At 64.7% G+C, this 57,671-nt stretch carries 40 protein-coding genes, 4 tRNA genes, 3 rRNA genes and 1 pseudogene (2 of these 48 only partly in view); 29 read left to right on the forward strand and 19 right to left on the reverse strand.

Annotated features, from left to right (window positions below):
- The 10 genes from ACVPT3_RS01635 to ACVPT3_RS01680 all read left to right on the forward strand — a co-directional run.
- Positions 1–1,228, forward strand: partial view of a chemotaxis protein CheA gene (locus ACVPT3_RS01635; RefSeq protein WP_492042488.1) — the 3' portion only. It extends 1,025 nt beyond the left edge of the window; 1,228 of the gene's 2,253 nt are visible here — the last part of the coding sequence; its start codon lies beyond the left edge, outside the window; its stop codon occupies positions 1,226–1,228.
- Positions 1,229–1,231: 3 nt separating this feature from the next.
- Positions 1,232–1,687, forward strand: a complete 456-nt coding sequence (locus tag ACVPT3_RS01640) for a chemotaxis protein CheW (protein WP_492042489.1) — start codon at positions 1,232–1,234, stop codon at positions 1,685–1,687.
- Positions 1,684–2,544: a CheR family methyltransferase gene (locus ACVPT3_RS01645; protein ID WP_492042490.1), complete on the forward strand. Its 861-nt coding sequence runs from the start codon at positions 1,684–1,686 to the stop codon at positions 2,542–2,544. Before ACVPT3_RS01640 ends, ACVPT3_RS01645 begins: the two co-directional genes overlap by 4 nt.
- Positions 2,545–2,547: 3 nt before the next feature.
- Positions 2,548–3,585: a protein-glutamate methylesterase/protein-glutamine glutaminase gene (locus ACVPT3_RS01650; protein ID WP_492042491.1), complete on the forward strand. Its 1,038-nt coding sequence runs from the start codon at positions 2,548–2,550 to the stop codon at positions 3,583–3,585.
- Between the two features lie 16 nt (positions 3,586–3,601).
- Complete coding sequence (locus ACVPT3_RS01655) at positions 3,602–3,991, forward strand: response regulator (protein ID WP_008262387.1); 390 nt, start codon at positions 3,602–3,604, stop codon at positions 3,989–3,991.
- Complete coding sequence (locus tag ACVPT3_RS01660; RefSeq protein WP_492042492.1) at positions 3,988–4,533, forward strand: chemotaxis protein CheD; 546 nt, start codon at positions 3,988–3,990, stop codon at positions 4,531–4,533. The genes ACVPT3_RS01655 and ACVPT3_RS01660 overlap by 4 nt, the downstream gene beginning before the upstream one ends.
- Positions 4,533–4,874, forward strand: a complete 342-nt coding sequence (locus tag ACVPT3_RS01665) for a DUF8776 family protein (RefSeq protein ID WP_492042493.1) — start codon at positions 4,533–4,535, stop codon at positions 4,872–4,874. Before ACVPT3_RS01660 ends, ACVPT3_RS01665 begins: the two co-directional genes overlap by 1 nt.
- A 4-nt stretch (positions 4,875–4,878) precedes the next feature.
- A complete protein-coding gene (locus ACVPT3_RS01670; protein WP_492042494.1) occupies positions 4,879–5,472 on the forward strand; it encodes a response regulator in 594 nt (197 codons plus the stop codon).
- Between the two features lie 10 nt (positions 5,473–5,482).
- Positions 5,483–5,965: a chemotaxis protein CheE gene (locus ACVPT3_RS01675; RefSeq protein ID WP_492042495.1), complete on the forward strand. Its 483-nt coding sequence runs from the start codon at positions 5,483–5,485 to the stop codon at positions 5,963–5,965.
- A 183-nt stretch (positions 5,966–6,148) separates the two neighbouring features.
- Positions 6,149–6,225 (forward strand) — tRNA-Arg (locus ACVPT3_RS01680).
- 221 nt (positions 6,226–6,446) lie between these two features.
- On the opposite strand, the gene ACVPT3_RS01685 is transcribed toward ACVPT3_RS01680, so the two are convergent.
- Positions 6,447–6,599 carry a hypothetical protein gene (locus ACVPT3_RS01685; RefSeq protein WP_492042496.1) on the reverse strand — a complete coding sequence of 51 codons (153 nt, stop codon included), beginning with the start codon at positions 6,597–6,599 and terminating at the stop codon, positions 6,447–6,449.
- Between the two features lie 136 nt (positions 6,600–6,735).
- Here ACVPT3_RS01685 and ACVPT3_RS01690 point away from each other — a divergent pair, with 136 nt between their 5' ends.
- Both ACVPT3_RS01690 and ACVPT3_RS01695 read left to right on the forward strand, forming a co-directional pair.
- Entirely contained in the window at positions 6,736–7,548 is an 813-nt protein-coding gene (locus tag ACVPT3_RS01690) for a hypothetical protein (RefSeq protein ID WP_492042497.1), read from the forward strand.
- Positions 7,549–7,608: 60 nt separating this feature from the next.
- Complete coding sequence (locus tag ACVPT3_RS01695) at positions 7,609–10,884, forward strand: CHAT domain-containing protein (RefSeq protein WP_492042498.1); 3,276 nt, start codon at positions 7,609–7,611, stop codon at positions 10,882–10,884.
- A gap of 576 nt (positions 10,885–11,460) precedes the next feature.
- On the opposite strand, the gene ACVPT3_RS01700 is transcribed toward ACVPT3_RS01695, so the two are convergent.
- From ACVPT3_RS01700 to ACVPT3_RS01710, 3 genes are read right to left on the reverse strand one after another with little or no spacing between them, the layout of a single operon-like run.
- A complete protein-coding gene (locus tag ACVPT3_RS01700; RefSeq protein WP_492042499.1) occupies positions 11,461–14,682 on the reverse strand; it encodes an efflux RND transporter permease subunit in 3,222 nt (1,073 codons plus the stop codon).
- Positions 14,679–15,752, reverse strand: a complete 1,074-nt coding sequence (locus ACVPT3_RS01705) for an efflux RND transporter periplasmic adaptor subunit (RefSeq protein WP_492042500.1) — start codon at positions 15,750–15,752, stop codon at positions 14,679–14,681. Before ACVPT3_RS01705 ends, ACVPT3_RS01700 begins: the two co-directional genes overlap by 4 nt.
- A gap of 19 nt (positions 15,753–15,771) precedes the next feature.
- Positions 15,772–16,128 (reverse strand): rhodanese-like domain-containing protein, encoded by a 357-nt coding sequence (locus ACVPT3_RS01710; protein ID WP_492042501.1) that lies wholly within the window; start codon positions 16,126–16,128, stop codon positions 15,772–15,774.
- Positions 16,129–16,258: 130 nt separating this feature from the next.
- Here ACVPT3_RS01710 and ACVPT3_RS01715 point away from each other — a divergent pair, with 130 nt between their 5' ends.
- From ACVPT3_RS01715 to ACVPT3_RS01725, 3 genes are all read left to right on the forward strand, one after another.
- On the forward strand, positions 16,259–17,545 hold the full coding sequence (locus tag ACVPT3_RS01715) for an NAD(P)/FAD-dependent oxidoreductase (RefSeq protein ID WP_492042502.1): 1,287 nt from the start codon (positions 16,259–16,261) through the stop codon (positions 17,543–17,545).
- Positions 17,546–17,610: 65 nt separating this feature from the next.
- On the forward strand, positions 17,611–17,814 hold the full coding sequence (locus tag ACVPT3_RS01720; RefSeq protein WP_492042503.1) for a YgaP family membrane protein: 204 nt from the start codon (positions 17,611–17,613) through the stop codon (positions 17,812–17,814).
- Positions 17,811–19,124: a TolC family protein gene (locus tag ACVPT3_RS01725; RefSeq protein WP_492042504.1), complete on the forward strand. Its 1,314-nt coding sequence runs from the start codon at positions 17,811–17,813 to the stop codon at positions 19,122–19,124. The genes ACVPT3_RS01720 and ACVPT3_RS01725 overlap by 4 nt, the downstream gene beginning before the upstream one ends.
- Before the next feature lie 110 nt (positions 19,125–19,234).
- Here ACVPT3_RS01725 and ACVPT3_RS01730 read toward each other — a convergent pair whose 3' ends face one another.
- The 5 genes from ACVPT3_RS01730 to ACVPT3_RS01750 form a co-directional block, all read right to left on the reverse strand.
- A complete protein-coding gene (locus tag ACVPT3_RS01730) occupies positions 19,235–22,234 on the reverse strand; it encodes a TonB-dependent receptor (RefSeq protein WP_492042505.1) in 3,000 nt (999 codons plus the stop codon).
- A gap of 104 nt (positions 22,235–22,338) precedes the next feature.
- The gene (locus ACVPT3_RS01735; protein WP_492042506.1) at positions 22,339–23,271 is read right to left on the reverse strand and encodes a FecR family protein; all 933 of its coding nucleotides are present in this window, start codon (positions 23,269–23,271) and stop codon (positions 22,339–22,341) included.
- Positions 23,268–23,795: an RNA polymerase sigma factor gene (locus ACVPT3_RS01740; protein ID WP_492042507.1), complete on the reverse strand. Its 528-nt coding sequence runs from the start codon at positions 23,793–23,795 to the stop codon at positions 23,268–23,270. The genes ACVPT3_RS01735 and ACVPT3_RS01740 overlap by 4 nt, the downstream gene beginning before the upstream one ends.
- A 78-nt stretch (positions 23,796–23,873) precedes the next feature.
- On the reverse strand, positions 23,874–24,875 hold the full coding sequence (locus ACVPT3_RS01745; RefSeq protein ID WP_492042508.1) for a LacI family DNA-binding transcriptional regulator: 1,002 nt from the start codon (positions 24,873–24,875) through the stop codon (positions 23,874–23,876).
- Between the two features lie 89 nt (positions 24,876–24,964).
- Positions 24,965–27,367 carry a TonB-dependent receptor gene (locus tag ACVPT3_RS01750; RefSeq protein ID WP_492042509.1) on the reverse strand — a complete coding sequence of 801 codons (2,403 nt, stop codon included), beginning with the start codon at positions 27,365–27,367 and terminating at the stop codon, positions 24,965–24,967.
- 1,074 nt (positions 27,368–28,441) lie between these two features.
- Between ACVPT3_RS01750 and ACVPT3_RS01755 the strand changes: the two genes are divergently transcribed.
- The 6 genes from ACVPT3_RS01755 to ACVPT3_RS01780 all read left to right on the forward strand — a co-directional run bounded on the left by ACVPT3_RS01755 (position 28,442) and on the right by ACVPT3_RS01780 (position 33,672).
- Positions 28,442–29,902: ribosomal RNA gene (locus ACVPT3_RS01755) — 16S ribosomal RNA — on the forward strand.
- Between the two features lie 179 nt (positions 29,903–30,081).
- Positions 30,082–30,158 (forward strand) — tRNA-Ile (locus tag ACVPT3_RS01760).
- Positions 30,159–30,246: 88 nt separating this feature from the next.
- Positions 30,247–30,322 (forward strand) — tRNA-Ala (locus tag ACVPT3_RS01765).
- Between the two features lie 200 nt (positions 30,323–30,522).
- Positions 30,523–33,303, forward strand: a 23S ribosomal RNA gene (locus tag ACVPT3_RS01770).
- An 87-nt stretch (positions 33,304–33,390) separates the two neighbouring features.
- Positions 33,391–33,505, forward strand: a 5S ribosomal RNA gene (gene rrf, locus ACVPT3_RS01775).
- The 16S, 23S and 5S rRNA genes sit together here with 3 tRNA genes alongside, the layout of an rRNA operon.
- 90 nt (positions 33,506–33,595) lie before the next feature.
- A tRNA-Met gene (locus tag ACVPT3_RS01780) sits at positions 33,596–33,672 on the forward strand.
- Here ACVPT3_RS01780 and ACVPT3_RS01785 read toward each other — a convergent pair.
- The 3 genes from ACVPT3_RS01785 to ACVPT3_RS01795 form a co-directional block, all read right to left on the reverse strand.
- Positions 33,629–35,257, reverse strand: coding sequence for a recombinase family protein (locus tag ACVPT3_RS01785; RefSeq protein ID WP_492043773.1), 1,629 nt, complete (start codon positions 35,255–35,257; stop codon positions 33,629–33,631). The two genes, ACVPT3_RS01780 and ACVPT3_RS01785, sit on opposite strands and share 44 nt — an antisense overlap.
- A gap of 363 nt (positions 35,258–35,620) precedes the next feature.
- Positions 35,621–35,902 carry a hypothetical protein gene (locus ACVPT3_RS01790; RefSeq protein WP_492042510.1) on the reverse strand — a complete coding sequence of 94 codons (282 nt, stop codon included), beginning with the start codon at positions 35,900–35,902 and terminating at the stop codon, positions 35,621–35,623.
- A 139-nt stretch (positions 35,903–36,041) separates the two neighbouring features.
- The gene (locus tag ACVPT3_RS01795; protein ID WP_492042511.1) at positions 36,042–36,260 is read right to left on the reverse strand and encodes a helix-turn-helix domain-containing protein; all 219 of its coding nucleotides are present in this window, start codon (positions 36,258–36,260) and stop codon (positions 36,042–36,044) included.
- A gap of 82 nt (positions 36,261–36,342) precedes the next feature.
- Here ACVPT3_RS01795 and ACVPT3_RS01800 point away from each other — a divergent pair, with 82 nt between their 5' ends.
- The 3 genes and pseudogenes from ACVPT3_RS01800 to ACVPT3_RS01810 all read left to right on the forward strand — a co-directional run.
- The gene (locus ACVPT3_RS01800) at positions 36,343–37,158 is read left to right on the forward strand and encodes a hypothetical protein (RefSeq protein ID WP_492042512.1); all 816 of its coding nucleotides are present in this window, start codon (positions 36,343–36,345) and stop codon (positions 37,156–37,158) included.
- 78 nt (positions 37,159–37,236) lie between these two features.
- On the forward strand, positions 37,237–37,395 hold the full coding sequence (locus ACVPT3_RS01805; protein ID WP_492042513.1) for a hypothetical protein: 159 nt from the start codon (positions 37,237–37,239) through the stop codon (positions 37,393–37,395).
- A 364-nt stretch (positions 37,396–37,759) separates the two neighbouring features.
- Positions 37,760–37,897 (forward strand): annotated as a pseudogene (locus ACVPT3_RS01810) (transposase); the annotation flags it as partial.
- A 1,126-nt stretch (positions 37,898–39,023) separates the two neighbouring features.
- Here the strand turns inward: ACVPT3_RS01810 and ACVPT3_RS01815 are convergent.
- Positions 39,024–39,386, reverse strand: a complete 363-nt coding sequence (locus tag ACVPT3_RS01815; protein ID WP_492042514.1) for a winged helix-turn-helix transcriptional regulator — start codon at positions 39,384–39,386, stop codon at positions 39,024–39,026.
- Positions 39,387–39,488: 102 nt separating this feature from the next.
- Between ACVPT3_RS01815 and ACVPT3_RS01820 the strand changes: the two genes are divergently transcribed.
- The 5 genes from ACVPT3_RS01820 to ACVPT3_RS01840 all read left to right on the forward strand — a co-directional run bounded on the left by ACVPT3_RS01820 (position 39,489) and on the right by ACVPT3_RS01840 (position 48,517).
- On the forward strand, positions 39,489–40,310 hold the full coding sequence (locus ACVPT3_RS01820; protein ID WP_492042515.1) for an SDR family oxidoreductase: 822 nt from the start codon (positions 39,489–39,491) through the stop codon (positions 40,308–40,310).
- Between the two features lie 82 nt (positions 40,311–40,392).
- Positions 40,393–40,803 (forward strand): ester cyclase, encoded by a 411-nt coding sequence (locus tag ACVPT3_RS01825; protein ID WP_492042516.1) that lies wholly within the window; start codon positions 40,393–40,395, stop codon positions 40,801–40,803.
- 854 nt (positions 40,804–41,657) lie between these two features.
- On the forward strand, positions 41,658–42,542 hold the full coding sequence (locus ACVPT3_RS01830; RefSeq protein WP_492042517.1) for a DUF2971 domain-containing protein: 885 nt from the start codon (positions 41,658–41,660) through the stop codon (positions 42,540–42,542).
- Between the two features lie 234 nt (positions 42,543–42,776).
- Positions 42,777–43,973 (forward strand): SIR2 family protein, encoded by a 1,197-nt coding sequence (locus ACVPT3_RS01835; RefSeq protein WP_492042518.1) that lies wholly within the window; start codon positions 42,777–42,779, stop codon positions 43,971–43,973.
- 8 nt (positions 43,974–43,981) lie between these two features.
- Positions 43,982–48,517: a hypothetical protein gene (locus tag ACVPT3_RS01840; RefSeq protein WP_492042519.1), complete on the forward strand. Its 4,536-nt coding sequence runs from the start codon at positions 43,982–43,984 to the stop codon at positions 48,515–48,517.
- Between the two features lie 378 nt (positions 48,518–48,895).
- Here ACVPT3_RS01840 and ACVPT3_RS01845 read toward each other — a convergent pair whose 3' ends face one another.
- The 6 genes from ACVPT3_RS01845 to ACVPT3_RS01870 form a co-directional block, all read right to left on the reverse strand.
- Positions 48,896–49,672, reverse strand: coding sequence for a hypothetical protein (locus ACVPT3_RS01845; protein ID WP_492042520.1), 777 nt, complete (start codon positions 49,670–49,672; stop codon positions 48,896–48,898).
- A 62-nt stretch (positions 49,673–49,734) separates the two neighbouring features.
- Positions 49,735–51,510, reverse strand: a complete 1,776-nt coding sequence (locus ACVPT3_RS01850; RefSeq protein WP_492042521.1) for a phospholipase D-like domain-containing protein — start codon at positions 51,508–51,510, stop codon at positions 49,735–49,737.
- Positions 51,507–55,043: a DEAD/DEAH box helicase gene (locus ACVPT3_RS01855; protein WP_492042522.1), complete on the reverse strand. Its 3,537-nt coding sequence runs from the start codon at positions 55,041–55,043 to the stop codon at positions 51,507–51,509. The genes ACVPT3_RS01850 and ACVPT3_RS01855 overlap by 4 nt, the downstream gene beginning before the upstream one ends.
- Positions 55,044–55,214: 171 nt before the next feature.
- Positions 55,215–55,589: a hypothetical protein gene (locus ACVPT3_RS01860; protein WP_492042523.1), complete on the reverse strand. Its 375-nt coding sequence runs from the start codon at positions 55,587–55,589 to the stop codon at positions 55,215–55,217.
- A gap of 231 nt (positions 55,590–55,820) precedes the next feature.
- Positions 55,821–56,807, reverse strand: coding sequence for an ABC transporter substrate-binding protein (locus tag ACVPT3_RS01865; RefSeq protein ID WP_492042524.1), 987 nt, complete (start codon positions 56,805–56,807; stop codon positions 55,821–55,823).
- Positions 56,804–57,671 carry the 3' portion of an MFS transporter gene (locus ACVPT3_RS01870; RefSeq protein ID WP_492042525.1) on the reverse strand. Its footprint extends 410 nt past the window's final position, so only the last 868 of its 1,278 coding nucleotides appear in the window; its start codon lies beyond the right edge, outside the window; its stop codon occupies positions 56,804–56,806. Before ACVPT3_RS01870 ends, ACVPT3_RS01865 begins: the two co-directional genes overlap by 4 nt.

The raw sequence follows: 57,671 nt of genomic DNA on the forward strand, positions 1-57,671 counted from the left end.
TCAGGTCGCCGCGCCGGTCGCTCCCGCGCCGGTCACCATCCGCGTCGATCTGGACCGGGTCGATCGCCTGATCAACGTGGTCGGCGAACTGGTCATCCAGCAGGCCATGCTGTCGCAGCGCGTGTTGGAAAGCGGCCTGGCCCGCTCCTCCGGCATCGCCCTTGGGCTGGAAGATCTCGAGCTGCTGACGCGCGAGATCCAGGACAGCGTCATGGCCATTCGCGCCCAGCCGGTGAAGTCGGTGTTCCAGCGCATGCCGCGTCTGGTCCGCGAAGTCGCTGACATGGTGTCGAAACAGGTTCGTCTGGTCACGGCCGGTGAGGACACCGAGGTCGACAAGACCGTGGTCGAACGCCTGGCCGAGCCCATCACCCACATGTTGCGCAACGCCATCGATCACGGGCTGGAGACGCCTGACGAACGGATCGCGGCCGGCAAGCCGGCTGAGGGCACGGTGCGGCTCGCCGCCCTCCACCGTTCGGGCCGGATCGTCATCGAGATTTCCGACGACGGCCGGGGCATCAACCGCGAACGTGTGCGCAAGATCGCCACGGACAAGGGGCTGATCGCCGCCGACGCCGCCCTGACCGACGAGCAGATCGACAATCTGATCTTCCTGCCCGGCTTCTCCACCGCCGCGGTCGTGTCCGACATCTCAGGCCGGGGCGTGGGCATGGACGTCGTCAAACGCTCGATCCAGGCGCTGGGCGGCCGCATCTCGATCAGCTCGATTCCGGGCAAGGGATCGACCTTCACCCTCAGTCTGCCGCTGACCCTCGCGGTGCTGGACGGGATGGTGGTGTCGGCCGCCGACCAGATCCTGATCGCGCCGCTGCCGGCCATTGTCGAGAGCCTGACGCCCCAGGAAGCCGACCTGCATTATGTCGGCGGAGTCGATCCGGTGATCCGCTTCCGCGACCGCTTCCTGCCCCTGATCGACGTGGCCATGACCATGGGCTTCCGCGACACCCCTGTGGTCCCCTCGGAAGGCGTGGCCGTGGTGGTCGAGACCGAGGGCGGCCAGCAGGCGGCCCTGCTGTTCGACGCCATCCAGGGCCAGCGCCAGGTGGTCATAAAGAGCCTCGAGACGAACTACCAGCAGGTCGAGGGCGTCGCCGCCGCCACCATACTGGGCGACGGCCGGGTGGCTCTGATCCTCGATGTGGACGTCCTGGTCACCGACATGCGCCGCAAATCCTCCCGTCCCGATTTCAAGCTCGCGAGCTGATCCATGACCGAAGCCAACGACTCCCAGCGCGAACTCATCGCCTTCCGCATCGGCCGTCAGGAATTCTGCGTCGACATCATGTCCGTGCGTGAAATCCGCGGCTGGACCCCGGCGACCCCCCTGCCGCGCTCGCCGGCCTATATGAAGGGCGTCATCAATCTGCGCGGCACTGTGCTGCCGATCATCGACCTGGGCGCCCGCTTCGGACTGGAGACGTCCGAACCGACGGCCCGGCACGTCATCATGGTCGCCCATATCGGCGGCCGGATGGTCGGACTTCTGGTCGACGCCGTTTCGGACATCCTGGAAATGAGCGACGCCTCGGTTCAGCCGACACCCGACGTGGCCAGCGACCAGGTCAAGACCTTCGTCAAAGGCATATTCTCGATCGACGGCCGCATGATCAGCCTGATCGCTCTGGACCACATCCTGCCTCAGGTGGAGGCGGAAGCCGCATGAATCCCGCCACCGGACGGGGGTCCATCGTCGAAGGCGAATTTGTCTTCACCGCCGAAGACTTCCGCCAGATCGCAGAAATGCTTCACGCCCACGCCGGCATCGCCCTGAACGAGGGCAAGGCCGCGCTGGTCTATTCGCGCCTGGCCAAACGGCTGCGGACCCTGGGCCTGTCGAGCTTCCGCGACTACTGCGCCCTGGTCGAGGGCGTGGACGGGGTCGATGAGCGGCAGAAGATGACGGCCGCCCTGACGACCAATGTCACCCGCTTCTACCGCGAACCCCACCATTTCGACGACCTGCGCGACCGGGTCCTGCCCAAGCTGGTCGAACGCGCTCGCGCCGGCGGCCGGGTGCGGCTTTGGTCGGCGGCCTGCTCCAACGGGCAGGAACCCTATTCGATGGCCCTGACGCTATTGTCGGTCCTGCCTGAGGCGGCGGACCTGGATGTGCGCATCCTGGCGACGGACATCGATCCGAACATGGTCGCCCAGGGCCACGACGGCACCTATTCCGAAGAGGCGCTGGAGCCGGCGCCAGCGACCTTGTGGCGCAAATATTTCAACCGCGCCGACCGTGGAAACTGGACCGCCGGTCCGCAATTGAAACGGTTGGTGTCGTTCAAGGAACTGAACCTGATCGGCGACTGGCCGATGAAGGGCAAGTTCGACGTCATCTTCTGCCGCAACGTCGTGATCTATTTCGACGATCCGACGCAGGAGCGCGTCTGGAGCCGATTCATCCCGCTGATGAACCCCGGCGCCACCCTCTACATCGGTCATTCCGAGCGGGTGGCCGGCCCGGCCTCAAGCCAGTTGCAGACGGCCGGACTAACGACTTACCGCCTCGGAGGGGTTTGAGCCATGAACAAGATCAAAGTCCTGGTGGTTGACGACAGCCTGACCATGCGCGGCCTTATCTCGGCCGCCCTGAAATCGGATCCTGAAATCGAGGTCGTCGGCACCGCCGCCGACCCGATCGAGGCGCGCGCCGCCATCAAGGAGCTGAACCCCGACGTCCTGACCCTCGACGTCGAGATGCCCAATATGAACGGGCTGGAGTTTCTCGAGAAGATCATGCGGCTGCGGCCCATGCCGGTGGTCATGGTCTCGACCCTGACGGCGGCGGGCACGGACGTAACCCTTGCCGCGCTCGAGATCGGCGCAGTGGACGCGGTGGCCAAGCCAGCCGTCGCCAGGGCGGAAGCCTTCCATGAGTTGATCGGCAAGGTGAAGACGGCGGCCCGGTCGCGCGTCCGCGCCCGCGCCGACGTGCCGGCCTCGGCCGCGGCCCCCAGCGCCTATCGGCCGGCCGCCAGCCATATCCTGGCCATCGGCTCGTCGACCGGCGGGGTCGAGGCGCTGTTGACCGTTCTGAGCGGCTTCCCCGCCAACTGCCCCGCGACGATCATCACCCAGCATATGCCGGCGACCTTCACCTCGAGCTTCGCCGCGCGTCTGGATCGGGTCTGCGCCCCCACTGTCACCGAAGCCGTCGACGGCGCGCCTCTGCAGCAGGGCCAGATCTATCTGGCGCCGGGCGGGGCATCGCACCTTGAGGTCACATCCGGCATGACGCCGCGCTGCCGGCTTGTGGCGAGCGAGCCGGTGAATGGCCACCGGCCCTCGGTCGACGTCATGTTCGAATCCGTAGCCCGACTGGGCCGGCCGATGACGGGCGTGATCCTGACCGGCATGGGCCGCGACGGCGCCAAGGGCCTGATGGCCATGCGCGACGCCGGCGCCCGCACCCTGGGACAGGACGAAGCGACCTCGGTCGTCTATGGAATGCCTCGCGCCGCCTTCGAACTGGGCGCCGTGGAACGACAACTGCCGCTCCATCGCTTGTCACCCGCCATTCTTGAGCTGTGCGCCTACCCCGGCGCACGGTCCATCGCCTGAACCCGGGAGCGCCCCCATGCCCGCCGCCGCCTCTCTCCACTGCCTGGTCGTCGACGATCAGATGACAATGCGCTCGCTGGTCCGCACCAGTCTGCAACAACTTGGCGTGCGCGAAATCCGCGAGGCCGCCGACGGCGAGATCGCCTTGCGAGACATCATTTCCAAGCCGGCGCACCTGATCATTTCGGACTACAATATGCCGAATCTCGACGGCCTGGGGCTGTTGCGCGCCGTGCGCGCCCACCCGCCGACGTCCAAGACCGCCTTCATCATGCTGACCGGGCGCGCCGACCGCGAACTGGTGCAGCGGGCCGTCCAGTTCGGGGTCAACAACTATCTGGTCAAGCCCTTCACCGTCGCCCAGCTGAAAGGCAAGCTGGAAGCCGTCTTCGGTCCGCTGACATGAGCTTCTCCGCCCTGAAGGACAGCAAGGAAAAGCGGCTGCACGTGGGGCAGGGCGAACACCACATCACGTCGGATCCCGACGTGGTGCTCAGCACCATCCTGGGCTCGTGCGTGGCCATGTGTCTGCGCGATCCCGTCGCCGGCGTCGGCGGCATGAACCATTTCCTGCTGCCCGAAGGCTCGGGCGCGGGCACCGACGCGGGGCGCCGCTACGGCGCCTATGCGATGGAATTGCTGATCAACGACCTGCTGAAGGCGGGGGGGCGGCGCGACCGTCTGGAAGCCAAGCTGTTCGGCGGAGGCCGCATGTTCGACAGTCTGCGCGATGTCGGTCGCTCCAACGCCGACTTCGCCGAAAAATTCCTGCGTGACGAAGGCATTCCGGTCGTGGGCGGCAGCCTTCGCGGCGACGGCGGACGTCGTCTGCACTACTGGCCGGTGACCGGCAAGGCGATGCAACGCGCCGTGACCGACACCGTCGCGCCGAAGCCCGTTCCCGTCGTTCGCCCCCCCGTCGATACGGGCGCCCTGGAGCTCTTTTGATGCACGCCCCTCCCGAACACGCGCAACTTCTGGCCGCCGTCGCCGACGAGCTGATGCGTGTGCGCGAGGGGATCGATCATGTGGAGGCGCTGGTCAGCCGCCTGGTGCGGCGTGCGCCGATGGAAGACCGCGCCGAAGCCTTGACCGAAGCCCAGGCCCTGGACGCCCTGACCCAGAGGCTGGAGGCCCTGTCCAATGTGCTCCGGATGCTGGGCGATGGCGCGACGCCCGCTGAATCCGTCAGCCGCATCTCCCTGGCCGACATGGCTGTGCGACTGCGGCCCGCCGCCGGAGTGAATGCGGCCGAAGCGCCCGATTCCGGCGATCTGATGCTGTTCTGACGCCATGACGGAAACGCCGGACAAGATCAATCTGGCGCATTCAACGGTTCTGCTCGTCGACGATCAGCCGACCTCCCTTGATCTGCTGGGATCGATCGTCCAGGGATTCGGGGTTCGCGAGCAGCTGAAATGCCATTCGGCCAAGGAGGCGGTCGAACTGGTCCAGCGCCGCGCCGTCGATCTTATCCTGATCGATTGCGCCATGCCCGAGATGGACGGCTACGACTTCGTGCGCTGGCTTCGGCGCGAAGCGACCGAGCCGGTCCGCTATACGCCCGCCATCATGATCCTGGGTCACGCCGCCCAGGCCCGCGTCGCCCGCGGTCGCGACTGCGGCGCCAGCTATATCGTGGCCAAGCCCCTGACGCCGTCTGTCCTGTTGAAGCGGATCGCCTGGCTGGGCGCCCATGCGCGGGATTTCGTGGAAGCGGAAAACTATGTCGGCCCTGATCGTCGGGTCCGCAACTACGGTCCTCCGCCAGGCGAGGAGGGCCGCCGCCAGACCGATTTGTCGGGCGACCTGGGCGAGGCGGTCGAGGCCAATATGGATCAGGACACGATCGACATGCTGATGAAGCCGATGAAGGTCAGCCTGTGAGGCCTCCTCCATGAAACCGCCGCTTGTCCGCAGCGTCCGCACCTCGTTGCAGCGCCAGATGGCGCGCCCGGGCGGTCTGGCCCTGGAGGAGGCTGTCGCGCGCGCTGAACAGGGGCTGGAGGCCCAACGGGATCTGGCCCTCCTCGCCCTGCAGGCCAAGGTCGACGCCCTGAACGACGTGTGCGTCCGGCGCGATCCGGACACGGCGGAGGAGGTCTATGTGATCGCCTCTGCCCTGGTGGACATGGCGGGATTTCTGGAGATCCCGCCCTTCTATTCGGCGGCCTACAGTCTGTGCGACGCGGCCCATCGGATGGTGGCGGCTCAGGCCTGGTCCTGGCCGCAGGTCGAGGTCCACGCCCACGCCCTGTCCCTGATCCTCGCCGGCGATTGCCGGGGCGGGGAGGACATCGATCAGGTGCTGGCGGGATTGCGCGCCATGGTCGAGCACACGTCCGTTAACGACAAAACGGGCCAGGCGGAACAGCAGTGAAACGAATCGGGATCGAATCGGCGATTCGCTCCGATTCTCCGTTTGTTCACGGCTAGATATAGCGTTCGCCGACACCGCTGCACACAAGAACCCTGCCGATTCCGCGGGCACGAAGACGCGGATCGCAGAACCTCTTGCGCCCCATCTTCCCCCGCGCGTCACGAACCGCTAGTTCACCCCCATGGCCCCGTAGCTCAGCTGCATAGAGCAAGGCTTTCCTAAAGCCGAGGTCGCAGGTTGGAGTCCTGCCGGGGTCGCCATTGTTTATTGTTCCCGCAAGTCACGCATGACCAGCGTCCGCGCGCGTGGCAATGGCAGCCTTGCTGGACGATCTTGGCGGCGTCCTGACCTGAGCGAGAGGGCGCCTTGATCAGCTGAGCCTCGAGCTTCGCCTTGGCCAGCGCCATCGAGATGACCTCATCCGTCCGCGCCTTCCGGTCCAGGACCCGGGTGAGACGATGCAGATCGGCGCCATAGAGGGCTACAATCCGTCAACGGCGTCGCGATAGTTTGCGACGGGGTCATCGACCCCCTGACTGCGGAAAGCCTTGAAGTCGAGCACGATCTCATGCGCCTCGACCACGTCGGCGAGCATCGCCGGCGGCGCATGGTCGGCGATGACGTTCGCCCACATCTTCCTTACGGCGGCGCTAATCGGATTCCCCCAAAGAAAGCCTCTTCACAGAACGGAGGTTTATTAATTTGACGCGCGTCGCGGTATGGGTGTCAATCAAACAACCGAAGCGATACAGACATCGGAAGGCGGGGGCATGACCGACAACCACACGGCGGTGCGCAGAGCGCTGGACTTTATTGACATGGTGGAGCTTCCCCCGCCGTCACGCCTGGTGAGGACCGTGCCGGGATCCGAGGGGGGCACGCCGATCGCCGGGACACCCACCGTCACCCAGCGCGTGCTCGACGAGGCGGCGAACCAGGGCCTGGTGGTCGGCTCATCGGTGGTTTCGTTCGTCGCGGGGGTCTCCGAGGAGGCGCGCGCCGACATCATTAACTGCACTCTGCTGGCGCAACTGGCGGCCAAGAAGAAGGCGCCCGATCCCGCCGACATGGTGGCCTGGTACAACGCCTACTTCGACGCCCTCAGCCACATGGGTTGGGTGATCCAGCAGAGCGGCTTTTCCGAATATGTCGAGAAGGGTGACAACTTCGAGGCCAACAAGGCGATCATCGCCCTGGCCACCACGCTGATGGGCCCCGGCGCCACTGCGCTCGCGGTCATCACGGCGACCCTCGACGCCATGCAGAAGTCCTCTGAGGACCAGACCTGGCTGACCGTCTTCCGCCGCGAAAGCCAGAACGCCCAGGCGGCTCACTTCCAGGTCGCCCTGGCTCAGCCCGACGAGGCAGATGGTTTTCTGGTGGCGCTGATGGCCTTCGACCTGCGGGCGAAGACCAAGCTCACCCAAGTGCTGTTCTTCCGCCACCGTAAAAGCAAGACGACGCTGCGGCACGCCTCGAGCAAGGTGAGCATCAACGCAGCCGTGCTCACCGAAGCCCGGCCAAGGATCGCCGCGAAGATCGCGGCCTACACCAACGACTACATCAGCGCCCTGGACATCTAGGCGCGCCGAAAGCACGACGCCGCGGCCGCCCGGCTCGCGGCCTGAAGGGCGGGGGACGACATGGCGCAGACGACCTTAGCGAACGGCGTGGTGATCGAGGCGCCGGAAGATGTGACGGTGCGTGCCACGGCGTCGCCGCCGGTGCGTTCGCGACGGCGGTCGGTGGGTGAAGCCGGCCCGGCGCCGGACAAGGTGGACGGCGCTCTCCTCTCCGCCCTGGTCGACGCCAACTTCGAGATTACCGCCGCGGTGACCTTCGATCGCGCAGCCCGGCCGCCGGGGCGGCGCGGGTCCCTCGAGGCGGTCCAGCCGATCCAGGTCAAGGTGGATGTCGCGCCCGGACAGAGCGCCGTGGTGCTGGTCGAGGGCAAGGGCGGGGTGTTCGCCTGGAGGCTGGCCGAGGGCGAGGCAGGCGGCGGAACCCGGCGCGCCGCGCCGCGCAGCCTCATCTTCGAACTTGACGGCGATGCGGCCGAGACGGCGGCGACGCGCGGCGACCCGCGGCGCGGCCTGGGTTCGTGGCTGGTCGGCAAGGTGCTCGAGCCGGTCCGGGCCTATGTACTGAAGTTTGTGGTCACTGGCATCATCGACTACGCCGTCGACCGTATCGAGGGCGACATAGTCGGGGGGCTGGTGTCGCTGGCTCCGGAGGATCCGGCCCTGTGGAGGCCCGGCGCCGCGCCGCTGCCGGTTCTGGCTCAAGACAGGCCCGCGAAGGTGTTGTTGATGGTGCACGGCACCTTCTCGGACACCGCCGGCAGCTTTAGCCAGTTGACCCTGTCGAAATCCGGCAAGGAATTCCTCGCCGCCGCGCGGGGCCACTACGACGCCATCCTCGGTTTCGACCATAAGACTTTGGGGGAGGACGCCCGGGCGAACGCCCGCGCCTTCGCCCGCGCCCTCCACTCCCTGGGCCTTCCGCAAGGCTCGACCCTCGACGCGATCGCCTACAGCCGGGGCGGACTGGTCTATCGCTGCCTGGCGGAGACCATCCTGGCCAGGGAGCGGCCGGACCTTGTGCAGCGCAAGGCCGTCTTCGTCGGCTGCACCAACGGCGGCACCAACCTCGCTGACCCCGCGCATTGGGCGGAGATGGTCGACCTCTACACCAACACCACCTTGGCGGCCGCCCGCGCGGTGACGGTGCTGACGGGGGGCGGCCTGGCGCTCAATCCCTTGGTCTCGGGGACGATCACCACCCTGGGCCGGTTCGTGCAGACCTTCTCCGAGGTCGGGGTGACCAACATGCGGGTTCCCGGCCTCGCCTCGATGCTCCCTACGGGGGCGGTGGTGGAGAGCCTGAACAACGCCAACGACGACCTGGATCGGCTGGCCACCTACTACGCGATCACCTCAAATTTCGTAGCCCACATCGATCCCGGCAAGGCTATCACCGGCGAGCTGAAACAGGCCTTGCTCGACAAGGTGACCGATCGGCTGTTCTCCGAGGCCAACGACCTCGTCGTGCACACCCGGTCGATGACCACCTTCGGAACGCGCCAGTCACGGCTGGACGCCGGGGCGGTGTTCCCGTTCGGCGACGGCGAGGACGTCTACCACATCGTCTATTTCCAAGCCGAGGCGCTCGGGGGGCGGTTGCTGGAGTGGCTCGACGTCGCCCCGAAATCCGCCAAGCGCGCCCCGTATCGAGGACCAATTTTCAAGGGGGCAGCCCCAGGCCCCGTCTCCGAGATGATGACATCCGCCCCTAGTCCATCCGAGTTCCCTCGGCGCCAGACGCTCAATCGCGAGGCTTCGTTGTCTCGCAAAGCCGCAGCCGCTCCGCCCGTCGCCGCTCCTGCGCCGGGGCACTGTTTCTTCGCCGCCGAGATGGATCGCTCGCCCGAGCTCGGCCGGCCGTCGTCGCTGTTCGTCACCGTATCGCGCCAACAGATCCTCACCGCCGTGCACGCCGCGGCGGCGGCGACCACCGCGCCAATCCCCGTCGGCGGCACCCAGGCGCTGGAGATTGCAGTCATCGCCCTGAAAAACTGCAAGGTCGTGGGCGACGACAAGCAAAGCCTCCTGCCGCCCGCTACCGGCGAGGACGTCGTCCGCTTCGCCGTCGAGGGCTTGGGCGCCGGCAAGGCCGAGGTGCTGATTGAGGTGCGCCAGGCGCTGCAGACCCTGGTGACCTTCACCCTCGCGCCGGTCTTCGTCGACCCCGCCACCGACCGCCTGCGCGTCACCCAGACCGTCTCCACGAGTGGCAGCGTCGGCGCGCAGCCCACCATGCTGCGCATCTATGAGACCTATGACGGGGATGGTCGACTGGTGCTGCGGTTCGATCTCGACAGCTGGAATCCGAAGATCGCCACCTTCGACGAAATCAGGCTGCCGGTGGCCTTCAACCGCCAGGACTATGTTGCCTCGGTCCTCAAGGAGATGGAGGACGCCTGGACGATGGGAGGCGGGGAATACGACCTTGTACTCCAGCGACTGGTCGCCAGCGCCAAGATCCGCGCCAACGGCCTGCTGCCGGAGTCCGTTCGCAAGGCGCTCTGGCAGCACCGGGACAAGATTGAGGCGATCCAGGTGATCTCGGAAGAGCCGCTGATCCCATGGGAGCTGCTCTACATCACCGACCCGACCGGCCAGTCCACCGACGAGCACGGCTTCCTCAGCGAGTGGGGCCTCGTGCGCTGGCTGCACAATGTGCCGCGACCGTCGGACACGCTGCGCCTCGACCCTAACCGCGTGCGTTATGTGGCGCCCCAATATCTGAACCCGGCCTACCATCTGGCCGGTGCTCAGGCCGAGGTGACCATGCTAGCCACGGAGTTCGTGGGCGCTCAGGACCTGACCGGGGCCAACAGCGCTGCAATTGTCAAACGGCTGCAGAACGAAGGCGACCAGTGGGACCTGCTGCACTTCGCCTGCCACGGACAGGCTGAGCAGATGTCGATCCTGCAGGCGTCGCTGCTGATGAAGGGCGTCCAGCGGCCTGACGGCTCGATCATCGACGATGTCCTGACCATGGACATGGTCAAGACCAACCTCCGCTTCGCCACCGAGGAGCCCAAGCCGATCGTATTCATTAACGCCTGTCAGACGGGACGGGTCGGGCTGGGGTTGAGCGGGACCACGGGCTTCGCCGACGCCTTCTTGCGCCCGACCTCGGGCCGCGGCGCGGGAGCCTTCCTGGGCGCCCTGTGGTCGGTCGGCGACGACCTGGCCCTGACCTTTTCCAAGACCTTCTACGAGGCGCTGAAGAATGGGGCGACCCTGGTGAAGGCGACGAGCGCCGCCCGCGAGGCCTGCAAACAGAACTCAGACTTCACCTGGCTTGCTTATTCGGTTTTCGGCAATCCCTTCGCTACGATCTCGGATCATTGATTCAGTCTTGGCGCGCGGGGTTTGCCGCCAAGGGTCATATGTTGCGAAAATAGAACCTTCCGTCCGTCATTTTTTGCGGGCGCCTGGGCCACTCTATTGGTCGCGTAATCAATAGGCGGAGTCATCAGAAAATCTAACTGAATTTAATCTGTCGGCGTGGACAGCACTTGGATAAGAAAAGAAGGTCCCCAAATATTTAGGGCTAGACTGCGATGGTCTAGGGAGAAGCTCGCTGAACAGTTGTTTGCATTCGGTTCGTTGATCGAAACTGATGATGCTGCAGCGCGGCTGCTTTACGAAGGTCGAATTATCGACCAAACGACAGCTGAAATCTTCTCCAAGCGGCTTTTGGAGGATGCACCGAAGGACGACGAGAGTGCTTTCGTTCCTCTGCGCGAGGTTATGATGGGCGTAGGAGGTCGACCTAAGCCTTGGGGTCGACTGCTACTGGCGGGCTTAAGTAGTGATCTTCCCCGGGGCTGGGTAGCTTGATGAGCAGAGAGAACAAGCGGCGAGTACGTCATGGTGCTGGCTCAAGCGCGAGCTCGTCGGCGTGTGGCCCACCGTCCGCGTGGGTCATCTTGAGAGATGGGGCCGGCCGTCGTCCCGCAGCACGACATAGATGGCCGGGATCACGAGCACCGTCAGCAGGGTGGAAGAGGCAAGGCCGAACAACAGGCTGATGGCCAGGCCCTGGAAGATCGGGTCGAACAGGATCACCGCCGCCCCGATCATGGCCGCCAGCGCCGTCAGCACGATCGGCTTGAAGCGGATGGCGCCGGCCTCCAGAAGCACCTCGCGCAGGGACAGGCCTTCGCCTGAAGTGTGCCTTATGAAGTCCACCAGCAGGATGGAGTTGCGCACGATGATGCCCGCCAGGGCGATGAAGCCGATCATGGAGGTGGCGGTGAAGGGCGCGCCGAACAGCATATGGCCGATGACGATGCCGACCAGGGTCAGCGGGATCGGCGTCAGGATCACCAGCGGCAGGCGGAAGCTCTTGAACTGGGCCACGACCAGCACATAGATGCCCAGGATCGCCACGGCGAAGGCCGCCCCCATGTCGCGGAAGGTGACCCAGGTGATCTCCCATTCTCCATCCCACAGCAGGCTGGGCCGGCTTTCGTCCCTGGGCTGACCGTTCAGACGGATGTCGGGCGTGGGCAGGTCGCCCCAGTCGGCCGCCTTAACCGCCTTGTCGACGGCCAGCATTCCGTAGATCGGCGCCTCGTATTCGCCGGCCAGCTCGGCCATCACCATGTCCACGTCGCGGCCGTCGCGGCGATAGATGTGGGTCGAGCCCGGCTCCTGGCTGGCGGCGACCAGTTCTCCCAGCAAGACGAGGCGTGCGCCCGACCCGGCGGCGGCGACGGGGGTAGAGGCCAGGGCCTCGCTCCAGGTGCGCGCCGACTGGGGCAGGGCTATGGTGACGGCCAGCGGATCGCGACCCTCGCCGCGATGGACATAGCCCACGATCTGTCCGTTCATGACCGCGCCGATGGAATCCAGCACGTCGCGCTCGCTGACGTCAAAACGCTCGATCTGGGTGCGATCGGGCGTCAGGCGCAGCCGGGGACGGGCGACGCCGTAGCTGTCGTCGATATCGACGATGTAGGGCACGGAGCCGAAGATGGTCTTCAGCCTTTCCGCGACGCGGCGCCGGGTCGCGGCGTCGGGGCCGTAAACCTCGGCCAGCAGGGTGGCCATGACCGGCGGTCCGGGCGGCGCCTCGACCACCTTCAGCGCCGTGCCGGCCGGCAGCGAAAGGGTCCGCAGCCGCTCGCGCAAATCCAGGGCGATCGCATGGCTGGCGCGCTTGCGGTCGCCCTTGGACGCCAGGGTGATCGCCAGGTCGCCCTGTTCGGGTTGGGCGCGCAGGAAATAGTGGCGCACCAGACCGTTGAAGTTGAACGGCGAGGCCGCGCCGGCGTAGCTGTCGACGGCGACGACCTCCGGCAGGCGGCGCGCCACGGCCGCGGCGTCGGCGAGGACCCGCTGGGTCGTCTCCAGCGCCGCGCCTTCCGGCAGGTCGGCGACGACCATCAGCTCCGACTTGTTGTCGAAGGGCAGCAGCTTCACCGTCACCGCCTTGAAATAGAACATCGACATGGCCAGCAGGGTCGCGATCCCCACCACGATCAGGAAGGTCCAGGCCGACCGGCGCGTGGCGATGACCCGACCGGCGATGCGGCGATAGGCGCGTCCCATCCAGCCCGCGTCATGGGCGTGCGCCGGGGCGCCGTCGGCCCCGTCCTTCGTCAGGGCCTTGCGGGCGAACCGGACCATCAGCCAGGGCGCGATGACCATGGCGACGAAGAAGCTGAAGATCATCGCCGCCGAGGCGTTGACCGGGATCGGCGCCATATAGGGCCCCATCAGGCCCGACACGAACAGCATGGGCAGCAGGGCCGCGACGACGGTCAAGGTGGCGACGATCGTGGGATTGCCCACCTCGGCCACCGCCTCGATCGCCGCCTGGACGCGCGGCCGGTCGTCGTTCATCGCCCAGTGGCGGGCGATGTTCTCGATCACGACGATGGCGTCGTCGACCAGGATGCCGATCGAGAAGATCAGCGCGAACAGGCTGACGCGATTGATGGTGTAGCCCATCAGGTTCGAGGCGAAGAGGGTCAGCAGAATGGTCGTTGGAATGACCACCGCCGTCACCGCCGCCTCTCGCCAGCCGATGGCGAAGCCGATCAGGATGACGATGGAAAGGGTCGCCAGGGCCAGGTGGAACAGCAGTTCGTTGGCCTTTTCGTTGGCCGTCTCGCCGTAGTCGCGAGTGACGGCGACGTTCAGACCCTCGGGGATCAGGTCCCCTTTCAGCGCCTCGACCCGATGCAGCACGGCCTCGGCGACCACCACGGCGTTGGCGCCTTCGCGTTTGGCGACGGCCAGGGTCACGGCCGGCGAGTGGGTCCAGCGGCCGGACTCGTCGCGCGACCAGCGCGAGACGCGAGACTGCTGGTCGGCGGGGCCGCGCACGACGCGCGCAACGTCGCGGACGGTCGCCACGCCGCCGCCCGCAGTCGGAACCTCCAGCAGTTCGATGTCGCTGACCGAACCCAGGGTGCGGCCGGCGATGACGGCGCGGACGCCGCCGTCCTGGCGCACATAGCCGCCGGGGAAGGCGCGGTTCGCCTGGCGGACCGTGTCCATCAGCGCCCCCAGCGAGACCCCGTTCAGCGACAGGCGCGCCGGGTCGGGCTCGATGCGGATCTCCTCGGGCTGACCGCCCACGATGAAGGTCTGGCCGACGTCCTGGACCTTGACCACTTCCGTCTGCAACTGGTCGGCGATGGTCCTCAGTGTCGCCTCGTTCCAGCGACCCTGGTGCGTCGCGTCGGCCGCCAGGGTCAGGCTCAGCATGGGCACGTCGTTGATGCCCTTGGCTTTGACGATGGGTTCCGGCACGCCGTCGGGCAGGCGGTCCATGTTGGCGCGCAGCTTCTCGTGGACGCGCACCACGGCGTTGTCGGGATGCGTTCCCACCTTGAAACGGGCGACCACCATCACCTGGTCGTCGTCGGCGAAGGTGTAGACGTGGTCGACGTCGGGTATGGCCTTGACGATCTCCTCCAGCGGCTTGCCGACCAGTTCGACGGCGTTGGGGGCCGCGAGACCGGGCGCGGGCGCGATGATGTCGATCATCGGCACGCTGATCTGGGGCTCCTCCTCGCGCGGAATGCTCATCACGGCGAGGAGGCCCATCGCCAGCGCCGCCAGCAGGATCAGCGGGGTCAGCGGGGAACGGATGAAGGCGGCGGTCAGCCGGCCGGAAAGCCCCAGGTTCATCGGTGCGTTCCTGAGGGCGCCGTCCCTGCGGGAGCGACGACGGGAGCGCCGGGCATAGCGCGGGGCGGGGCGATGCGGTCGCCGACGACCAGACCGCTCAGGATCTCGACGGTGTCGGGATCCGGACCGGGCGCCGTCTGGACGGGCGTCTCCTCGCCCTGCGCCAGACGCACATAGTCGACGCCGAAGCGGGTGGAGACGAAACGGCGCGGAACCACGATGGCCTGACGCTCGCCGACTGGCAGGCGAACGCCGATGCGGCGGCCGATCAGGGCGGCGTCCAGCCCTGCGGCGTCGGTGTCGGCGACCACCTGTCCGGCCTCTACAGCCGGATAGACCTGGGCCACCCGCGCTTCCACGGCGGGCCCGCCGGGGCCCTCCGGCGTCATCCGCACGACCGAACCCACCCGCAAGGCCCCGGCCTGACCTTCGGGCAGTTGTACGCGGACGACCAGTGGGCCGGAAGTGACCACGGCGATCGACTGCCCCGGCAGGACGACCGAGCCCGGCGGCACGTCCGCCTTCAGGACCCGGCCGGAGCTGGGCGCCAGGATCGCGCCCTGGACGCCCAGTTCGGCGCTGGCGGCGCGCTGGGCCTGGACGGCTTCCAGATTTCCGCGCGCGGCGCGGGCTGCGGCCTGGACCTGGTCCAGCCGGGCCTGGGCGTAGACGCCCTTTTCGAACAGGCCGCGCGTGCGGGTCAGATCCGCCTCGGCCCGCTCGGCCTCGGCCGCCGCCGCGCGGACCATCGCCGCATAGCCGGCCGTCTCCAGACCGACGCGGGCGTCGCGCACGACGCCCAGCACCTGCCCGGCGCGCACAGTATCGCCTTCCCGCACGTTCAACTGGATCAGGACGCCGCCGATGCGGGCGACGGCTTGGCTCATGTCACGGGTCGTGATTTCGCCCGCCACGGGCTTCATGTCGGCGATGGGCCGGCGTTCGACTGTCATGGAGCCGGCGATCGGCTGCGGGGCCCGGCGCTCGGCCGGCTCCGGCTTCGGGCCGCAGGCGGCGGGAACGACGGCGAGGAGCGCGGCGGCCCCCAGACGGGCGGCGATCGTCGACATGGTGATTATCCTGATCGCGTCAGACCGGCCGGCCCGTGGCCGGGTCGATCCGGATCGTTGGGAGGCCCGCCGCCTTCCAGGCGCCGATGCCGCCGGCCAGGTGCTGGTCGGCCGCAAGGCCCGACAGGCGGCAGGCCATCACGGCCTTTATCGAACGCACGCCGGATCCACACTGCAAGATGACCCGCTGCGGTTCCACGACCGCCAGGAGGCTGGTCGGATCGAAAGTCGCCAGTGGCAGGTTCAAGGCGCCGGGAATGCGCTCCACAGCGAATTCCGAAGGCTCCCTCACATCTATGATCACGGCCTGTCCCTCCTGCTGCATGCGGTGCGCATCCTCGGGGTTGAGGTTCAGAATATCCTTGATCTGCGTCATGGCCGGCTCCTCTCGAGGCGCGATGCCGCCTCCGGATCAATAGTTTCGTATTTGCATATATTGTATATATAAATTATAGGCAAGCTGTCAGGCGAGGCGATCCAGCGCCTCCCGACCGGAGGAAGCGACCATGGCCGAGACCATCCCCCATATTGTGATCCTGGGCGCCGGCCTGGGCGGCGCGATAGCGGCGTTCGAGATCAAGGATGCGGTCCGCGACCGCGCCCGGATCACTGTCGTCAACAAGGGATCGAGTTTCCATTTCGTCCCGTCCAACCCGTGGGTGGCGGTGGGCTGGCGTGAGCGACAGGGAATCGAGGTCGCGCTGCCGCCGGTGATGAAGAAGCGGGGCATCGCGTTCGTGGACAGCGGCGCACAGCGCGTGCGGCCGACGGACAACCAGATCGACCTGATCGGCGGCGAGACCCTGTCGTACGACTATCTCGTCATCGCTACAGGCCCCGACCTGGCCTTCGACGAGATCGAGGGGCTTGGGCCGCATTCAGGCTTCACCCAGTCAGTTTGCCATGTGGACCATGCCGAGGCGGCCTCGAAAGCCTTCGAGGCGCTGGCCGCCCATCCCGGGCCCGTGGTGGTCGGCGCCGTCCAGGGCGCCTCCTGCTTCGGCCCGGCCTATGAGTTCGCTTTGATCCTGGACACGGAGCTGAAGCGCCGGAAGATTCGCGACCGGACGCCGATCACCTTCGTCACCGCCGAACCCTATATCGGCCACCTGGGGCTGGACGGAGTGGGCGATACCAAGGGTCTGCTGGAGCACGAACTGCGCCAGCGCAACATCCGATGGATCACCAACGCCAAGGTCGCCTCGGTCGAGGCCGGGACGATGCACGTCGAGGAGATCGCCGAGGACGGCGCGGTGAAGGCCCAGCATGATCTGCCGTTTGTCTATTCGATGATGCTGCCCGCCTTCAGGGGCGTGGAGGCGGTGCGGGGGATCGAGGGCCTGACGAACCCGCGCGGCTTTGTCCTGGCGGACAGCCGCCAGCGCAATCCCACCTTCACCAACGTCTACGCCCTCGGCGTCTGCGTCGCCATTCCGCCGCTGGGGCCGACGCCGGTGCCGGTGGGCGTGCCCAAGACCGGCTTCATGATCGAAAGCATGGTCACGGCCATCGCTCACAACCTGGCGGACGAGATCGCCGGCAAGGAACCGACTCACGAGGCGACCTGGAACGCCATCTGCCTGGCTGATTTCGGCGACGGCGGCGTGGCCTTCTTCGCCCAGCCCCAGCTGCCGCCGCGCAACATCAACTGGGCCTCGAGCGGCAAGTGGGTGCACCTGGCCAAGATCGGCTTCGAGAAATATTTCCTGGCGAAGGTCCGGCGCGGCGAGAGCGTGCCCTTCTACGAACGCATGGCGCTCGACCTGATCGGCGCCCACAAGCTCAAGACCTGACCGTGATCGAGACCGTCTGACACGGCCCTGAAATCCTGAATGCCTGTTCTGAAACGGAGACTAGAATGAATCTGGATCGCGCTGTCCTCGCCTTCGCCGGCGCCGTCGTCCTGCTCGGCGTGGGACTGAGCCTGACGCTTCATCCCTGGTGGATCGCCCTGACCGTCTTCGCCGGGTTGAACATGATCCAGGCCGCCTTCACCGGCTTCTGCCCGGCGGCCATGGTGTTCAAGGCCCTGGGCGTGAAGTCGGGCAGCGCCTTCAAATGAGGCCGGCGGCGCCTCTTCTAGCCCTGCTGCTGGCGGGTGCGGCCGTTCCCGCCTCGGCCATGGATCTGGCCGAGGCCCTGGCGGCGGCGCGCGCTCACAATCCCGGCCTCGAGGTCGCGGCGGCCGAGGGCGAGGCGGCGGCGGCGCGACAGCGGCGCGCGCGGGCGGCGCGGGGGCCGACCGTGGCTTTGAACGCCATGGCGGCCGACGGTGAAAGCGACCTGGGCGGCTTCTTCGGTTTCCAGCGAGAGGATGTGACGCCCTCATCGGCGGCGATCGAACTGACACAGCCCCTGTTCGCCAGCGGGGCTCTCCGGGCCGGCGTGGAGGGCGCTGCAGCCGACCGGCGGCGCGCCGGCCAGGCCTTGCGCGCGGTGGAGGCGCGGCTGACCGTCGCCGTCACGGAAGCCTACGCTGACGTCCGGGTCGCCGGACAGGCCCTGGACACCGCCCGACGCCAGGTCAGCCTGACCGCCGAGGTCGCCCGTCAGGCCGCCGAACGGTTCGAGGCCGGAGAGATCCCGCGGTCCGATTACGCCCAGGCCACGGCCGGCCGGGCCCAGGCCCTGGCCGAGCGGGCGGCGGCGGAGGCGGCGCTCGAGACCGCGCGCGCCGAGTTCGAACGTATCGTCGGCCAGCCGGCCGAGGGCCTGGCGCCGCTGCCGGACGCGCCCGGGGCCACCGAAGATCTCGACGGCTTCCTCGCCGGCGCAGCGGCGTCCAGTCCCGAGATCGGCGCGGCGGAGGCGGAGGTGGCCGTCGCGCGCGCCGGCCTGCGAGCCGCGCGCGCCGCCTATGGGCCGAACGTCGCCCTGACGGCGCAGGCCGCCCAGGTGCGAGACCAGTTCCTGCCCGGCTATCGCAGCGACGAATGGCGCGTGGGCGTTCAAGGTCGCTGGGTTCTGTTCGATAGCGGCTCGACCGCCGCCGCAGTCGCCGAACGGACGGCGGGCCTCCGCGCCGCCGAGGCGCGCCTGCGGGCTGCGCGTGACGCCGCAGAGGCGCAGGCGCTGTCCGCCTTCCACGCCGCCCGCGCGGCGGAGCTGCGGCGGAGCGCCGCCGAAGCGGCCCTCGAGGCCAGCGCGATCTCGGCCCGCAGCGTGGCCGATGAGGTCGCGGCCGCCCAGCGGCCCCTGGTCGACCGTCTCGACGCCGAAGCCCGTCTGGCGAACGCCGAACGAGCCAAGGCTCAGGCGGATCGCGAGGGGCTCGTCTCCGTCTGTCGCCGCCAGGCGGTGGTGGGCGACGCCGCCTGCGGCGGTCTTTTCCAACTGGAGCAGCAGCGGTCGGCTCTCGCTTTCGACGATTGAGGACCGACCGCTGACGCCTCGGCGCGTCAATCAAAGGTGAAGCCGCCGTCGATGTTGACCGCCTGATCGGCCGTCGGGCCGTCGCCTTGGCGGCGACGGCCCCTGGCGCCTCAGAAGGCGTAGGTCAGGCCGACCGTGAAGGTGCGGCCGCTCTTGGTGTAGGAGAGCGAGCGTTCCTCGACGAGGTCGGTGTACTGGTCGATGGCCTCGTTCGTCAGGTTGATGCCCTCGATCACCAGCTTCAGGTCCGGCGTCACGTTCCAGAAGGCCGTGGCGTCGATATTGTTCGTGGCCTTGTAGCCCGATCCCAAGTTGCCGTTTCCGCCGATGCCGTCCAGATAGTCGTCGCGATAGGCGCTGGAGACGCGCGCGCCCCAGACTTCGGTCTCATAGTAGAGGGTCGCATTGGTCGACCATTTGGACAGGTTGGTCAGCGGCAGGGTGCGTTTGACCCCGTCGACCAAGGAGTCCGTCTCGCCTTCCGCATAGGTGACGTTGGCGGCGATCCCGAACTTGTCGAACGGCGCCGGCAGGAAGTCGAAGTCGCGCTGGACGGCGAGTTCCGCGCCTTGGATCGAGGCGCCGTCGCCGTTCACCGGGCGGCTGTAGGAGTAGATGGTGTCGGCGTTCTGACCGGGCCCCTGCAGCGACAGCGGATAGCCGATCGTGCCGTAGGGCACCGACGCCGTCTCCGCCGTGATGAAGGAATCCATGTTCTTGTAGAAGACGCCCAGCGACACGAGGCCCGCGTCGCCCATGTAGTATTCCCACGACGCCTCGATGGAGTCGGCCAGGAAGGGCTCCAGGTTCGGATTGCCGGCGTTCACGCTGCCGCCGAAGGGCGTGAAGCTGACCGAGCCGGCCGCGCGCAGGTCGCCCAGGCTGGGGCGGCTGATGTTGCGGCTGGCGCCCAGGCGCAGGATCATGTCGGGCATGACCTCCAGCGAGACGTTCGCCGTCGGCAGCAAGCCGTCATAGTCGTTCTCGATCACCGCCGGAACCAGGCCGGCGTTGGTCACGACATTGCCCGCCGAGGTCAGTTCGGTGCTGTAGTAGCGCACGCCGACATTGGCCCGCAGCGGCATGGCGCCCAGTGTGGTGTCCAGGTCGTACTGGACATAGGCCGAAGTGGTCTTTTCGGTCAGCTGGAAGTTGGTGCCCGCCTCGTCGTTGGCCGGCGTCAGGTCGCGCAGCTGACCGGTGAGGTCGAAGGTGGCGTCGACGTCCGCGACGATATACGGCAGCAGGGAATCATAACCGATGACCCCCAGAACCGGCCTTGGGCGAGCCGGATTATTGTACCAGTCCACGCGGTTGAACCGCTTCCAGCCCTCGTTCTGGAAGTCCTTGTACTCGACGCCGAACTTCAGGGTGGAAACGCTGTTGAAGTCCCAGGCCCCGTTGATCTCGGCGACCTTGTACTCACTGAGGATATAGTCCTCGCGCGCGTCGGCCCGCATCAGGCCCCACAGGCTGGGATCGGTGGTGTCGAAGCCGTAGCCGACCTTGACCGGACTGCCGCCGCGATAGTCGTAGCTGAAGTCCTGGTTGACCGCCTGGATGAAGATCTTGTCGAAGATCGGCTCCTCGAACTCCGATCGCGCATAGCCGACCAGGCCGGTGAACCGCAGCGTGTCCGTGGCCTCATAGGCGCCGTTCCAGACCGCCTGGGTGAAGGTGGTCTTGTCCTCGGAGTGTTTGGCCTCATTGCGCATATCGACGCCCGACCAGTCGGCGTAGACGATGCTGTCGCCACGAACCTCGACCGCGTTCAGGATCTGCGTGCCCTTCACGTCGCCGGTCAGGGCGTTCACGCCGGCGGGTGCCAGGGCGTATTCGTTCCGGTCGTTGCTGAGCGTGCCGTACAGCAGGTCCAGGCTCATGTCGGTCCGGTCGTTCGGCCGCCATTGCAGCGAGCCGGTCAAGCCCATCCGCTCGCGCTCGGCGTACCAGGTGGAGGGGCTGACCGCTTGCGGGGCCGAGAGGCGGTCCAGCCCCTTGTCGTTGATCAGACGGTCGCGGATGTCGGCGGGCACGTTCGGGCCGATGTTGGCGGCGTTGACGTTGATCTTGGTCCAGTTCCAGCTCCGCATCCCGTATTCATTGACGTCGTTGCGGGTGTAGGCGGCCGAGAAGAGGGCGCCGAACTCGCCCGCGCCGGTTTGCCAGCGATTGGAGGCCAGGGCGATGACCCGCGGCGTCACGCTGTCGGTGTTGGAGTTGGTCTGGGCCTTGGCCCCCAGGACCAGACGCGCGCCGGCGTAGTCGAACGGGCGGGCCGTGGTCAGCCGGATGGTGCCGCCGATGCCGCCTTCGTCCTGTTCGGCCGCATAGAATTTCTCGACGGTGACGCGGTTGAACAGTTCCGAGGCGAACAGGCTGTAGTCGAAGCTGCGGGTCCGGCTGACCGAGCCGCGGTTGTCGAAGCCGGACGAGGTGTTGCCCAGAACTTCCATGCCGTTCAGCTGGGTGCGGGTGAAATCCGGGCCGAGGCCGCGCAGCGAGATCTGACGGCCTTCGCCCGCGTCGCGGGTGATGGCCACGCCCGGCACCCGCTGCAGCGATTCCGCCAGGTTCAGGTCGGGGAAGGCGGCGATGTCGTCGGCGACGATGACGTCCTGCGTTCCGACGGCGGCGCGCTTGATGTCCCGCGCCGCGTTCAGGCTGCTGCGAAAGCCGGTGACGACGATCTCATCCATTTCAGCCGGCTGCGGCGCGGCGGCCGACGCCGCCGGGGTCTGGGGCGCGCGAGCGGCGGCGCTGCGTTCGATACGCCGCGCGGCGGCGACCGGCGCAGTGGCCTCAATCAGGACCGACCGCCCGACGATACGGGCCTGGACGCCGCTTGAGGCGGTCATGCGCGACAGAGCCTCGGCGGCCGAGAAACGGCCCTCGACGGCGCGACTGCGACGACCGCGCAGCAGATCGGGCTGGGCCGCGACCTGCAGGCCGGTGGCCCGCGAAAAGTCGTTCAGCGCCAGGGACAGGTCCTGGGCGGGAATGGAGAAGGTCTGCTGCGCCGCCTGGGCGGTCGCGACCGCGGGCGTGACGGCGGCCAGGGCGGCCGCCAGGGCGAAGACGGACGCACGCTGCGTCAGGTCGGATTTCATTTGGTGTCCCCGGGAGAAAATCGGCGTTGATCGCCTGCGGGGAAAGATGTCCGGCCGGTGCGGAACCCTACCTTTTCAAACTTGAAATATTGGCGACGTTTTCGCTACGATTCTCGCCGTTCGATCCGTATGCGTTCGCTGTCCTCGACCACCCGGACGCCATAGGCCGCCTCGATCAGGGCCAGTACGGACCGCGGTTCCCCCACTTGGAAACGGCCGCTGATCCGCATCCGCCGCGCGGCCGGATCGATCGTGATCGGCTTGGTGGAAAACCGGTCGATCTCCTCGACCAGGTGGCCGAGGCTGGCGTCCTGGGTGTCGAACCAGCCGTCGATCCAGTCGGGCCGGGCCACGCGCAGGCGCGGCGCCCGCTCGAGCCGTCCGCGCTCCAGGATCACGCGATCGCCCGGCTGCAGATCCATCGTTTCTTTCGAACGTCCGCGCACCCGCACCGCCCCGCGATACAGGGCGACCTCGGTGCGGCCCGACGAGAGGCGGTCGACGTTGAACGCTGTGCCCATGACCTGAACCTGGCCCTCGCCGGCGGCGACCACGAAGGCGCGGCCGTCGTGACGCACGTCGAAGAAGGCCTCGCCGCGCTCGAGCGTCGCCCAGCGGCGCATCGGACTGTGCCGCACGACCAGGCGCGCCCCGCCGCTCAAACGGACAATCGATCCGTCGGCCAAGGTCATATCGCGGGGCTCTGCCCGTGCGGTCTCCAGCGTGCGGTGATCCATCCAGGGCGTGTACAGAACCGCCAAGGCCGCGCAGGCGGCCGCAACCGCCGAGGGGAGGGCGAAACGCCAGGGTGAGGATCGCTGGCGGCGACGCGGCGCGGTCGCGAGGTCGGCCGCCGCCTCGCCTAGGGCGTCCGACCGCCACAGCGCCGCCAGATCGGCGAAGGCGCGGCGATGCGCCTCGCTCTCGCCCATCCAACGCTCGAAGGCGACCGCCTCCGCCGTGCTGACATCGGACCTGGCGGACCAATCCACCCAGGCCGCCGCATCGGCCATGATGCGCTGTTGATCCGTCTTCAATGCACCTTCCCCCGACCGCGCCCGTTCTGGTCGAACGCCTGGTTGAGATCCAGTAGGCCACGAGTCACATGTTTTTCCACCGCCTTGACGCTCAATCCCAGGTCGGCGGCGATGGCGGCGCAGCTCTGATGGCGGACGCGCCGTCGAATTATGATGTCCCGCCGCAGGGCCGGCATCCGCGCCAGGGCCTGTTTCAGGGTGGCGACCGCCTCTCGACCCTCGATCACCCGATCCGGCGCCGGATCCGTGCTGGCCAGGGTCTCGGTAAGCTCCACCTGCCCCCACCGGCGTTCGCGTCGAAAATGTTCGCTCACGAGATTCTCCGCGATCCGGAAAGCCAGGCCATAGAGGTTGTCGATCACCGCGCCGCCGCGGCCATACTCCACCAGCCGCAACACCGTCTCCTGCGCCACGTCCTCGGCCAGATCGGCGCGGCCGAGCCTTCGGCGCGCCAGACGACGCGCGAAATCCAGGACCGGCGCCCAGTCCGTCGCCGCCTGACTGTCGTCGCGATCATAAGCCAACGGACGCCCTCACCCAGCCGGCGATCTAGCGCGTCAGCGTGAAGGTTCGATGTCGTCGGGCTTCGGCTGGGGCGCAGCCTATCGCGGCGGGCGGACCGACGCCCGTTCTATGAGGGAAACGTCGAAGACCGTCCTGCGCCGGGCGCCCGGGCCTTCGACGATCCGCTGGATCAAGGTGTCGATGGCCGAGACCGCCATGGCCTCGATCGGCATGTCGATGGTGGTCAGGGGCGGGCTGTTCAGCGCGGCCCAGGGAATGTCGTCGAAGCCGACGACCGAGACGTCGTCGGGCACGGACAGGTCCAGGGCCTGCAGGCGGCGGATGGCGCCTATGGCGATCATGTCCGAACCGGCGATCACCGCCGTGACCTGGCGCCTTTCCAGGGCGTCCAGGGCCGGCGGGTCCAGGTCCAGCGAAAAGGCGTTCTCGACCTGCCAGGCGAGGCGGGCCTTCTGCTGGATGACCTGGACGGCGCCCTCGGTCCTGTCGCGCGCGCTGGAGGCGGCGTGGGGGCCCGAGATGACGCCGATGTCGACATGGCCGGCCGCGATCAGATGCTCGGCCGCCAGTCGTCCCCCCAGCGCATAGTCCGCCAGGACCACGTCGTGGTCGGGCAGGTTGCGATCCAGCACCACGATCGGGATACGGTCCATTTCCGGCGCCGGGCGGCGACCCCTGGGATCGGTGTCGTCGATGGGGAACCACAGAAGACCGTCGATTCCCTGGTCGATCAGGAAGCGGATGGCCGTCCGCTCCTCCTCCAGGGCTCCGCTCGTGTCGGCCAGAAGCACATTGTAGCCCTGGCGGCGGGCGGTTTGCAGCACGGCCTGGGCCAGGCTGGGGAAGAAGGGGTTGGTCAGGTCGGGCAGGACCAGGCCAAGGGCGCCGGTGCGGCCGGTCTTCATCGCCTTGGCGCTGGCGTTGGGCCGATAGCCGAGCCCGGCGGCGACCTGCAGGATATGGGCGCGGGTCGCCTCGCCCACGGAGCCGGATCCGTTGATCGCATAGGAGGCGCTGGCCAGGGACACGCCCGCCGCCCGGGCGACGTCCTTCAGGGTCGGGCGGCGTGTGGTGTCCATTCCGGGTGAAAGACCTTGGTTGAAGCCATGAAGCGACCGAACCGCCCCGCCGCCCTCAGTGGGCAGCGGGGCGTATCAGGTCAAGCGGATCAGAAACGGGCGCGCAGCGACACGGTGACCGTGCGGGGCGCGCCGACGAAATAGCGATCCAGGGTGCGCACGTTCGGCCCGGACGAGAGGCCGAACTCCGGCTGGGTCGCCGTCGAACTGCTGACGGCGGCCAGATAGGTCTCGTCCAGCAGATTGTCGATGTTGAGCTGCAGCCGGGTCTCCGGCAGGCCGGCGCGTTCCAGATCATAGCGGGCGGTCAGCCCCACCACTGTATAGGCGTCCAGGGTCTCGACCCCGACTTCCCGGAAGGTGGTCGGGGCGATGATATGGCCCCCGACTCGCTCGCCGACATGACGGGCGCTCAATTCCAGCCGCAGGGCCCTCGTCGGCGACCAGCCGGCCTGGGCGAACAGGGAGTGGCGCGGGATGTCGCGCACCCGGGCGCCGCCGATAATCCCGAGGGAGGCCAGGGTGGCGCGGTCGGCGCTGCCGACGGCGGGGTCGTCGTGGGTCGCGTCCTGCCAGGCGTAGGCCGCGTAGAGGTCGAAGGCCCCCAGGTCCTGGAACCCCGTCACCTCCACGCCGCGCGAGGTCTGGCCCAGGGTGTTGGCCGCGCGGGTGGCGACATTGCCGCGCACGATCTCGTCCGGGTCCAGGGTCGCGGCGGGATCCCGGGGAACGACGCCGACGCCGTTCTCCAGATCGACGTCATAGGCCTGGATCGAGAAGGCCCGGTCGGGGGAGACATAGCGCAGGCCCAGGTCCAGGTTGCGGGTCTGGATCGGCGCCAGATCGTCGGGATTGATCACCGCCGTCGAACCCAGGAAGGCGTCTTCGGGAATGCCCGAGAAGTTGCGTGCATAGCCGCCGAATACTTCCCATTCGGGCGTCAGCCGCCAGGTCGCGCCCAGCTTGGGATTGACGTCCGACGCCTGCGAGAAGGCGAGGTTGGCCTGGTACTCCAGCGGCGACTTCGCGTCATAGCGGACATCATACCAGGTGACGCCCAGGGCAAGCTTCAGCCGGTCGTCGAACAGATGGACCTCGTCCTGGGCGTACAGCATGACCGTCTCGACCTCCGCCGTGCGCTCGTATTCGACGTAGTTCAGCTGGTTGCGGTCATAGGCGACGCCGCGGACCGGATCGGTGATGCGGTAGAAGTTCCGCCTTTCGCTTGAATCCCCGCCTTCATACCAGGCGCCGACGCGCAGGTCGTGACCCGGGACCAGGTCCCGGATCTTCAGTTCCGAGGTCAGGCCATAGCGTTCGCGATCGCGCGGGGTCACCCGCATGTCGGCCGGTCCGCCCACGGCGTTGCTGTCGCGCGTGGTGATCAGGGCGGGGCGGATCGCCCCGCCGTTGGCGTTATAGCCGGTCACGGCGCGCGGGTCGGCGCCGGTCAGCCGCCGGGCGCGGTCCTGGTAACGGAAGGATTCGCCGTCCAGGGTCTGGTAATAGGGATTGAGGCTGAGCGTGATCCTGTCGCTCAGGACGAACCGGCCGTTGACATAGGCCAGAAGATCCTTGCGCACGCCGCCCAGGGCGCCGCCGAAATTGACGTCCTTCGCGGGAACGCCGCTGACGGCGTCGGTCGCCTGGTCGCTGTGCGGATCAGCCTCGAACTCGCCCTTGGTGACGATGTTGAAGTCGTTGTCGGTCTGGTCATTGTAGGACACACGCCCCTGGATCGACGAGCCGTTGTCGAACAGTTTGCGCAGCTTGACCTCATAGTGGTCCCGGACGCTGGAGCGGCTGTTTCGCCCCGCCCAGATGTCATTCTCCTGATGCGAGGCCGAGACGTAGCCAGTGAGGCCGGGCGCCAGCTCGCCGAAATCCGCGCGGGCGTAAAGACGGACGAAATCGAATGAGCCCAGGCCGGCTTCGACTGTCAGACCCGGATCACGGGTTGGGCTGTCGGTCACGAAATCGATGAAACCGCCCAGGGCGAACCGCGAGGGGGCGCCGATATCGGCGGCGCTCTGCGAGACGATGATCCGGCCGATATTGCTGGCCTCGATGAAGCGGGTGGGCGGAGACCCGCCATTGAAGCGTGCGTCGCCGGTCGGCACGCCGTCGATCGTCAGGCCGATCTGCTCCTTGTTCAGGCCCCGCATGTAGAGCTCGAACGAGAAGCTGCCGCCTCGCGCGTCGCCGGTCGAGACCTGGACGCCGGGAACCTTGACCAGACTCTGCATGATATCTGCGCCCAGCGGGCGGTCCCCGATATCCTCGGCGCCCAGAACGAAGGTCGCCCGCGTCAGGCCCGAGCCGAACCGCTCGGCGGTGACGACGATCTCCTCGAGGGCGCCGGATTCCGTATCGGCCTGCCGGGCCCTGATGGTTTGGACGCCAGCGGCTTGGGCCCCCGCGGCTTGTGCCCCTGCGGCTTGGCCCAGGGCCATCAGAAGGGCGCTTGAGGCGAGCCAGATGGACTTTGTCATGATGTGATCCCCGTTTCCTCGTCAGGTCCCTCCTGAGAAGATGAAACGTTTCATATTCTTCATCCGTGACATTTGAACTTCTGCTGGATGACATTTTCTAGGCTGTCACTGCTTAATCTGCCGCAACAGCTCCCGCGCGCGCGCGGCCTTCTCGCCGACCGGGGCGTCTTCAGCGCCTCAAAAAGTGAAACGTTTCATCACATAAGGCCCGTTTTCGCGATCTCGTGGCGTACGGCGACGGCTCCGTGCGCCTGAGTCTTAAGGCTGCGCGGACGGATGAGGGGCGTGCGCGCAGGCGCTCGCGCGGGGGCGGTCCTAGGGGGGGGCTTCGTGAAGGGGTCTATGATCGGCCCTATAAAGGGAATGTGGGTCTGCGTCGGGGAGAGCGCACGTTTGGCGACGGCCTGTGAAGCGGCGGGCCCTGCCAGAGAGCTTTCCTTCGGACGGGCGTCGGGGTCCTACCCTGATCGGGGTTCGCTGAAGTTTTTCGTAAAAGTTTCAGAATCTGGTTGCGGCCTAAAAGCCTCCCCCGTATAGGACCGCCTCGCTCGGAAACGGGCCGGCCCTGAGGGCTTCGGAGCTTTGGTTTCGGGGTTTTTGAGGGGAAGAAAGAGTTGAGAAACTTCTTGCTTTCCTGGGTTGGTTTCAATAGGTTCCGCGCTCCAATCGAATCGCCGAACGGTTAAGAGGAAGGCCTCTGCGTTTTCCTCCGGTGATTTTTTGTGGTTTTGAGGGTTCGCTCTCGGGTCTGCAAAATCTCTGAAAAGAGCGGTTGACACGAGGTTCGCGGTTCTCTAAATCGCCGCCTCCGCCGACGACGAGGCGCTAAACAAGTCGGGCCGCTGATGCGGTTTAGGTCTTTGACATTGTTGATATGGAAAGAGAAACGCAGGCGGCGGTGTTCTAGCGATGACCCTAGAGGTCATCATACGACACTGACTATCTGCGGTCTTTTTGAAAAGATACCATGCGTCGGTCTTCGGATCGATGACGTGGGAACTCGTCAATAAAATACGTAGAACTAATGCCAAGGCGCACTTCGGTGTGTCTTCAAGCTTAGGTCAGAAGTCAACTCAACCTGAGAGTTTGATCCTGGCTCAGAGCGAACGCTGGCGGCAGGCCTAACACATGCAAGTCGAACGAACTCTTCGGAGTTAGTGGCGGACGGGTGAGTAACACGTGGGAACGTGCCTTTAGGTTCGGAATAACTCAGGGAAACTTGTGCTAATACCGAATGTGCCCTTCGGGGGAAAGATTTATCGCCTTTAGAGCGGCCCGCGTCTGATTAGCTAGTTGGTGAGGTAAAGGCTCACCAAGGCGACGATCAGTAGCTGGTCTGAGAGGATGATCAGCCACATTGGGACTGAGACACGGCCCAAACTCCTACGGGAGGCAGCAGTGGGGAATCTTGCGCAATGGGCGAAAGCCTGACGCAGCCATGCCGCGTGAATGATGAAGGTCTTAGGATTGTAAAATTCTTTCAGTAGGGACGATAATGACGGTACCTACAGAAGAAGCCCCGGCTAACTTCGTGCCAGCAGCCGCGGTAATACGAAGGGGGCTAGCGTTGCTCGGAATTACTGGGCGTAAAGGGAGCGTAGGCGGACATTTAAGTCAGGGGTGAAATCCCGGGGCTCAACCTCGGAATTGCCTTTGATACTGGGTGTCTTGAGTGTGAGAGAGGTATGTGGAACTCCGAGTGTAGAGGTGAAATTCGTAGATATTCGGAAGAACACCAGTGGCGAAGGCGACATACTGGCTCATTACTGACGCTGAGGCTCGAAAGCGTGGGGAGCAAACAGGATTAGATACCCTGGTAGTCCACGCCGTAAACGATGATTGCTAGTTGTCGGGATGCATGCATTTCGGTGACGCAGCTAACGCATTAAGCAATCCGCCTGGGGAGTACGGTCGCAAGATTAAAACTCAAAGGAATTGACGGGGGCCCGCACAAGCGGTGGAGCATGTGGTTTAATTCGAAGCAACGCGCAGAACCTTACCACCTTTTGACATGCCTGGACCGCCAGAGAGATCTGGCTTTCCCTTCGGGGACTAGGACACAGGTGCTGCATGGCTGTCGTCAGCTCGTGTCGTGAGATGTTGGGTTAAGTCCCGCAACGAGCGCAACCCTCGCCATTAGTTGCCATCATTTAGTTGGGAACTCTAATGGGACTGCCGGTGCTAAGCCGGAGGAAGGTGGGGATGACGTCAAGTCCTCATGGCCCTTACAGGGTGGGCTACACACGTGCTACAATGGCGACTACAGAGGGTTAATCCTTAAAAGTCGTCTCAGTTCGGATTGTCCTCTGCAACTCGAGGGCATGAAGTTGGAATCGCTAGTAATCGCGGATCAGCATGCCGCGGTGAATACGTTCCCGGGCCTTGTACACACCGCCCGTCACACCATGGGAGTTGGTTCTACCCGAAGGCGCTGCGCTGACCGCAAGGGGGCAGGCGACCACGGTAGGGTCAGCGACTGGGGTGAAGTCGTAACAAGGTAGCCGTAGGGGAACCTGCGGCTGGATCACCTCCTTTCTAAGGATGCTTCTCCAGGCCGTCTCTCACGAGGCTGTCTATTGAGGCTCCAATAAACTGCGGGACGCCGCCGTCTCCGTTTCTCTTTCCACTTTCGTCATCGACGCATCGACCATACGGGTTGATGTATTGGTGACGCGATCGCGAGCCTGGGCCTTTAGCCCGGCTGTCGCTGCCATAGGCCCGTAGCTCAGGTGGTTAGAGCGTACGCCTGATAAGCGTAAGGTCGGCAGTTCGAGTCTGCCCGGGCCTACCAGCTCATGCTGGTTGCTGGGGTTGGCCTCCAGCCCACAGGCAGTATCGTATGACAGCTCTCCTGGGCTTTGCACCGTTCCTGTTGGAATGGGGCCATAGCTCAGTTGGTAGAGCGCCTGCTTTGCAAGCAGGATGTCGTCGGTTCGACTCCGTCTGGCTCCACCAGGACCTTGTGATCGCATTCGAGTTTGCCGTTGGCCGTAAGGCTGGCGTGCATTGAAATCGTGAAGGAAGAACGTGACCGGCTCCCCTGAGCTTGTAGGTCTTGTTCGAGAAGAAGACATTGTCTGACAAAAATCAGGCTTGGTCCCCCGGCAACTTTCCAGTCGGGCGGAATAAACCAAGCATGAGTTTTGCTGAGAAACGATCAAACGTTGAAGGGCTTCTGACGGATGCCTTGGCGTAGAGAGGCGATGAAGGACGTGGCAAGCTGCGATAAGAACCGGGGAGGCGCTAGCACCCTTTGATCCGGTTATTTCCGAATGGGGAAACCCACCTTTACAGTCTTCCAACTCTGTTTCTTCGGGAACAGCGATTGGCGGATTGTTTAAAGGTATAATGAGCTGAATACATAGGCTTCATTAAGCGAACCCGGGGAACTGAAACATCTCAGTACCCGGAGGAAAGGACATCAACCGAGACTCCCGTAGTAGTGGCGAGCGAACCGGGACCAGGCCAGTGCTCTTGTGAAATAAAGACGAACGATCTGGAAAGGTCGGCCATAGTGGGTGAAAGCCCCGTAGTCATCAAATAGCAAGAGACTCGAGTAGGGCGGGACACGTGAAATCCTGTCTGAACATGGGGGGACCACCCTCCAAGCCTAAGTACTCCTCTACGACCGATAGTGAACAAGTACCGTGAGGGAAAGGTGAAAAGCACCCCGACAAGGGGAGTGAAACAGATCCTGAAATCGGAAGCCTACAAGCAGTCGGAGCCCCCAAGCGGGGTGACGGCGTACCTTTTGTATAATGGGTCAGCGACTTCATGTGTCGAGCAAGCTTAAGCCGTTAGGTGTAGGCGCAGCGAAAGCGAGTCTGAATAGGGCGCTAAGTTCGACGTATGACGACCCGAAACCAGGTGATCTATCCATGAGCAGGTTGAAGGTTGGGTAACACCAACTGGAGGACCGAACCCGTGAATGTTGAAAAATTCTGGGATGACTTGTGGATAGGGGTGAAAGGCCAATCAAACCTGGACATAGCTGGTTCTCCGCGAAATCTATTTAGGTAGAGCGTCCGACGAATTCCTTGGGGGGTAGAGCACTGGATGGTTGCGGGCTGCGCGAGCGGTACCAATACTAACCAAACTCCGAATACCCAAGAGAACTATCGGGCAGACACACGGCGGGTGCTAACGTCCGTCGTGAAAAGGGAAACAACCCTAACCATCATCTAAGGCCCCCAAGTCACGGCTAAGTGGGAAACGATGTGGGATTGCTTTGACAATCAGGAGGTTGGCTTAGAAGCAGCCATCCTTTAAAGAAAGCGTAACAGCTCACTGATCAAGCGATCCTGCGCGGAAAATGTAACGGGGCTCAAGCCGTGCGCCGAAGATATGGGTTTGCAGTTTACTGCAAGCGGTAGCGGAGCGTTCCGTAGGCCGGTGAAGGTCAGGCGTGAGCCTGGCTGGAGGTATCGGAAGTGAGAATGCTGACATGAGTAACGATAAGAGTGTGAGAGACACTCTCGCCGAAAGACCAAGGGTTCCTGCGTAAAGCTAATCTGCGCAGGGTTAGTCGGCCCCTAAGGCGAGGCTGAAAAGCGTAGTCGATGGGAAGCAGGTAAATATTCCTGCACCAGCTGGAAGTGACGGATGGCTTAACTCGTACCCACTTATTGGATTGTGTGTGCGGGGGCGTTGTCCCAGGAAATAACTCCAGCAGAGACCGTACCCGAAACCGACACAGGTGGTCAGGTAGAGCATACCAAGGCGTTTGAGAGAACTGTGCTGAAGGAACTCGGCAAATTGCACGCGTAACTTCGGAATAAGCGTGACTCACCCTGGGCAACCAGGACTGAGTGGCACAAGCCAGGGGGTAGCGACTGTTTAGCAAAAACACAGGGCTCTGCGAAGCAGCAATGCGACGTATAGGGTCTGACGCCTGCCCGGTGCCTGAAGGTTAAAGGGAGTTGTGAAAGCGACGAACTGAAGCCCAGGTAAACGGCGGCCGTAACTATAACGGTCCTAAGGTAGCGAAATTCCTTGTCGGGTAAGTTCCGACCTGCACGAATGGCGTAACGACTTCCCCACTGTCTCCAGCACAGGCTCAGTGAAATTGAATTCCCCGTGAAGATGCGGGGTTCCCGCGGTCAGACGGAAAGACCCTATGAACCTTTACTATAGCTTCGCCTTGGCGTTAGCGACCGTATGTGTAGGATAGGTGGGAGACTATGAAACCGGGGCGCCAGCTCTGGTGGAGTCGTCCTTGAAATACCACCCTTACTGTCGTTGACGTCTAACCGAGGGCCGTTATCCGGTCCCGGGACATGGCGTGGTGGGTAGTTTGACTGGGGCGGTCGCCTCCTAAAGTGTAACGGAGGCGCGCGATGGTGAGCTCAGAGCGGTCGGAAATCGCTCGTCGAGTGCAATGGCATAAGCTCGCCTGACTGCGAGACTGACAAGTCGAGCAGAGACGAAAGTCGGCCATAGTGATCCGGTGGTCCCGAGTGGAAGGGCCATCGCTCAACGGATAAAAGGTACTCTAGGGATAACAGGCTGATTTTGCCCAAGAGTCCATATCGACGGCAAAGTTTGGCACCTCGATGTCGGCTCATCACATCCTGGGGCTGGAGCAGGTCCCAAGGGTATGGCTGTTCGCCATTTAAAGTGGTACGTGAGCTGGGTTCAGAACGTCGTGAGACAGTTTGGTCCCTATCTGCCGTGGGTGTTCGAAGCTTGAGAGGATCTGTCCCTAGTACGAGAGGACCGGGATGGACATACCTCTGGTGTACCTGTCATGGCGCCAGCTGTGCAGCAGGGTAGCTAAGTATGGAATAGATAACCGCTGAAAGCATCTAAGCGGGAAACTAACCTCAAAACAAGGCTTCGCTGAGGATCGTGGAAGACTACCACGTTGATAGGCCAGGTGTGGAAGTGGGGCGACCCATGAAGCTTACTGGTACTAATAATCCGATCGGTTTGATCGTTTCTCAGCAAAACTCATTCGATGATTGCTCCTTGACCGAAGCAATCTCAGACAATGTCTTCTCATCATCCGCTGTCCGCCTTGTTGACCTGGTGGCTATGTCGGAGGTTCCCCACCCGATCCCATTCCGAACTCGGTCGTTAAGCCCTCCAGAGCCAATGGTACTTCGTCTCAAGGCGCGGGAGAGTAGGTCGCCGCCGGGTCTACAAGGCGGACAGCCGATGATGAAAACCAAATCACCGCAATCAGCGGTCTTCTCGAACCGTTCTTCCTCACGAAAAACTACCGTTTGCCGCGGGATGGAGCAGCCCGGTAGCTCGTCAGGCTCATAACCTGAAGGTCGTAGGTTCAAATCCTACTCCCGCACCCAACTTCATAGTATTTTCGCCGTCCTGGTTCACCAGGGCGGCGATTTTGCCTTGTACCGTCAACGCAAACTTGCCCCGCTCTTCCAGCGGCGTGACCACCACGGTCTCGATCAACTTGCGAACGAGATCCTTCGCTTCCACAGCCGCCTCGCTATCGCTACGTTCCAATGCGCGCTCCAACGAGCCCACGATGGCTCTGTAGTGGTTCGCGACATTGGGGTGGAGCGTGACGACAGAGGGCTCCGGCGATATTGCGAGCCTGGATTCAAGTTCGGCGCGCCGCGTCTCAAGCGTATCCAGCCTATCCTTGATCGCCATGCCGCTCAGTATGCCGTCCGCCACTTGGTCTACCAGGCGCGAGGCGCGCCGTTTGACCTCAGCGAGTTCATTCTCGATTTTTGACCGCCCAAGCTCCAGCTCTCGTCGCTCTTTCTCGGCAGCAGTCCGGGCTTCCTGAACGGCGATCGCGATCCGCTCCGGCGAGAGAAGTCGATTTTTGATCGCGGCCAGGACACGCGCCTCGATCTCGGCGCTCTTTATGCCACGGCCGTTCGTGCAAACCAGTTTCCCCCGTTCACGGCGCCATGAGCACATGAAGCGTTGGTCGCCCCCACTCCGGATCATCGGGCCACCACAGACCCCGCAGGTCAATTTGCCGCTCAACAAGTGTCGTGGTCGCACAGCGCCGCGAGGGGAGGCCGCACGAGGCGACAGCTTGTTTTCCTCATAGCGATCACGAACCTTGGACCATAGGTCCTCGGAGATGATGCGAAGATGGGGCACTTCGGTGCGCAGGATTTCTTGGGGATCTCCCGTGCGAGCTTGACGCTTGCCTGTACGCCTATCCTTCACCCATGTCTGGCGGCCAAAAACCAAGACGCCACGGTAGAACTCATTGTGGATCACGCCATTGCCGCGCTCGGCATTGCCGTTGATGGTCGAAGCGTTCCAACTGCCGCCTCGCGGGCTGGGCACCCCGCGCGTGTTGAGGTCGCTTACAATAGCTCGAGGCGACTGGCCGGCGGCATATCGCCGAAAAATCTCTCTGACGACGTCCGCCTCGCCAGGTTCAATATCCCGCAGGCCCCGTATCGGCTCACCTGCGGCGTCCAGCTCCCGACGAATCCGGTAGCCGTAAACCTGTCCGCCGGTGTGGCGACCGGAGCGGACAACGCCCTGGAGGCCCCGGCGTGTCTTTCTTCTAGTTTCATCGAGTTGGAGTGCATTCATCGTGCCCATGAGGCCGATGTGCATCTTGCCGACGTCCCCTTCCGAGATCGTGCGAAGACCGACGCCCCTAAAAAGCAGGTCCTCGTAGATCGCGGATAGGTCCGACAGTCGACGCGATAACCGATCCAGCGCCTCGCAGATCACTAAATCGAACGTTCCCGCGCTCATCTCACGCAAGAGCGATTGAAGGCCGGGTCGGTTGACTGCGGAATCTCCGGAGAGTTCCGCGTCGTGGAAGGTCGCCACCACCTCGGCGCCGGTTTTGGCTGCGAAAGCGCTACAGGCCGCAAACTGATCCGCGATCGATTTGACGTTCTGAAGGTCGGTCGAATAGCGGGCGTATAGGACTGCGCGCATCAACAATCAGGCTCCAGGCAAATGGGAAAGGTCGTCAAGGTGCATAATTGAGCGCCATGCGCGCAAGCACACGTGATCTTTTCCCGCAAAAGTGGACGGGGTTAAGCCGCTCTGCGTTCGGCCTCAGCGGGGCTGATATAGCCTAGTGACGAGTGCAGGCGACTGGGTTGTAGAAGCCTTCGATGTATCCGAACAGGTCCCGCCGCGCCTGGCCGCCGAAGCGCCGGACATTGCGGCGTCGTGGAGATGGTCGTGACCGAGAGATCATGTCGTCTGGCGAAGGAGCCGTAGGTGGCGAACTGGTCCTCAATGGAGGTGACTTCTGGAGGTCCGTCGAATAGCGAGCGTAAAGTGCGGTGCGCATCAGCAATCAGACTCCTGAAGGTGATGGGAGCCGTCAAGTTGCAGATCGATCGCCACTCGAGCAATGGCGCGGGCCAAATCGTCGAGAAGAGCGAGCGCGGCGATCGCCCGATCATGGGGTGACAAGGCATCGTCGATAGTCAAGGCGTTCGCCCGGTCGAGGACGGCCATCGCCGCCATAGAAGTTGAAGACTGCTGGTCGGCTGGACCCGAAGCGTCGGCCAACTGCTTGGCCTGCGGGTCGGCGCCGATCCGCGGTTTGCGCTGGGGTGAACTCATCATGGGCCTCATAAGAAAACATGTTCGGCGCGCGCGCGCGAACGATTGAACTATGAGGGGAGAGGGGCGCAGCCATGTTCGCTGGAGGTTGTTGCCAACCGGTTAAAGGGTGATGATCTGCCCTGACGAAGCGAGCGCGTTGCTAGGCGTCTCCGAAAAAATCCGCTGGGGATATCGAGAGCGCCCTGCTCAAGGCGAAAAGCGCCTTTACGCCCACGTTCCGCTCGCCGCGCTCGATGCCGCCGATGTAGTTACGGTGGAGGCCGGAACGCTCCGCTAGCTCTTCCTGGCTAAAGGCGCGCGATATCCTTAGTTGCCGGATGCGTCGGCCAAGCCATTCTAGGTCCGGGTCGCGTGCCACACCTTCGCGCTTGCGCCGACGTCGCGCCCCGATCTACACACTATCAGTGTTATTGAGCGGCTTTTCTAGTTCCGGAGCGCGGATGTTTGATTTTTTGGAATTCACCCTCGGGGCCCGGTCGTCTCTGGCTGCTGAAGATGTGGCCGGCGCGATAGGCGTCGTCAGCATCGAAGTTCTGGCGCGCGCGGAAGATCAGCTAGGCATGCCCAGCGATCTGCGCGCCGTCCTTCGGTCGATGATGCGCATATGGTCACGGCAAGTGGCTTCGGCGGCCAATCCTGACCAACGGCGGATTGTCACGAGCCTTGCCGCAGTATGCCGCGAGACGGGCCTCTGCAAGCGAGAGGCAGATGAGCGCCTGGAAGCGTTGCAGGCGTTCCTGCCGATCCAGCGGGAGAACGGCGGTTCCAGCATCAGCATTGACCTGTCGGTCCTTCTGCCTCGGCACGACCCCGTGCTCACCCAACTGGTTACCGCAGAATGGGCGCGTCGGCATGTCGAAGCGCACCGCGCAGCATGCCACGCGATGCAGGTGGAGATCGAAGACGCTGTCGATGTCTCTAGCGAAGACGGCGAGTTCAATGCTTTCACGTCCGATTTGGGCCGCGATCTAGCCGAATGGAAGGACGCGCATGGCGGTTTCCTGCTGGGCCGGGCTCCCGATCTTTCGCGCGATCTCGCCGCCTGCTTTGCAGCCTATTGGGCGATGCGACCGCTCCATGAGAGGGCGCTCATGCTGACCAGCGGCGGTGCCGGTGAAATAGATGCTGACCGTTTCTGCCGCCGGATGCGCCCGCACAGACTTCAGGGGCTGGCGCTGCAGGCCTTGCTCTTGGAAGGCGAAGCTAAGGAACTGGCAGATATCGTCGATGCCAGTCGCAAGCTGAAGGTGCACTGACCGAGGCCGCCAGCGTTGCTCTTGGTCGACCGGCCATTCTTCCCATATCCGTAAGTGCCCGCAGCAAAGGACGAATGTATGGAAAACCTGGGACTGAGTTTTCTGGCGATGTTGGCGATGAGCGCGATCGCATACGTCGCCGTTTCTCTCGCGGCCAAAGTGGTCGGAGATTGGGTCGCCAAGCTGATGCCTCGACGGATCGAGGAGATCGAGAGACGCCGAAGAACGCTCCGCTGAAGTTCGTTCAACGCGGGCGGCCTTGGCGCACCGGCGGCTGATGTTCCCCAACCGGGGAACGATCATTACACGCCTTGGATGATCTCATGGAGGGAGAGGAACTGATCGGCGGCGTTTTGGGGCCGCTTCCACCTCGACGGCCGAGGCCGAAAAGGCCAGAAGATAACCATGCGACTTCGGCGCCCGCCTTGTTGAGACGAGCATAATTCCCGTCGATGGACCGCTCCTTCGCCGAGGCGCCGGTGACGGCCGTCACGAAACAAATCTGGTGGCAGAGCTGGCGTTGTACTCAACCGTCCTCGCCGCTGAGATACTGCTAGATGACGTACATGATCGGAGATGCTGATGCTGATCGCATTGGCACGATCACCGGCTGATCCTGGATGGAGTCTTCTGGATCGCCCGGACAGGGACGGCCTGGCGTGACCTGCACAGCCATTTCGGCGAGTGGAACTCGGTCTACCGGCAGTTCCGGCGCTGGACGCTGACGGGGCTCTCAGAACAAAACGATTCAACGACGCCGGCGCCCATGACCGCCTCCGGGTTCGGCCGACGCTTCGTCCCGAAGCGGATCGCTCCCGCGATCCTGCCGAGTCCCAGCGGGCACAGACGGGCGGGTCAACACCTGCGGCCCGGCCGCCGCCCAAAGGGCGCGACGCACGTGATTGGAGATGCTGAGGCCGATCGCATTGATACGAGCCTCCAGGGTTCGTTTCGCTCGGGCTTCGGATGGGCTGTCGCGGGATCGAGGTGGAGACGCGCACCGACTCCAATTCCGCCACTGGTAGCGTACTGTACGCTACCGTTAAGCCATTGAAGAAAATAGGAAAATTGGCGTCGAAGCGACGGTAGCGTAAAGTACGCTACTTCCCGCCGTTTTTTTCTACTGCCTATTCAGTCACTTAACCCCTCGCAGCTGTGCGTAAGGTGTGCACGTCATTCCGCTCGAATGACGCTCCTCGAGTGGCCCCCTCAGGGGTGTTGCGGACAGCCCGATTGGACTGAAATCGAATGATGGGCTTCCCGACCCTCTAGGCGTCTCGCGGAGCGATAGCGCCCCTCAAGCAGACCACCCCGTCAGTGCGGCTCCGCGCACCTCCGACCACCCCTGGACGAGCCCTTGGCGGACAGGAAGCAGGACCCAACATACGCCAGCTCATCGTTGCATGCTCGTCGGCTGGGATCACCAAGGCCTCGAGTGAGTCGTAAATCCGTTCGAGAGTCGCCAGTCGTCGTGGAGACCCTGCAGGTCCGCCAGCGCCTCCGTGAAGTTGAGAGCATCGAGGAGCCGGCGCTGCTCCAGATGGAATCGCCTTGCCAACTGGGGGCCGATCAGACGGCCCGCTTCCCACGGCACTTGGGTTGGATGAACAGGTGAGACTGGCGCATGGCCAACCTCCATTGAGGTCGCCTCTCTGTCCGTTCCCCATTCTGCGCTCTCAGCATCTCTTCAGCGCCATGAGCGGACCCTAGTTTGCGACCGGAAACGCGACATTGATTCTGACTGCCAGCACCGGAATGTTTGATGCGGGGCACCGTGTCGGCACCCAGCTTTTCCGCATACTGATGGGGCCAAGCGGCGCCATCGTCACCGTGTCTGCCCTCCTTATCGGGATGGCGGGCGATGCTCATGCCAGCGGCTCGGCCTCGCTCAACAGGCGAGTGACTTCGGCCATATTCTCCGTTCCCCAGTCGCAGAGCGGTACAAGGGCCTGCGCCAAGCTGCGACCAAGGGGGGTCAGCGCGTAGTCGACGCGCGGCGGGATCTCCTTGTAATCCGTACGAAGGACAACCCCGTCTTTCTCAAGTTCTTTCAGATGCTGAATGAGCATCTTGTCGCTGACGCCGCGAGCGGCGCGCCTCAACTCACTGTAGCGTTTGGGGCCGGGAAGCAGGAAGTAGACAAGCAAAGGCTTCCACTTGCCAGCGACGATGCGAAGTGCGGCGTCGAGACCGCAGGTTAAATCGAATTTGGACGCGCGAGACCTCATCAATCGACCTTACCAAAAGGTGCATACTAGTCAAAACGTTTAACGACACCTAGCTCCTTTGCGGCGGGCGCGTGACGCCCTGCGGTTCAAGGAACGACAATCATGCCCAAGACAATCCTCATCACCGGCGCCTCGAGCGGTCTTGGCCGTGCAACGGCCAAGCTTTTCCAGCGAGAAGGCTGGAATGTCGTAGCGACCATGCGCAACACTGCCGATGGTGCTGACCTCAGCGCGATGGAACGCCTGTTGGTGACACGGCTCGATGTCGAAGATGACATCTCTATCCGGTCCGCCATCGCTGCGGGGATCGTGGAGTTCGGCCAGCTTGATGTGGTTGTGAACAACGCAGGCTTCGGAGCATTCGGTCCGCTGGAGGCGGCATCGATCGAGACGCTTCGTCGTCAGTTCGAGGTGAATGTCTTCGGCGTGCTGCGAACGATGCAAGCCATTCTGCCCCACTTCCGGGAACGGCAGGCCGGGATCATCGTCAACGTCAGTTCGACCAGCGGGCGCATCACGCTTCCGTTCGGTACCCTCTATCATGCCTCGAAATATGCCGTCGAAGGCGCGACCGAGGCACTGCAATATGAACTCGCTCCACTCGGAATTACGGTGAAGCTGATCGAACCTGGCGCGATCAGAACCGATTTTGCCGGTCGATCGATGGTGTTCAGCAACGATCCCGAGCTCACGGACTACCAGCCGCTGATCGAGGCGGCGATGGGGACCTACGGCAAGATGATGGGCGAGGGGTCAGAACCCGAACAGATCGCCCAATCTATCCTGGAGGCGGCCACGGACGATACGGCGAGGCTGCGCTACGTGGCCGGCGCAGACGCCGCGACGATGCTGAAGGAACGCGCGGCGACAGACGACCCGTCGTTCTTTGCAAGCATCAGGGCGCAGTTCGGGCTGCAGGTCTGAGACCGACGCCGTCGTGCGTCTTTCACGCCGGATTGAACCCTCGGCGCCGCCCTTCGGCGCCGTTCATTAGAAGAAGAAACCGATGGTCCAAGACCTTAGTGATTTCTATCGGCGCTACGTCGCGGCGGCGAACGCACGCGACTTCGCGACAATCGCTAACCTCGTCCATGACGAGGTCACTGTGAACGGAGTGGCTTGCAAGCGAGAAGACGTCCTCAATTCACTGGCGGCATTTATTGAGATAATGCCGGACTTCACGTGGGAAATCGAAGACCTCATCGTTGCAGACGATCGGATAGCCGCAAGATTGCGCGACACCGGTACGCCCGCGACGGAGTGGTTGGGCGTACCGGCCACGGGCGCCGCGATAGAGATCATGGAATTTGCGAGCTACCGCGTCACTGAAAGCGGATTCATTGAAATGTGGTTCCTAATGGACAAAGCGTCTGCGGTGCAACAGCTTCAGAAGCCCCTCCTTGATGGGCTCAGTTAATCGCCTCACCGAGAGAAACGGTATTGGCTCAGCTCATTTTACTCGGGGAACTGGTCAGCCTTTTCGCCGCCTTGGCGGATAAGGCCTGCCTACCCAATTTGATCCTAGCCCTGACGCTCCAGAACGCTTTGGTGTCGGAGGTGCGTTGTTGACGGAATGACGGGTACCCCAAAGATGGAACTGGCTATCTGGTACCAACTGTTCGTCAGAGCCCAGTTCCACCCCCGGCAACCGCGTCGGCACCAAGCGGACCCTCTCAACGTCTCACAAGAGTCAGGAGCCGACCTCTGTGTCCAGCCCGCGATCAGGTCTCCTTCTGACTCCTTGCGGCGGTTAAGAACGTCCGCTTTCGGGTGGGCGCTGATTAGGACCGCCAGCTTCAGACGATATGCCATCGGCGCAGCGTTGGGCCGGCACATCACTGGACCGGCCCGGCCGCGCCTGTCGTGTCCGGCATCGACCACTGGTTCGACGGGCTCACTTTAAAAATTGCGAAGAGTCCGCGCTCAGGGTTGAGAACGCTTTGCGGCGCTTCGCCGAGCGTCTCGGCGGTCTCGGCGCTGGATAGGTGGAGAGGTGCCCCTGGTCCTCGAACTAGCTCAAAGGTTCGGGCCCAACGCCGAGATGAGGTTGATCAGCGCCCGGGCGCTCACGTCGCGGCCGCCGAAAGGCGAGGTTTCGGTCTTGGTGGAGAGGCGCTAGAGGATGAGATGCTGGGTTTCGGGCAGGCCGCTGTCGACCACGTTCATCGTCCCGTGCATATCGTCCCTCATTAGAAGTCCCCGGCCGGGCGCACGCCGCCCGGCTGCACAAGGTCGGATCGGCTGACGGCGAGCGCAACGCGGGAGACAGGCTTGGATCGACCGGAACACCTTTACAAATACCTGTCCCTGAGCACGACGAGGATCGTGCTGGAGACCGGTCGGCTGCGGTGGACGAGCCCGCCGCTGCTCAATGATCCGTTCGACCTGAGCTTCGACCTACTGCTGGACGTGGATCCCGACCGGGTCACGGCCATGGCGCTGGATCTGCTGTGGGACGACTATCTCAAGGGTGACCGCGCGCCGCCTTCGGCGGGCTTCGCGCAATGGAAGGCGTTGATGGCCGCCGCGGGCCAGACGTACGACCGTTCCGGCTTCGACGCGGCGCTCTCCGCCGACATCCGACGTCTCGCCACCCAGACCGAGGCGGTGGAGCGGATGAACGTCGGGCTGCGCGCCTACCTGCGCCGCGCCAAGCTGATCTGCCTGTCGGAGGATCCCGCCAGCATCCTGATGTGGTCCCACTATGCTCAGCAACATCAGGGCGCCGTGCTGCGGCTGACCCTGGAAGGCGAGGACAATCCGTTCGGCGAGGCGCGACCTGTCGTTTACCTCGACGATATGCCACGGCTCGCGGACGAGGCCGGTCTGGCGCGCATGATCTCTGGCCGGCCCGACGAGGCCAAGGTGGTGACAGACCGGCAAATCTACACCAAAGCGCGCGTCTGGGCCTATGAGAAGGAGTGGCGGATCGATTTCGGCTTCGGACGTCGGATCGACCAGGCGGTCGAAGATCTGCCGTTCGATCCCGCGCTACTGACCGGTCTGGTCTTGGGTTGCAGGACGCCGCCGGCCGATCGGACGGCTTTAGTCGCCTTGGCCCGAGCCTTGAACCCCGACGTCGAAATTTTCGTAACCGAACCTGCGGCCCGCACCTTCTCGATCGAAATCAGACCCGTCTCGGCCACGGATTTCTAGCGCGGGGCGACCGCTTATAGACAAGCCGCTCTAGCGAGCCCGCCAGCGCTCGTGTCCCGCCGGCCGCGCTGGTATGGGTTGCGCGACGCCGCCGTCCGGCGTCGGATGTTTAGAGACCTTCGACGTGCAACCCGTGGCCTACATCCGCCGACAGGCCTATTCCCGATCATGCCCGATCAGTCTCGCGCGTTGCGATCTGCGATGACGCGAGCTTCGCGCAGAGCCCTAGTGGTTATGGGGGCGGGCGCGTCCCTGGCGTTCGGCGCGCCGTCGACGTCGAGGCTCACCAGCGCCATCGAGGAGACGATGGGCGGCGAGTGGATGACGATGAGCGGGGGCGGGCGGGCCTGGGCGGAAATCCGTCAGAGGCTCGGGGCGTATCTCAAGGGAGGACCGGACGCGGTCAACTTCGAGCACATCTACCATTGCGCTCACGAGCTCGAGTTCGCCTTCGACCCCACGCCTGGCGCGGTGAATGCGTTCAGGCCTCTGCTCCGGCCCTTCATGGACAGGCGGCTGGACGCGGATGAGCGTGCGCTCCGCGCCCTTTGCCGGCAAATCACCGACGTCATCTTCAAACGAATGGCCAACGTCAGCGCCGCAGGACAGGGTCCTATCGCCGGCCTGTCCGCCTTCATCGCGGGGCTGCGCGCCACCGCCACGACGCGCATCTACACGACCAACTATGACGATTTCCCGCTGCAGGCTGCGCCTGATCTGGATGTCGGTTTCGAGCGCCGGGCGGCAGCGCCCGCCGTCCGGTTCGATCCACGGACCGTGTTCGACGGCTGGGAGCGGGACTGCCTGTATCACCTACACGGCTCGATCCATTTCGGCTTCGCGCATCCGCCGGTCGCGGACGGCGACATCGGTGAGCTGTTCTGGTTCGACGATGCCGCGGAAGCGGTCAAATACGCCGGCTTCAGCGGATCGGGGGCGAGCCGCATGGACGGAAGCCAGGTGCAGCGATCGGCGGTCATCACCGGGCTGGACAAGCTGTCCAGGCTGCAGGCTCAGCCCATGGCCGCCTACTATGCGGCGCTCGCCAGGGACGCCATGGTCGCGGACGTCATCTATGTGATCGGATCCGGGCTCGGCGACCTTCACCTGAACACTTGGCTTGCCGCGGCGCGTCGCGGACCCGCCAGGCCGCCTGTCCTCATCATCGACAAGTTCGACGATGGCTTCATGGAGCAAAGCATGTTCGAGATCGACGCCAAATCGACCATTATGTGGCATAGCCTGAACATGAACATCGGCTACCGGCCCGGCAACGGCGTCGATCTCGCGAACGGGTGGACCCTCGCTGCGGATCTGAACTCGGCGGTCTGGGACCGGGGCTTCGAAGAATTCCTCGCCGATCCGTCGGCGCATACGCAAGCGCTCCATCGGCTCGCCGAAGGCCCGCTCGCTGGCAAGGGTCTCGGCTGAGGAGCAGTATGGGCAAGAAGGTGGCGGGTACTGGACAGAAGGCGGCGTCCACGGGCGGCCGCGTGGCTCTGCTCGGTTTCCTCTACCAGATCCTCCGCAGCATCCAGCTAGGACTGCGGGCGGGCCTGCAGCTGACGCCGGACAGCCTCGTGACCGGCCGTTTCGAACTCACGCTCGAGCCGGAAGACGGTGGCGACCTCGTGGCCGGTACCTCCGCCGAGGCGTCGGTCGAACAGATCAAGATCAAGTCGAATACGCGCGGCTGGTCGTCCGGCGAGGTGGCCCGCAAGGTTCTGCGTGACCTGCTAAAGGCCGTCCGTCCGGAGGGCGGGAGAAAGTTTCGCTTCGTGACGGATAACGGCACCGGCCTCGATGGGCTGAACGCCTACCTAGCCTGGCGGCGGGCGGGTCAGCCGGCCGACCCGGAGCCGCAGTTCATGTGGGGGCGGATGCGACAGACGCCGGCGCAGTTCGAAAGCCGGCTCGCCGTCCAGGCCGGGACGCAGGCCGGGGATCCGGCGTTCCAGATGCTTCTGGACGGTTTGGACATCGAGGTGGTTCAGAAGTCCGAAGCGGTTCGGGAGGTCGACCGCATCATCGGAGCTGTCCTGGCACCTGGTCAATCCATCGACGGCAAGCAGAAGGAGCTGATCGGCCGGATCGCCGAGGCCGCCAGCGAAGGCCGAAGCCTCCCGGGCGGCGAACTGATGGCGATGATCCATCCGGACGCCCTGCGGCGACTGGAACTGGCGCAGAGCCTGCCGCACACCACGCGGCGGGCCCTGACCCGTGACGTCGGCATGCTGCAGTATGACCCGGCGCTCGAGGCGCGCCTCGAGCCGCTGAAGCCGGTGGCCGCGCTGACGATTCTCTCGGGGGAGTCCGGCCAGGGCAAGACCTGGGCGCTATGCCAATGCGCTATGGCCTTATCCGAAGCGAGCCGGGTCGTGGTGGTGGTGTCCGGCGCCAGATCCCTCCAGGACATTGAGCGGATGCTCAACGACCGGCTCTGGTCTCAGGCCTACGAGACCCCGGCATCCCCGAAGGTCCTGGCGAGAAAACTTCGCGGCAGGCTGCAGGAGAACGACGGGGTCTGGCTGACCGTCTTCATCGATGACGTCCAGGACCGCGGCTTAGCCGAGGCGTTGGCGCGCTGCGACTGGGATGAAGACGGCGTCCGGCTGGTCGTGAGCGCTCAGCCCCGGATCACTGAGGCCATCCAGGCGCTCCGTCCCGCGTCCGTGGTCGTCGAGACGGAGAATTTCACCAGCGCTGAACTGAGGAGGTTCCTGATCTCGCGCGGTCGGGACGCGTCTCTGGAGACCATGCCCGACGACGTGTTCGAACTGCTGCTTAAGCCGATTCACGCCCGGATTTACGCGGGGCTGCCAGCGCAGCAGGCCTGGATAGGCGTGACGGAATACGAGCTTTTCAAACGCTATTGGGATGAGGCGGGTCGCTCGGCCCGAGGCCAGAGGGATCATCCCGGCGACCGGGTGGGGCTGACCGCGCTAGCGGGCGATCTGATGGGAAACTCCCCACGCTATCCGTGGCCGGTCCGGGATGCGTTGAACCGGGGGCTCGACAACGCGGCCATGGGCCGGCTAGAGGCGGTTGGCCTGCTTCGGCGCGTTGACGACGACCATGTCGGCTTCGCGTCCGACCGGATGCTGAACTGGGCCGTTGCAGAATGGCTTTGCCAGGGGGTCGCAGATCAGACCTGGACGCCCGCAGATCTGGACGAGAGGCTGGCTCGATCGGAGGCCTTGATCGATGCGTCCGGCCGGCGCTTTGGATCGCGGCTGGGCTATGTCTTCCTGGACGTCGTGTGGCTGCTCACGCGTGAGGCCGCGCCGAACTGGATCGCGGAGTTCCTCGAGGTCCATCTCGCCCGGATAGGCCACGAGGGGCGGACTACGCCGTTCTGGTCACAGCTCGGAACCGTCGGGGGAGGCCTGCTGCCTGCGCTCGAAGTGCTTGCGATCAGCACTGACGAAAACCAGCTTGGCCGGGATCTGCGCAACGGCCTGCCGGAGACGCTTGGGGTCATTTCCGCAGGGGGTCCGGAGGAGACACGGAACAGCGTCGACCGGTTGCTGGCCGCGCCGACCGCCGAGACCCTGGCGCTTCGGGCCGCCCGTCTCGTCCCGACGCCTCAGGCCCTCGACCGAATCTGGGACATCCACATGGTCAGGGAACGCGCCTTCGCTGATCGCTTGGAGGACCATGACATCGGGCGGTTGATCACGCGCAAGGAGCTGAGTTTCGAGGCGGCGAAAGCTGCTGTTGCGACCTTGCCCGAGTGGCTGTCGGCGCGGCTTGATGCTTCTACGGATCCGTTTGAACTCAACCATCTGCTGTGGATCCTCAACGACGAGAAATGTCTCGACGACGAGCAGGCGGTCGAAATCTGGCGGGCGCGGCGGCTTCGGCTAAGGGAGATTCTGACCGGCGACAACAAGGCAATGATCCGGGCGATCCAGCGCTTCGGCGACACCGACAGCCTGGACTGGTTGGCGGGCGTCTCCCTCGAGAGCGACGATCACACGTTCGACAGGGTACTGGCGAGCCAGGCCCGGCTGGAGCCGAAGACCGCGCTTCAACAGCTTCGCGAGGGCGGCAGGCAGCGCAGCTGGATGGCCTCCGACTGGTGGATGGACGAACTGGCTCACGCCGATCCCGAGGGCCTGTCGTTGGCGCTTCGCGACGTGTCGGACGACGGGGACGATCCCCTGAACGACCTCGTGCTCCACTATCTCAATCATCCCGAGCTGATGGACGCGCCCACTCTGGAGAAAGTACTCGACCAGTTCGAGGCGCGTCTGGCGGCGCACAATGCCTCGACCAAGGGCGAGACGAGGCCTGAACTGGGCCGGTTGGGACATGTGATGCGGCTGCTAGGGCGGCTGGTGCATCCCTGGCAGTTCGACGCTCTGGCGCGTCGAGCCGGAACGCGGCTCGAGCATGAGCTGATCGCCCTTGCCCAGGCCGGCGCGGGTCGGAACAGCCGACTGGTAGATCGGGACGGCGCGGAGTGCGCCCGCGTTCTGGCGATCATAGACGGGCCCGGCTTCGAGGCCTTCACGGTGAGCCGGCTTGAGCGTCAAAGTGCTTTCGCCCGCGAGGACGGCTTCAGCGCCGCTCAGTGGGCGGAGACCGTCGGCGTGCGCAACGCCTTGCTCAAGGCGTCCGATGGTCCTGAACCGGACACCTATCGCGACGTCATCCGTATGCAGGCGCTCGCGATCCACCGATGCGACGAAGGCTTGGAGGCGTTGCAGAGACGGGGTGCGCCGATTTTCACCAATGCGGCGCAGATGCGCGGCTGGCCGGGGCGGGACACGGCGGGCCTGCGCTCAAGGATCGATGACCTCCTGACCGAGGGCGAGGTAGAGCTGGCCGCCAAGATGGCTGGCTTCCTTGGAAACCCGGATGACCTTCAGATTCTGCGGCCATACTTGCTGGGCGCTAAGACGGCGGCGGAAGCCCGCAGGCAGATCGTGGCTGTCTTCAACGCGTTCGGCATCTATGACCCCGCGTCTCTACCGGTCCTGCGCGAGGCGATCGAGGGCCGGTTCGACGAGGCGGCGGTCTTTACGGCTTCCTATCTCGCGCGCCTCGGCGACGAAGCGGCGCGTCTGGTCGTCCTGGACTGGATGCGGTCGGCGCCGGCTGCCAGCCCGCCGCCGCGCCGCGCCGTTCTGATCCAGGAGCTCCTGGAGGCGCCGGACAGCCGCGCCGCGGCGCTTGCCTATCTTCGCGACCTTCGAGACGCGGGGGGCGTTTACATGGACGGCGAACTGACGCTGGCCCTGGCGGAAGACGGCGACCGGCGCTCCCAAACGGAGGTCTTCAGAAACGCATATCGACGGCCGATCGGGGGAGGGCCCTCGACGCCGGCGGCGATTCGCTTCCTGGCCAGGAGCGATCCCGACGAGGCCTTGTTCGCCGCGCGGCGCTACTTGGTCCAGACGCGGTCACCCGCGGCTGCGGGGCTGATCATGCAGCTCGATCCGGAGATCGGCCTTCAGCTTCTGCTGCAACGATATCAGAAGGCCCCTCCGTCTGAGCGATGGGAGCTGGCCCGAGCCATTCGGCTCGGCGCCGCGCCGGACCGGCTGGCCGACCTCTTCGCTGACGGTCTGAAGTCCAACCAGGCCTCGGAGCTCGCCCGGCTCGCCGAGCTGGCGGGATGGATGTCTCCCTCCATGCCGCTGCCCTGGCTTGACGGCCTGGCGGACAGCCAGTCGACCCCCGTCCGGACGGCGGCGCTAGCCGCCATCAAGGCGCGGCGGCGCGAGGCCGCGGGCATGGCCCATCTGGAGGCGATGGCCGCTTCGACCAAGCCACTGAAGCTGGCGCGCCTGGAAACCGTGTTCGAATGCATCGATCCAGCGTTTCTGTGGTCGACCCGGGACCCGGCATCGCTGGCCGCCTTCCTTGACCAGGCGCCCCCCGAGTTCGAGGTCGAGGCTCGCACGCTTCACCAGCGTCGAGTGAAGGCCGTGGCCGACGCTGCCAAGACCGCCGACAAGCGGGGCTGACGGCGTGTGCGGTTGCGGCGGCGGCAGGCCTGGCAACCACGGATTGTCAGAAGCGGTAGCTGAGTCGCAGGGAGGCTTGGGCATCGACGGCCCGTGCCTCAGATATCTGCTTTTCGCGCCTAGGAGAAAGTCCGCTTGTGGCGCAGTGGTAACTGCCACGTCAGCGTGAGAGGTTCTCGCGAAAAAAGCGCGCCGTCCCTCTGTTGAACGAGTGCAAGAAGCAGTTTTCAGCGCGACAGATCGAAACCGCCCTGACAGCTCTGAAGAGCAAAGGCTGGGTTCGGGCGCATAGCCGCAACTAACGTCTGCATCGATCAGTCGCGTGGACTTGCCGAGACATCTTCCCGCCTGAGCGGTCGGTCTCTGGGGCGACCCTCACTAGCGCGTGGTCTGGTGCGGCCCCCGTCGCATGGCCGTCGAGAGCTCGTTTCTGAGGGCAAGGACGCACAGTCGGAAGCTCTCGGTCATGATCGCGCCGTACCGGCGGGGCTGGTCGGCGTCCCGGAGCGCCGCTTCCAGCTCTGACACGGCTTTGAATCGCGGGTTCAACGGACCGTCCGAACGGAGATGCTCACGGAGCGCTTTCAAATCCGCCGGCGAAGCGTCCCTGAGGAGAAAGTCGGACAGGGCGGGCGCGCCGTGGTCGAGGAAGACCCTGCCTCTCGCCCGGCGAAGCCTGCCTCGCTCATGATCCTCGAATACGTCATGCAGGTATCGCGATGCGTACCGGAGCGCCGCCGCCATCTGGTCGCGGGTCGCCCGATCGATCAGGTCGCTGCGAACCGCAAGATGTTCCCGGACTTCCTCGGTCGCGATCTGCGCGTCCAGCAGTTCATCCATCCCCGCTTCAAAGGCGGCGACGTCCAGTTCGGCGGAGCCATCGTCCTTTCGCCTGAGCCTGGCCCGCAGGTTGCGTTTGACGCGCTTCACCGCGCGATAGGCATCGCCCAGTTCGCCATCCAGCGCCTGCAGTTGGCCGATTTTCGCCTCAGCCTTCAGCTGCTCGTCGCGCCGGGCTGTGATCCAGGCGAAGATTCCCCCGCCGATGACGGTCACCAGAAAGAACTGAAGCAGCAGCTTGTAGACCTCCGTGCCGAACCATTTCGACACGGCAAGATTGAACAGCGGCAGGTCAAGCGTCAGCAGGGCGGCCATGACGGCCGCCAGGATGACCAGGACGGTGAGCGTTACGCTGAGCGGCGTTTTCATGAGGTCAGTCACTCCGCTTTCGCTGTCATTGACGCCTGACGCATCGCCGCTTCCAGCGCGAGGCGTAGATCCCGGGCGATCTCGGGCGCGCTGATGTGGATGCCGATTTCCTGGCCTGGATTGGCCCAGGTGGGATCGCCCGACAGCCAGTTCTGGCTGGTTATGAGCAGGTCTGAGTCATCCCACGCCAACAGCTTGGCATGAAGCCGGGGGTCCTGGACCGGCTGGAGGGCGACGCCGTCCGCCCCGGCACTCCGGCGGAGGCGTTCGGCCAGTTCTGCGTTCACCGCGCCGGTGACGCGACCGTACAGGAGGTCGACCTCGACGTTCCGCTTCTTCGCCGCCACCGCGGCAGGAACGATCACCGCGGCGTTGGCGACTTCGCCCAGCCGATGGCTCACGACCGTAAACCGCGTCTGCGCCTCATCGCGCGCGCGCCGGATGAACTCGGCGTGAGTGGGGCCGATCACGAGTTCAGCCTCGGCGCGCTGCACGGCCGGCGCGCTGATCTGGCTGATATGGCTCGCCAGGGCGGCGAAGTTGCGTGCGAGCGCCGTCCACGACCCGCCAGCGCCCTTGACCAGTTCGGCCAGGAGATAGGTCAGGTCCGATATCAGCAGGGGATCGCGGATCTTGAGTGAGACATCAATGCTGTCGAACCGGCTCGACAACCAGTTGCAGGACCCAAGCGCCGCGACGAAGCGCCCCGTCGTCGCGTCATCCGCAATGACGAACTTGCCATGCGAAAGCGTTGAGAACGGATGGATCCGGAAGTTCGGCAGCTTCTGGATCTCAGGATCCTTGCGCAGGGCGACAACGGTCTGGGCGGTCGAGTCCTCCTCGGACCGATCCGGATCGGCCCCCCAGAGGACCTCCACCTTCACATCGCGTCGGGCGGCCTCCAGCAAGAGATCCCTGAGCGCCGCGAACTCCTTGGGACGGATGAAGCAGGAGTGAATGACGAGGTATCGGCGAGACTTCCTGATGATGTCCGTCAACGGGTTCAGATGGTTTGCGCCGCCCAGGATCACGTCTTCGGAGGCGATGGCCGCCGGACGCCTCTTCTGGCTGAACCAGCTGCGTCGCGGAATGTTGTCACCGACCGCATGGTGCGGCGCCTGGTGTCCGTCGGCCGTGGGGGGCGCCTTGGCTGCGGCTTCAAGGACCGCCCGCTTGAGGTCCTCAGGAAGGCGTAGCGATCTCTCGATGACACCGTCACGCACGGCGACCAGGGCGAAGCGTTCGGCCAGGCGCTCGCCACCCGTTTCGACGAACGCGAGGTGCTCGTCCTCTTCGAGCAGGACATCGGCCACGGTTCGGATGTCGTCGGCCCGGCTGACATCGCGGGGCGAGATCCACACCAGGCGGTCGGTATTCTCCCTGCCGGCAAGGTCATTGCGGTGCACGATCTGCAGATCCCGGCTTCGGAACACCGCGCCCGTCACCTGATCGACAAGGAAGGACATCCACCGCGTAATCCGCTTGGGCGCGGCCGGCAGATCGTTCAATTCGCTGGCCGCGCTACCCGCCCGGCTGGCCTGGAAGCGAATGCCGCCCCGATCGTGGGACACTTCCACCCAGCCGACGCGCATCAGCCGTATGAGGATCTCGATCACGACGCGACGCGGCAGTCGGCTCTGCTGGGCCAGATCCGACGCGGTCAGGGTGTGCGCGGCCAATGCGACGAGCACGAGGTGCTCGACCGCGGACCATGGGCGCCCCTTGTCGATGTGGAAACGCCGTTTGCCCCGTAGCACCGGCACGGCGACGAGGACGGCGCTCACGACTGCCCCCGCGACTGACCGCCATCGACCCTTGCGATGAAGCCTCGGTTGATCCCGTCGTCGAGGTAGTCCCTGACCCTCTGCAGATGGTCCAGGTCGACCGCGTCCTTGTCGCGCTGGGGAGCCGCCAGCACGGCGTCCAGGAAAGCCAGGCTGGTGACCAGGACGAGTTGCCATCGGGCCCGGCTGAGCAGGACGTTCATGCGACGCTTTTCGGTCAGGAAGCCGAGCGCGGTTCGCGGGTGGGTGTGAGCGTTGTTTCGGACAAGCGAGACAAGGACGATGTCCGCCTCATTGCCCTGGAAAGAGTCGACGGTGCCGGTGAAGCGGCCGTCCTTCTGCGGCGAGACAAACCCGCGAGAGACGAGTTGGGAGACCAGCCTGCCGTCCAACGCATCCTGGAGGCGTGTGACCTGTTCGCGATAGGGCGCCAGAACCGCGAGCGTCGGGGCTCTGGACCCGGGTTCGGCGTCCAGGCCGTCAAGGATCCTCGCAATGACCGCGCGTTCCGCGCTGTTGTGGAACTGCGGCGTTTCCTCGCCCGCTGATCCGCCGACCTGAACATAGGGCATGTCGACGACGACGATGGGCAGGTCCGGGAAGCTGTTGTCGCGATGGCGGAAGGGGGAGCGCTCACGCCCGAACCGTTCCTCGGCGCTCGGATGGGTCGTGAGGTCCTTATAGAAGCCGGTGGAGACAAGGTCGGCGATCCTGGGATGCATGCGATGTTGCGCCGACAGCCGCCGGGCAATGCCGCGGCCGGGCGCACGGCCCTGATGGGCGACTTCGGCCTCGAACAGCGTCTGGAACAGGAGATAGGATCGCGTGGCGTGACCACAGAGCGCCGCCAGGTCGAAATCCGCGTCATCAATCTCGTCGAGATCCTCGTCTGTATCCGCCCCCCTCAGCGCTCGACCGACAAGTCCTCGTCCGAGCGTGAGGGCTTTGCGGACCTCGGACGGCGACTGGAGCAGCTTTTGCATCTGTTCCGACCCGAACGGGGGCAGCTGCAGATGGTCACCGATCATCAGCCGCCGGTGCGACAGCAGGCTGGGAGATACCAGCTCGCCCCCCGTGGCCTTGCCGGCTTCCTCCACAATGGCCCAGTCGCACTGCCCCTTCTCGTCGATCAGCTTCTCAAGCTCGCCGGAGTTGGTCGTGGCGAAGACGATGTTCGCGGCCCTCATGACGATACTTTCGAAGGCGCGTCGGTCCGTATCGGCCGACCATCCGGCCTGGCGGCCTTTCGGCCTTGCGGCATCGCCGGCGGACGCCAGCGATCGGAGCCGTTGCTGAAGGCGTGGGGGCGCGTCTTGCGCGAGAGGGCTGGCGGCCAGGTCGGACAGGAGTTGGCTCGACTGGGGCCTGATCTCAAGCGGATGCGGGCGTTCGCGAGTCTCGCGGCGCGTGCAGCGAATCACCAGCGGCTGCTCACCTTCGGCAGCGGCTAGGGCCGGGGTGACCTCGGTCATGAGGTGGTCCACGGCCGCGTTGCTCTGCGCGGTCAGAAGGATCCGGCTGGTGGGGTCATCGGTAAAGCGGCGACGGACAAGTTCGCTCACCAGCCGCGTCTTGCCGACGCCCGGCGGGCCCTGAACGAGGTAGAAGGGCAGGGTACCGACGATTTCCGCCAGGGCCTTCTGCTTCGGTTCGTCCAGCAGGTTGAAGGCGTCATCTTCCGAGAGGGCGTCCTGACTGTCCAGGACGCGCTGGCGCGGGTCCGTCAGCATCAGAAGGAGTTCCCGGTGCTCCTTCAGGGCGCCCAGCGCTTTCAATCTGCGCCTGAACACCGCATCACGCCCGACCGAGGCGCCTGGCGTCAGATAGCCTTCGCGCAGGATGGTGCTCTGGCCGCGGAAGAGGAAGACCTCGCCGTCGTCCGTGTCCAGCTCGCCGGCGTAACGGCACTCGCTGGCGTCGGTCCCCTTGTCTCCGACCTGCGCCGAGTCCGACAGCTGCCAGACGCCGTTCTCCACCGGAGCCCGACCGAACAGGCGGTCGCGCAATCGACTGGCCTGGGATTTCCAGCCGAAGATCTTGCAAAGCTCGTCGCGGTCCGGATCTTTCCGGAGCTTCACGGCGAACCTGGTCTCGCCGCTTTGATCCGGTGCAACGGCTTCGATCTCCACCGGGAAAATGTCGCAGGCGCCTTGAAGGACTTCGAGGAACTGGGTGAGCACCAGGCCTAGCCGGAAGGCTTCTTCGGGCGGGGTTTCGACAGCCTCAGCCTGGAACTCGCGCAAGAGGCCGGACCAGCTCGTCAGCTTTCCACGGAGGCGGCCCAGCCGTTCCCCGGCCTCCGCCGTGGGCATGATCTCAATGCCGTCTTCGGCGAGGGGCAAGGATCGGATCAGCGCAGCGGTCGTGGGGGGCTTGGCGTCGACCATGTCGCAGAAGGCGAAATCCCAGGTCGGATTCTCGCGATCCTTTGGCGGCGCAAAAGGTCTGAGCCGATACAGAAGATTGCGACCCTGGATGACGAGCCGGATGTGGGTCGGGTCGTCATGACCGCGGATGCCGAGAAGGACAGGGCCGTCTGTGAGGTCATCGGCAATCCAATCAAGTTGGCCCGAGACGTTCTTCGCGTCGACAAGGCCGCCGCTGGCCCGGCGAATGGCGTCCGAAAGCTTGCCGCGTTCGCCTAGGCTGAAGACCACATGGAGCTTCGGCTCGCGACCCGCGATCTCCGCAGAGAGCGTGTCCAGAATCTCGTCAATCGAGCGGTTGATCGTCTCGCCGTCGATGCGCGCGAAAGGGTCGATGTCCAGGAGACTCCGCAGGAAGCGGATCTCGTCGGGGTGCAGGTGGGTCGAGACATCGGATGGCCCGATCGACTTGTCCGCCAGTCGTGTCACATCGGCTCCGCAGAGCCGTGCGGTCAACCCTCCGAACATGGCCCAGTCCCGATCGAAGGAATCGAAGATGGCGGCCTTGTGCGGACGCTTGCCCCGCCCTGAGCCCGCGGCGCTGACGATGCGCATGGACCATTCGAAGCCCGTGAGCTGGAAGTCCTCGTCATCGTCGCTCCCCGTCAGCACCGACCACGCGTCCAGGTTCCGGTGGAGCAGGCCCTGAGCATGGAGGAGCTCGAGCCCGGTGGCGATGCGCTTGAGGTTGCGCCACAGCCGCGCGCGGTGACGGGCGACCCGGGGCTGCTTAAGCCAATGGCCCGCGTGGGCGCGCGCCAGCAGGGTTTCCAGCGGACGGCGGCTGCCCGGGTTGAACACCAGATAGTAGCCCCGGGAGTCCGTGTCGCTTCGGACCAAGTCGGCGATCACTTCCGCCGCGCCCGGGTAGCCCGCCAGTCGGTGAAGCTGCCGGATCTCGTGGGTCCAGATCTCCCGGAGCTCACTGTCGTTGGCCGACGTTTGTCGGAGCCAGTATTTGATGAGGACCGGCTCTCCCTGATCGTCGATCGCGGCCTGGAGGCCTGCGGCCCCCAACTTCCGGTCAGGTGCTACGAGCGGGTCGCCCTCGAGGGAAAAGGTCGACATGAAGTCGCGACGACGCTTCTTGTCCGTTCGAGGCTGCATTCACAATCCTGAGTTATAATTCAGCGATATTGAGAAGCTTTTTCGACGCATTCAAGCGCGAATTTCGAGGGCGCGCCGTCGCGACGTGAATTCACGCCAGGTCTGCCGGACTGCTTACCGCCCTGACACGAAAGTCCGCTCATGGCGCTCAGCGGCATTTGCGCTGATCCATCAACCGGTCGGGCATCGGTAGCGTGTGAAGAGAGAGCCGTCGTCTGATTTGCTCGACAGGTAGGAGCCATCGCTCGCGAGGATGAAGTGGTGGCTCGCCATCCACGTTTGGCCTTCGCCGCTCATATCGAGAACGATGATGAGTTCGTACGGGCCGTGGAGAAACGCGCCGCGGACTCTTCCGCCGCTTTCGTAGAAGCGCACTTCGCTAGCGCTGATCCGGAGACGACTGTCGTTATTCCCTGTTCCGCAGTCCTCCACGCGCTCGTTCCATTCACCATGGAATGCCGCGGGGATCACTCGCTCGTCCACGTGGGCCGACTGGGTCAATCCGCCTAACCCGACGAGCAAATTGAGGGTCTGTAAGGTCATCATCAGCGGAACTTGTCATCACGTGAGGAGCCCGCCAAGCCTTCGCTGAGAGTCTCCTTTCGGCGCTGGCACCGATGTCCGGTTCTGGCGCTTCTGAGACTTCGCGAGCAGTCGCCGTTCATGACTTAAAGCGCCGGTTCGGACTGTCCGCTTCCCACGCTCCAGTTGCGATCGTCTTTGCAGGTGTATCTGTCGGCGCTTCTCAAGCTCCATTTTACCGGGCTGCCGGACCACCTAGCCGATCAGATCGCGCTGGTAATATTCCATGGCGGGGCGGCGCGACGAAATCAGTCCGCGCTGGACATAAACATCGGCGATATTATCAAGCTTGGCCTCTTGAAAATGTCCCAGGCGAACGGCGCTGCCGTAGACGTGTCTGCCGAAGAGCGTGAAGATTCGCGCAGTTTCGGCCATCGTGAGGTCGGACGCCGGAACAGTGATCCGGTGCTGAGCTGCGGCGTCATCGGGCCGATCAAGGATCAGGCGAATGGCGCGCAGGGTGGCGGCGTTGAAGGCGCGTATCTGGTCTGGACGGGAGCCAATGGCGTGTTCCGAAGCCAGGACCGCCTGGGCCATGGCTCCAGGGAAGACGGCGTCGAGGGGCAGGTAATCAAGCGCCGTCCCCGAACGCTCGGCGCGAACACCCCAATCGACGGTGCCGACGACGCCGTCGAACTCGCCGGCGCCCAGGGCGGTCCAGAGCGCCTCCGGCGCCGCCGCGCGAACGGCGACGGCCTCGGCTGCAATTCCGCTGGATTTTATGAGATGCTCCAGGCCATAGTAGGAGACATCGGCGAAAGAAGGCACGCCGAAGGTGCGTCCGCTCAAATCTGTCAGCGAAACAGCGGCGTCCCGACGGGTCATTACGGTAAGGAAGGAGCGCCGCCCCAGCAAGGCCACGCCCTTTATCGGAAGCCCCTGGTCCCGCAGCACAACCGCCGTGTCGCCGCTGGCCCCGCCCAGATCGCCTTCGCCGCGCGCAAGAGCCTTGCCGACCTCCAGGCCGCCGGCGCGTCGTTCGAAAGCGACGTCCAGGCCGGCGTTGCGGTAGAAGCCCAGGCTTTCGGCGAGCGCGAACGGCGCAAGGGCGACAGCCTCCTTGGGGGCGGGCAGTAGATAGACCAAGGGGGCGGGTTTTTCGGCCGAAGGGGCGAATCCCGACAGGCCTGCCCAAATTCCGGCCGCCAGGGCCCCGCGCCGCGTGAGCGAGGCGGAGCTCATCCGACGGCTCCCGCGTGGATGGCGTCCGTCGTGTCCGTCGCCGCCGGCGTTCGACGCGGCAGGGCGGCGAGCAGCAGACACGCCGCCGCCATGGTTCCTGCCGCGGCGAACATTGGGACGACATAGTTGCCGGCGGCGTCGCGGCCGAAGCCGAAGAGGGCGGGACCGATGGAGGCGCCGACCAGGAAAACAGCCAGTAGGTAGCCGTAAACGGCGCCGAAGGCCCGGCGGCCGAAATAATAGACGATGAACAGGGCGATGATGTCACTTTCGGCCCCGAAGCCGAGACCGATGGTGACGGCGATCAGGAGAAGGATCGGCAGCGAAGCCTCAAGCCCGAACGCGCCCGCGATCACGAAGCCGATCGCGGAGATCGCGAAGAAGGAGAGGGCCACACGCGGCACGAAGAATCTGTCCGCCAAGGCGCCGACCAGGACCCGACCCACGATGGTCGACACTCCATAGGCGGAGGCGACGAGGGCGGCGGAACCGACGTCGAAGCCTCGATCCATGGCGAAGAGGGACATATGCGGCACCACGCCCGTCAGCGCCGTGGAGCCGAGAAGAATGGCCCCCGCCATGAGCCAGAACTCGCGGGTCGCACGCGCCTGTTGGACTGTCAGGCCAGGGCCGGCGGTCGCGACCCCGGGCATATCCCTCGGATTGGGGCGGGCCAGGATCAGGTTGGCGAGAAAGGACACGGCGACGATGGATAGGCCCAGGGCGGTCATGGCGGCGCGCCAGTCCAGGCTTCCAAGCAATTGCGACACCAGAATGGGCACGATGCTGTAGCCCAGGCCCAGGCCGGCCGCGACGACGCCGATCGCGAAACCCCGCCGTCGATCGAACCATCCGGCGACCAGC

The sequence above is a fragment of the Brevundimonas sp. FV1ps31S genome, from assembly GCF_058681265.1.

Excerpts from the sequence above, each read along its gene's own strand:
- ACVPT3_RS01640 (WP_492042489.1), top strand. The coding sequence starts at position 1,232 with ATGACCGAAGCCAACGACTCCCAGCGCGAACTCATCGCCTTCCGCATC.
- ACVPT3_RS01645 (WP_492042490.1), top strand. The coding sequence starts at position 1,684 with ATGAATCCCGCCACCGGACGGGGGTCCATCGTCGAAGGCGAATTTGTC.
- ACVPT3_RS01650 (WP_492042491.1), top strand. The coding sequence starts at position 2,548 with ATGAACAAGATCAAAGTCCTGGTGGTTGACGACAGCCTGACCATGCGC.
- ACVPT3_RS01655 (WP_008262387.1), top strand. The coding sequence starts at position 3,602 with ATGCCCGCCGCCGCCTCTCTCCACTGCCTGGTCGTCGACGATCAGATG.
- ACVPT3_RS01660 (WP_492042492.1), top strand. The coding sequence starts at position 3,988 with ATGAGCTTCTCCGCCCTGAAGGACAGCAAGGAAAAGCGGCTGCACGTG.
- ACVPT3_RS01665 (WP_492042493.1), top strand. The coding sequence starts at position 4,533 with ATGCACGCCCCTCCCGAACACGCGCAACTTCTGGCCGCCGTCGCCGAC.
- ACVPT3_RS01670 (WP_492042494.1), top strand. The coding sequence starts at position 4,879 with ATGACGGAAACGCCGGACAAGATCAATCTGGCGCATTCAACGGTTCTG.
- ACVPT3_RS01675 (WP_492042495.1), top strand. The coding sequence starts at position 5,483 with ATGAAACCGCCGCTTGTCCGCAGCGTCCGCACCTCGTTGCAGCGCCAG.
- ACVPT3_RS01685 (WP_492042496.1), bottom strand. The coding sequence starts at position 6,599 with ATGTGGGCGAACGTCATCGCCGACCATGCGCCGCCGGCGATGCTCGCC.
- ACVPT3_RS01690 (WP_492042497.1), top strand. The coding sequence starts at position 6,736 with ATGACCGACAACCACACGGCGGTGCGCAGAGCGCTGGACTTTATTGAC.
- ACVPT3_RS01695 (WP_492042498.1), top strand. The coding sequence starts at position 7,609 with ATGGCGCAGACGACCTTAGCGAACGGCGTGGTGATCGAGGCGCCGGAA.
- ACVPT3_RS01700 (WP_492042499.1), bottom strand. The coding sequence starts at position 14,682 with ATGAACCTGGGGCTTTCCGGCCGGCTGACCGCCGCCTTCATCCGTTCC.
- ACVPT3_RS01705 (WP_492042500.1), bottom strand. The coding sequence starts at position 15,752 with ATGTCGACGATCGCCGCCCGTCTGGGGGCCGCCGCGCTCCTCGCCGTC.
- ACVPT3_RS01710 (WP_492042501.1), bottom strand. The coding sequence starts at position 16,128 with ATGACGCAGATCAAGGATATTCTGAACCTCAACCCCGAGGATGCGCAC.
- ACVPT3_RS01715 (WP_492042502.1), top strand. The coding sequence starts at position 16,259 with ATGGCCGAGACCATCCCCCATATTGTGATCCTGGGCGCCGGCCTGGGC.
- ACVPT3_RS01720 (WP_492042503.1), top strand. The coding sequence starts at position 17,611 with ATGAATCTGGATCGCGCTGTCCTCGCCTTCGCCGGCGCCGTCGTCCTG.
- ACVPT3_RS01725 (WP_492042504.1), top strand. The coding sequence starts at position 17,811 with ATGAGGCCGGCGGCGCCTCTTCTAGCCCTGCTGCTGGCGGGTGCGGCC.
- ACVPT3_RS01730 (WP_492042505.1), bottom strand. The coding sequence starts at position 22,234 with ATGAAATCCGACCTGACGCAGCGTGCGTCCGTCTTCGCCCTGGCGGCC.
- ACVPT3_RS01745 (WP_492042508.1), bottom strand. The coding sequence starts at position 24,875 with ATGGACACCACACGCCGCCCGACCCTGAAGGACGTCGCCCGGGCGGCG.
- ACVPT3_RS01750 (WP_492042509.1), bottom strand. The coding sequence starts at position 27,367 with ATGACAAAGTCCATCTGGCTCGCCTCAAGCGCCCTTCTGATGGCCCTG.
- ACVPT3_RS01785 (WP_492043773.1), bottom strand. The coding sequence starts at position 35,257 with ATGCGCGCAGTCCTATACGCCCGCTATTCGACCGACCTTCAGAACGTC.
- ACVPT3_RS01790 (WP_492042510.1), bottom strand. The coding sequence starts at position 35,902 with ATGATGAGTTCACCCCAGCGCAAACCGCGGATCGGCGCCGACCCGCAG.
- ACVPT3_RS01800 (WP_492042512.1), top strand. The coding sequence starts at position 36,343 with ATGTTTGATTTTTTGGAATTCACCCTCGGGGCCCGGTCGTCTCTGGCT.
- ACVPT3_RS01805 (WP_492042513.1), top strand. The coding sequence starts at position 37,237 with ATGGAAAACCTGGGACTGAGTTTTCTGGCGATGTTGGCGATGAGCGCG.
- ACVPT3_RS01815 (WP_492042514.1), bottom strand. The coding sequence starts at position 39,386 with ATGAGGTCTCGCGCGTCCAAATTCGATTTAACCTGCGGTCTCGACGCC.
- ACVPT3_RS01820 (WP_492042515.1), top strand. The coding sequence starts at position 39,489 with ATGCCCAAGACAATCCTCATCACCGGCGCCTCGAGCGGTCTTGGCCGT.
- ACVPT3_RS01825 (WP_492042516.1), top strand. The coding sequence starts at position 40,393 with ATGGTCCAAGACCTTAGTGATTTCTATCGGCGCTACGTCGCGGCGGCG.
- ACVPT3_RS01835 (WP_492042518.1), top strand. The coding sequence starts at position 42,777 with ATGGGGGCGGGCGCGTCCCTGGCGTTCGGCGCGCCGTCGACGTCGAGG.
- ACVPT3_RS01840 (WP_492042519.1), top strand. The coding sequence starts at position 43,982 with ATGGGCAAGAAGGTGGCGGGTACTGGACAGAAGGCGGCGTCCACGGGC.
- ACVPT3_RS01845 (WP_492042520.1), bottom strand. The coding sequence starts at position 49,672 with ATGGCCGCCCTGCTGACGCTTGACCTGCCGCTGTTCAATCTTGCCGTG.
- ACVPT3_RS01855 (WP_492042522.1), bottom strand. The coding sequence starts at position 55,043 with ATGCAGCCTCGAACGGACAAGAAGCGTCGTCGCGACTTCATGTCGACC.
- ACVPT3_RS01860 (WP_492042523.1), bottom strand. The coding sequence starts at position 55,589 with ATGATGACCTTACAGACCCTCAATTTGCTCGTCGGGTTAGGCGGATTG.
- ACVPT3_RS01865 (WP_492042524.1), bottom strand. The coding sequence starts at position 56,807 with ATGAGCTCCGCCTCGCTCACGCGGCGCGGGGCCCTGGCGGCCGGAATT.